The organism is Paenibacillus maysiensis (assembly GCF_000520815.1).
Lineage (GTDB): Bacteria > Bacillota > Bacilli > Paenibacillales > Paenibacillaceae > Paenibacillus > Paenibacillus maysiensis.
The window spans coordinates 1-54,272 of sequence record NZ_ASRY01000047.1 but is presented as its reverse complement, the minus strand read 5'-3'; the positions used below and the strand labels follow the sequence as shown (position 1 = coordinate 54,272).

The window sequence follows — 54,272 nt, the reverse complement described above, 5'->3', positions numbered from 1 at the left end:
CGGCTTCCCAGCCGATCTGGAGGAAAAAGCGAATCAGGTGGCCTCTGAAGGAGGTACGCCGTTGGCTGTCGCGCTGGATGATCGGATATATGGCATTATTTATTTGAAGGACACGGTGAAGCCGGGCATGAAGGAACGGTTCGATCAGCTCCGGGAAATGGGCATACGCACGATCATGTGTACCGGGGATAATCCGCTGACAGCCGCGACAATTGCACGGGAAGCGGGTGTGGATGATTTTGTGGCTGAAAGCAAGCCGGAGGACAAAATCGCAGTCATTCGCCGTGAGCAGGAGCTGGGCAAGCTGGTTGCCATGACCGGAGACGGTACGAATGATGCTCCTGCGCTGGCACAGGCTGACGTCGGGCTGGCCATGAACAGTGGTACGGTCGCGGCCAAGGAAGCCGCCAATATGGTAGACCTGGATTCCGATCCGTCCAAAATTATTGAGGTGGTCGCTATTGGCAAGCAGTTGCTTATGACACGCGGTGCTTTGACAACGTTCAGCATCGCGAACGATGTTGCCAAATATTTTGCCATTATCCCGGCGATGTTCATGCTGGCGATTCCGCAAATGAGCGCATTAAATGTGATGGGGCTTGGCTCTCCGCTGTCTGCTATTTTGTCGGCGTTGATCTTCAATGCTGTTATTATTCCGCTTCTGATCCCGCTGGCCATGAAGGGCGTGAAGTATAAGCCTATGAGCTCGGATCGCCTGCTGGGACGGAATTTGCTGATTTACGGTTTGGGTGGTATGGTGGTGCCGTTTGTCGGCATTAAAGCCATTGATTTGCTGGTGCATTTGTGGATTTAACGCAGCCTGTGAAGGTGTGCATTTCGGATACTGAATGGAAGCAGAAAGGGTGAGCAACATGAGTGGCTTTTATCGGATGATGTCCGGACGCAGATTTGCTGCACACGAAAAAGCCGGGTCTGCCGGGCAGGGGAATAACAAGCGTCCAGAGACGGATGCTGTGCCGAATGGACAGCCGGAGAGAGAAGAGATGCGGGGAGGCACCATTGTTGGCGTTGCGTTGCGTACCTCGGTGCTGATGATCCTGCTGTGTGGCCTCGCTTACCCGCTGGTTAGCACGGGCGTGGCACAGGTATTGTTTCCGCAGCAGGCGAATGGCAGTATGCTTCGTAATGCGGAGGGTCAGGTAGTTGGCTCCGAGCTGATCGGGCAGTCCTTTGCCAATCCGGCGTTTTTTCAGGGGCGGGTATCAAGCATTGATTATAATGGGGCCGGTTCAGGCTCCAGTAACTACGCACCGTCCAATCCGGCCTTGATACAGAGGGTTAAGGATTCGATAGCAGGTTGGCAGAAAAATAATCCGGATGTACCGATCAGTCAGGTTCCGGTGGACCTGATTACGAACTCCGGCTCCGGTCTGGACCCGCATATTTTGCCACAGGCGGCACGGGTTCAAATTCCGCGTATTAGCCGCTTGACGGGTATTGCGCCGGATAAACTGAAAGCACTGGTGCAGGAGCAGACCGAAGACCGCAGCGCCGGAGTATTTGGAGAGCCGCGTGTGAACGTGCTCAAGCTGAACCTTGCGCTTGAAGCGCAAACGCAGGTACAGTCAGCCAAGCCATAGAAGGATCAAAAAAAGGTATTCCCGAGCGATAAGCTTGAGGGATACCTTTTTTATGGGATTGGGATGCTCTGGGATGGATAAAGCTGCAAGAAAGTGTTTTATTCCTTATGGGGGATATGAATTTTTGTTCGCTTATTTACTTAGCTTTACATTGCTTGATGAATTTTTGGCTTTCCTTAAGGCTGAAGCGAGTACGCACATGTATATAAATACAACAATACCTATGATTAAATAAGACAACTTAATATTCATTAGATCCGTAAGAGTACTGCTCAAAATAGGGCCGATCATTAGGCCAATCGAGTATGCCGTGTTATAAAGTGCAAAAGTAATTCCATAAGAATGATTTCCACTTCGTTGAGAAATATCAGCAAGTTGAGGTAAGCAGGGAGCAAGAACCATACCCATGCTCACCCCTAAAATAGCTAAAATGACAGCTTGAAACGATAATGTTTCTGGAAGTGCGGTCAGAGGAAGAGCAATGGATACCATAAGTAGACCGAGGAGAATTCCGTTTTTATAGCCGACCTTACTGGAAAACTGTCCTATAAAAGGCGTTGCCAGGCCATAAGCAAGGGTGGGAATGGCAAATAATAATCCAATAAGTCCAGGGTTAGCGCTAAAATTGTGCTGTAGGTGTAACGGTAATGTGGGCTCAAGTACGCTTGGGATGGATGCGCCGATAATCACAACTCCAATGACCAAAAGCAAATCTTTATTTTTCATGAACGAGAAAGGGGAAATATACTTTTCATTTTTCGCTTCCGGAATATCATGCAGGAGTATTAACCGAAGTACAGCATCGATGACGGCCAAGGAGATGGCAAAGTAAAAAGGAAGCTGGTAACTTCCCCATTGATACAACCAACCGCCAATTGTCGGTCCGAGAAGGGTCCCGGCGGCTTGACCGGATAATGCCAAGCCCATGGCTTTGCCACGTTCTTCAGATGGATATAGATCAGCCAAGAGAGCGAGCCCTGCTGTCCAGGTCATTGCGGCTGCGATTCCCTGAAGAGCGCGTGCCACTACAAGCAGCCAGAGAGTGTGGGCTATGGCAAACATTAAAGTGGAGGCTATGAGTCCAATTAACCCCCATAATAGAGGTGTCTTTCTCCCAATCCGATCCGTTAATAGGCCAAAAATAGGTGTAGCTATAAATAATGCGATTGCATAACTGCTGAATAAAAATCCGATTTCGGTTTGAGTTGCTCCCAGAGAATCTGCGTACCTTGGCAGAATGGGAACGACTAATCCATAGATTAACATATCAATGAATACAGCTAATCCGACAACAATTAGTGCAGCTTTTTGCTTATTTTGTGCCCCTTTACTCCTTTTCATTATTACATCCTCCTCATAAATTTTTTCTGATTTCCTCTTTGATTTGTTTAACAAATTTTAATTGAAGCTCGCATTGATCATAAATATTTCTGAAAATTAACATGACGTTTACGGGGATATTCATAAGTTCAGCTTTTTGTTCTTGCCCCAATTTCATATCTCTATAGATTTTTTCGATGGCTTGCTGTTGAGAGCTTAAAGCCTCTTCAATTTCATGGAGCGCAGCCTCATCCATAAAAGTTAAAGCTGTGTACAGTGCTGTTGGAAATACAACAGAAGATTCTTTAAATGATTCGATTAAAAGCCGACTAAACTCACTTTTTCCAGTCTCCGTGATCGCATATATAGCTTTTGACCGATTCCCTGTCTGTTCTAACGTTTTCAAATGTACAATTCCTTCTGAATCCAGCTTTTTTAAGGCATGATATATAGAAGCTGGTTGCACATAAGCCCATTTATCCGTTTGAGCGGATTGCATCTTTTGTTGTATTTCATATCCGGACATTGCTCCATATTGTAATAAAAGACCAAGAACCATTACACGTGTCGTACTCAAAATGATATCTCCTCCATAAAGTTTAATAGTAAAATTATAATACTAAACATTTAGTATTATAATTTTACTATAGCATTACAAACTAAGGAAGTAAAGAATATTACTTGAAATAATTGACATACGATTGAAGATTGGTAATCAGGCTTTTGAAGTCACAAAATCTCTTGAAAAGCAGGGCGAACAGGTTCGTGAGTAAATTTTATTGGATTCTTGTTGAAACAGTACCCACAGTTGCAAAGTGAGGGAGAGTTTTTTCATCATCATATAGGTGAGAAAATTCAGAAGCACTATTCCTATTTGGAACACCTAATGAATTCCGGATAAGGGTCAGCACTCTACAACTGGGGAATATCGATCCGTAATGGGTATGGAGATCATGAGAGTATGCTTGATGCTAGATTTGTGAAAAAGAATGCGGAACTAATCTTAACATATTAGAAAAATGATCCGCATTTAAATTAACTGAGTTGAGTGGGGTAGTGATGAAAGATAAATCTGCTTCGCCATCTGCTGTCTGGACCCTTAATTATAATGACAAATACTGATGTTTATTATAATAATTTCAAACGAAGAGCACTCCCCCTCCCCCCCGTTTGAGAAAAGAAAAGAGATATCCCTATGCCGTTTATGGCCTGTGGAATACCTCTTTTTAATGGTTATATCCGAACGTCTTGTCATCCTGAAATCGTTTGAACGATGAGCACCACATTCAAGATAATAATGACAGCGGTCACGATCCAGGCTAATACTTTTTGCCATGTTTTGTTCGCAAACTCACCCATACGCTTTTTGTCGCTGGTGAAGATCAGCAATGGGATGATGGCAAAGGGAAGCTGGATGGACAGAATGACCTGACTTAGCACGAGCAATTCTTCGGCCCCTTTTTCACCCGCGATTGCTGTGACGATCACCGCTGGAATGATAGCGATGAGTCTGGTTACCAGACGGCGCAGCCAAGGCGCGAGACGAAGGCTGAGAAAGCCCTCCATGACGATTTGCCCGGCTAAGGTACCGGTTACGGTTGAATTCTGACCGGAAGCGAGCAGCGCCACCCCGAACAGGATACTGGCGAGTGTGGTTCCGAGTAATGGCGACAGCAGATAGAAAGCATCGCTGATTTCCGCCACATCGGTTTTTCCTGCTGTATGGAACACGGCTGCGGCGACGATCAGAATCGCGGCATTGATAAACAGGGCGAACATGAGCGCTATACTCGAATCCCATGTCGCGAATTTGATAGCCTCCCGTTTGCCTGCTGACGTCTGCTCGAATTTACGAGTTTGTACGATGGACGAATGCAGGTACAGGTTATGGGGCATCACGGTAGCGCCCATAATACCGATGGCGATATACAACATGCTTGGGTTGGTCAAAATTTGTGAGTCCGGTACAAAGCCACCCATCACGCTGCTCCATTCTGGTTGGGCCAAAACGAGATTGATGCCAAAGCAGCCGGCAATCGTCACCATCAGTACAATGACCAGCGTTTCCAAAGCACGAAAACCTTTGTTTTGCAACAATAAAATGAGCATGACATCAAATGCGGTAATCAGAACACCGTACAATAGTGGTATACCGAACAGCAGCTTTAGTGCGATGGCTGAACCGATGACCTCGGCCAAATCCATGGCTGCGATGGCGATTTCGCATAAAAGCCATAAGCCGATCGCGACCGGGCGACTATAGGCTTCGCGGCACATTTGAGCCAAGTCTTTACCTGTGGCAATGCCGAGCTTGCCAGATAAGGCTTGCAGTAGGATGGCCATCAAATTGGAGATCAGAATGACACTGAGCAGTGTATAGCCAAATTGCGATCCGCCCGCAATGTCTGTAGCCCAGTTGCCGGGGTCCATATAGCCGACAGCGACCATATAGCCGGGTCCGGCAAAGGCAAGGAATTTCCGAAACCACGTGCCGTCCTTCGGGATGTTCAAGGAGCGATTCACTTCCGATAATGAAGCTATTTCCGCCAGGTTACCATTTGTATTTCTCATACGCTTCACCTTCTTTATCCATGTTGGAATATATTATTAGTGACATAGCTATTGCCTAATCCCTATTGTACACCCACAATAGTTTTTGTCTAGTGCAACTTTTGTGCGGTTAAGCAAGTTAATCTTATTTTAGCCCACGCAAGGTTGTCGGTCATATTATAAATCCGCGCTCTCCAGTGATTCATTTTGTGTGGTTTGTTTAAAGTACATACGAGAAGGAAATCATCATTAACAAGGCGATGATCCCGGCGAATGTAAACCATATAAAGAAGGAGAGATGAAATCATGGAAGCATTATACACAGCATCAGCAACGGTACATGGCGGAAGAGACGGTTCTGTCGCTTCATCGGACGGAGTTTTGAAGCATAAGCTCAGTACACCGAAGGAATTGGGTGGTGCAGGTGGAGAGGCCACGAATCCTGAGCAATTGTTTGCGGCAGGCTATGGCGCCTGTTATGAGAGTGCATTGGCTAATGTAGCCCGCAAAGCCAAGGTAAAAGTGGATCATGTTGAGGTAACCAGCCACGTGTCCATCGGTAAGGACCCGAGCGACGGCGGCTTCCAATTGGCAGTGCGTCTGGACGTGAAAATACCGGGTGTTGAACGTTCCCAGGCTGAAGATTTGGCACGTCAAGCGCATGATTTTTGTCCATATTCCAAGGCGATTCGTGGCAACATTGACGTCGAGCTGAACGTCATTTGATCGCGAAGCACATAATCTTTACGTTCCTGCCGCCGATTCATCGGCGGCTTTTGCATCTAGACCTCGATTCGCAGAGATCCGAGACCATTTGACATCATCGCCAAAATTCATTAAGATGGCTTAGGTGATTCTGGTCATCAGGTACGAAACAAATTTGAAAAATACGGGTGATATGATGTCTTACAGACCGAATATTGTTAATTTCACGCTGGCTGGCAGCAACGAAAAAGAAGGGCTTTATGAGTTTAAAATGAGTTTGGCCGATGGAACGGAGTGCCGCGTTTTTTCTCAACGTAATCCGGAGTGGACCTTGACGAATATTAGTCGACTGCTAACGACGCCTTGCCCGGTATGCCATAAGGATTTTATCTGCAAGTGTATGGATAAGTTCCATGATGAGTTTTTAGAGCAAATTAATTCGAAACAGCTGTTTGAGAAAGCATTGAGCTAGTTCTCAAAACAGGTAAAAGCCTATACATTGTTAAACAAGCGTCGGATGATTTCGGCGTTTTTTTGTTTATATTCGTATTGTTGATTGTATCTGTTGTTTATTTCCTGGAGGTGAAATGCATTTATGAAGCAGTCTGATCATTCGATTGTGTTGGTGGATGGTGTATGCCATTTTTGTCAGGGGGCGGCCCGCTTCATTATTAAGCGTGACCCGAAGGGGACGTTTCATTTTGGTTCCCTGCAATCCGAGCAGGGACAAAAGCTATTGCGTGCAGGAGGATTGTCAACGGATAAGCTGGATACGTTCGTATTAATTGAAGACGGTATGTATTACACGAGGTCAACCGCAGCTCTGCGGATTGCCAGACGTCTTTGTTTTCCATATCCGCTGGCCTATGTCTTCATCCTCGTTCCTCGCTTTATACGCAATGCAGTCTATAACTGGGTGGCGCGTAACCGATACCGCTGGTTTGGCAAGGATGAAGAGGATCAATGTCAGATCCCCCCACCAGAAATTAGGCAACGATTTTTTTAACTGTTCAGGATTCAGGTTTCGGAGGAGCAGCTTCCTTTTCAGAGCCCTTTTTGGAGCGATGACGACGGATCCGCCATATCACAACTGCCGCAATCAGGATCAGGCCGGCAACGGCTACATATATGATATGACGCAGATTGGGGACGTTGACGGATAACTTTAGCTCATTAGACTCTAATGGGGCAATATCCCAACGTAGCGTTTTCCCGTCTGCCGATATACTGTCGGCATTGCTGGCGGCTGGCTGGATCGGTAAGGATAGGCTAAAATTAAGATCAAGCTGCCGCTCCAGTATTTTGCGTGCGAACACATTCATTTGCTCCAATTTGTCACTCAGTCCCCGAGCTTCTTCAGGAAGCATCCGTGGCAGATCGAGCTTCACCGTAAGATCAACATTCGTTGTGAAAAAATGTGGGGTCACAACGCGTTTAAATTCCAATCCCTCAGGTAAATTTAAACCCTGATTGAGACTTTTTCCGCTTGTACTCCAATCTCCTTGATAGTGCCCTTTGATTTGATAACCCTTTCTTCCCTGCTCAGATAGTGGCTGAACATTTAGATTGTTGCCTTGAATCCGCTTGGCCAAGCGGTCCAGCAGCCCGGGATTATTCAGGATCACCAGCGTCTGATTGTTTACACTGAACGAAGCGTCCATATCCACGCTCTGATCCAGATGAACATCTACATGGACATCCCCTCGTGCACAGGAAGTGAGAGGGATCAGACAGCACAGCAGCATAAAAATGAGCAGCATTTTCCGTGTTCGATGTTGTTGATGCTTGTCCCGGTAAGGGCCGTATCCTGTTTGCTCCATGATCTTCCCCTTCTTTATATATGTTCTTTCGTTTTAACGATTGGATATCTTCTATATATTACACATTCGGAGAGCTAAAATCGAACGGACTGACAGGATAAATAGATTTTTATATTTAAAATGTTTCCTTAGGGAAACATTTTAGTGTATACTCTAAAATATAGTATTAGTAAAAAATAATTGACATCATGAAATAGTTTGTTCCAAATACATATAAATAGAGGAGGATGTTGAAGCATGAATAAACGGTTTAAGACGACTGTACCGCGATGGGCTTTGATGGCAGGAACATTGTTCCTGGTTTTAGTTGTAGCAAGTGCATGCACTAATAGTAAGAAGGCGGAGCAGGGAGCTACCGGAGAGGCGGGGCAAAAAATAAAGGCCACAGCTACCATTGGCATGATTTCTGATATTGTCGGCAAGGTAGGCGGTAATCATGTGGAGGTTACAGGCATTATGAAGTCAGGCGTTGACCCACATTTGTACAAGGCTTCTCAGGGAGATATGCGCAAACTGGATCAGGCGGATATTATTTTTTATAACGGACTGCATCTGGAAGGGAAAATGCAGAATATTTTGGAGAAGATCGGCAAGCAAAAACCTGTCGTACCTGTGTCCAAAAATATTGCTCAGGATCAGTTGCGCTCAGGTAGCCCGGAAATGGGGTCGGAGCATGATCCGCATATCTGGTTTAATGTACAAAACTGGATGTCTGCGGTAGAAACCGTCAGAGATGAATTGTCGGCGCTTGATGCTGCTCATGCGGAGGATTATAAGGCCAATGCAGAAGCCTATCTCGCTGAGCTGCGGAAGCTGGATGCTTACACGAGGGAGCAGATTGCAAGCATACCAGAAGCCCAGCGCGTGCTTGTCACGGCCCATGATGCTTTTGGCTATTTCGGAGATGCCTACGGCATTCAAGTGAGAGGCCTTCAAGGAATGAGTACAGAATCCGAAGCGGGTTCTCAGGATGTGACCAAGCTGCGTGATTATTTGGTTGAACATAAAATCAAGGCTATATTCGTAGAATCCAGCGTTCCGAGAAAGGCTATAGATGCGGTCATCCAGGGAGCAGCGCAGCAGGGCCATACAATCAAGGTTGGCGGCGAGCTGTATTCGGATGCGATGGGTGAGGAAGGCACGGAAGACGGTACGTATGTTGGAATGGTCAAGCATAACGTTAATACGATTGTTAAAGCTCTTAAATAAAGGAGGAGAAAACACATGGGGCATTCACCGCTTGTGGTTCGTGATTTATCTGTAGCTTATCAAAAAAAGCCCGTTCTGCTTGACGTTTCCTTCGAGGTGCCGGAAGGCAAGCTGATTGGTATTATCGGCCCGAACGGGGCTGGAAAATCTACGTTGATCAAGGCAGCACTTGGACTGATACCAAAGCTCATGGGAGAGGTGCTGGTCTACGGCAAGCCCTATAAGCAACAGTTGCTCAAGGTTGGCTATGTACCGCAGCGGGAGTCGGTGGATTGGGATTTTCCGACGAATGCGCTGGATGTGGTTATGATGGGACGGTATGGCAGACTGGGCTGGTTTAAGCGACCTGGAGTCGCTGACCGTCAGGCTGCGCTGGAGAGTCTGGACAAGGTAGGTATGAGAGACTATGCGAACAGGCAAATCAGTCAGTTATCCGGCGGGCAGCAGCAGCGTGTTTTTTTAGCCAGAGCACTCGCGCAGGACGCTCAGCTTTATTTTATGGATGAACCGTTTGTCGGTGTGGACGCTGCAACAGAAAAAGCCATTATTTCATTGCTCAATGATCTGAAACAGCAGGGTAAAACCGTACTTGTCGTTCATCATGATTTGTCTACGGTCACGGATTATTTTGACCAGGTTATGCTGTTGAACGGGCACCTGATGGCGTTTGGAGAGACGGCAGATATTTTTACCGAGGAAAATCTGCAACGTACGTATGGCGGACGTCTGAGCATACTCAAAACAGGCCCGGATTCCGGCACGATACTCGGAGTGAGGTGAGCGGTATGACAAGCTTGGCAACGCTTTTGACCGACCCGAATATGCAGTGGATTTTGCTGGGCTGCATTTTGCTCGGTTTAAGCAGCGGGGTGATTGGCAGCTTTATGTATTTGCGCAAGCAGTCGCTCATGGGGGATGCCTTGGCACATGCGGCTTTGCCGGGGGTATGTGTAGCGTTTATGATTACGGGCACAAAATCTGTATTTGGATTTATGATCGGGGCCGCCATTGCAGGCATTGTTGCCACTTTTGCCATCAGTGCGCTGACCCGATACTCACGAATCAAAAGCGATTCGGCGATTGCAGCCGTGCTGTCTGTATTTTTCGGCTTTGGCATCATGCTCTTGACGGAAATTCAGCACAGCGGAGCGGGGAATCAGAGCGGGTTGGATAAATTTCTGTTTGGTCAGGCAGCGGCGATGGTATTGTCTGATGTTTACACGATGGCGGCAATTTCAGTGGTGCTGATCGGGATCTGTATATTGTTCTTCAAGGAATTTAAGCTGCTTAGCTTTGATCCCGGCTTTGCTCGTGGACTTGGTTTTCCGGCAGGCTTGCTGGATAAACTGTTGATGCTGTTGATTGTTATTGCGGTGGTTGCCGGGATTCAGGCGGTGGGTGTCATTATGATGGCGGCCTTGTTGATTACACCCGCAGTATCGGCAAGATACTGGACGGAGAAGCTGGGTGTCATGGTGTGTCTGTCGGGCTTATTTGGTGCTATAGCGGGCTTCGGTGGAACAATTATTAGTTCTCTGGGGCAAAATCTGCCCACAGGGCCGTTGTGTGTGCTGTGTGCGACTGTCGTGTTCGGCGTGAGCCTGATTTTTGCGCCGCAGCGCGGGATGATTTCCAAGGCTATCGTTCGGTTGAACGCCAGGAAAAATCTGGAGCAAGCAGTCGGAACACAGCCAAGGGAGGAGCGTGCCCTATGAGTTCATTTTATGTGATCTTGACGGGAATGTTAGTGGCAGGGGGATGTAGTATCGTTGGCTGCTTTCTCGTGCTTCGGAAAATGGCTATGATCGGTGATGCAATCAGCCATGCGGTGCTGCCGGGGATTGTTATTGCCTTTCTAATCAGCGGATCGAGGGACTCGGTGTGGATGATGTTCGGTGCGGCGGTGTTGGGACTCCTTACGGTGTATCTGATTCAGTTGTTCCAACAAAGCGGTCTGCAAAGTGATGCTGCCATTGGGGTAGTGTTTACAACATTGTTTGCCATAGGTGTTTTGCTGGTCAGTGTGTTTGCTTCCAATGTCCATCTGGATATGGATCACGTTTTGTATGGGGAAATTGCTTATGTGCCGTGGAATACGTTAGAGATTGCTGGCTTCGATGTCGGTCCGAGGGCTGTGTGGATTACGGGCGCGATGTTTTTGATTAATTTGCTCGTGGTAGGGGGATTTTTCAAGCAATTTAAAATCACTTCCTTCGATCCCGCGCTGGCGGCTTCGGTAGGTATTCCGGTTGTTTTTTTTCACTATCTGCTGATGAGTCTGGTCTCGCTTACGACAGTGGCATCGTTTGAGAGCGTGGGTGCGATTCTGGTGGTCGGAATGCTCGTGGTACCGCCTCTTACGGCTTATCTGCTGACGGAGAAGTTATCCCGTATGATTGTGTACAGCGTCGGGTTTGGGGCGATCAGTTCGGTAGCGGGCTTTTACACGGCAAGTGTGCTGGATGCCTCTATTGCGGCATGTATGCTGTGTGTATCGGGTGTGTTGTTACTTTTGGCTTTTCTCTTTTCCCCGTCTCATGGGGTGGTATGGCAAAAGTTACTCCAGCAACGGGGACTGGTTCGTGAAGACAGCAAGTAGTCGCAGAAAGCGATCATCTATGAGTGACTAAAAGTAGCGTGCAGACAGGTAGAAAATGCCTGAATGCGCGTTTTTTTGCGCGTATGCTGCTCTGTGTGGCTTATTTTACGCAAGCTGGAGTGGATCGTCTTGAATTGTTGGGGATACGGGAGTACATTCATTACAGCGATACAAGAACGGACGGAACGATCTGTCACGTTGCAGGGAGGCGCGAAAATGGAGAGCTTTAAACGTAAATCACCAGAGGAAATATTGGATTCCATTAACAAGCTGCATCGGGGCAGACTCAAAATATACATTGGAGCGGTTAGTGGGTCGGGCAAAACGTATCATATGCTTCTGGAAGGACAATCGCTTCAGCGTGAAGGTATTGATGTTGTAATTTGTGCAGTATCGACCATGCAGCGGCGCGAGACGGTGGAGCAGGTGGGCACGCTGGAGCGGATACCCAGTATCCATTGGATTCAGGATGGGGTGGAGCAGAAGGATTTGAATCTGAAAATACTGGAGGAACGCAATCCCGAGGTGGTGCTGGTGGATCATTTGGCACATCGCAACCGGGAAGGAGCCCCATTTTCAACCCGGTTGGAGGATATTCAATATCTGCTGGAGCTGGGGATTAGCGTCATTACGACGGTCAATGTATATGAGCTGGAAGGGATTACGGAGTGGGTTTATCAGCTAACAGGGATAGAAGCAGAATATACAGTTCCTGTCGATACACTGGAGCTGGCGGATGAAATTCGTTTGATTGATGTCACACCGGAAACGATTTTGGAACGGCTGGCGAAAGGATACATGCATGCGCCCAATCCTGAGATGTTTCACCGGGGAAATCTGGGTAAGCTGCGTGAGCTGGCTCTGCGATTGGTGGCAGAGGATGTGAACGATTCGCTGGAACGGCACCGGGAGGAGTTGGGTTTGCACGGGGCGTCAGGAGCCACAGAGCGTATTTTGGTGCCTGTCCAGTATCACTGGAACGGGTCCATTTATGTACGCAGGGGGGAGCAGGTCGCCAAGCGGCTGGGCGGAGATATGCTGGTAGCCTCCTTTGTCGATCCGAAGCGCAAGCTGTCCAAGGAATCGGCGGCCTTCAAGCGCTCGATTGAGCAACTGGTTGAAAAGGTAGGATCGGAATTTGAAGAAATCCCGCTCATTTCCCGCAGAAGATTGCCTCGGCAGCTTATCCATTATGCGGTGGCGCGTAATGTTACCCGGATCGTTATGGGACATTCCCGGCAGACCCGGTGGCAGGAGCTGATCAGGGGCTCGCTGGTGAACGGAATTTTTAAGCGGATGAAAAATATGGACCTGCTGCTTATTGCCGATCGCGCAGAGCAGGAGGGTGAACGTATTTTGCCGACGATGAGGCAGGAAGAAGGAGACAATGATCCGTATCATCGTCTGAGCGATGAGGAAGCGCAGGCTGAGGCTGCCAAAATTCGGCGCGGCAAGCTCAAGGTATATATTGGTGCTGCTCCCGGTGTCGGCAAGACGTACACGATGCTCAGAGAGGGAAATGATCTGCTGACAAGTGGGATTGATGTTGTTATCGGACTACTGGAAACACATGGAAGGGTAGAAACGTTGGCACAAGTGGGCTCTCTATATACCGTTCCTCGTCAGACTATCGAGCGGCATGGCGTACATTTGGAGGAAATGGACACCGAAGCGATTCTCAGGCGTAATCCCGAGGTGGTCCTTATTGACGAACTGGCGCATACCAATGTTCCCGGCAGTTCAAGATCCAAGCGTTATGAGGATGTACTGACGATTTTGGATCAAGGGATTTCTGTTATTTCCACAATGAATGTACAGCACCTGGAGAGCCTGAATGACGCGGTTGAGCAGATTACCGGGATTCGGGTGAGGGAGACCGTTCCCGACCGTATGATGCGGCTGGCCGATGAGGTACAGCTCATTGATGTGGCTCCCAAATCGTTGCAGCAGCGTATGCGTGATGGCAAAATATACGATCCTGCCAAGGTGGAGCAAGCGCTTAGCCATTTTTTTAAATTAGGCAATCTGATTGCCTTGCGGGAGCTTGCTTTGCGGGAATTGGCAGATGATGTAGATGAACGGCTGGAATCCTGGGATCGACACGAATCGCTGAGAGGGCCGTGGCGTAGAGAGGAAGTAATCTTCGTAGGGGTGACGCTTAGTAACAATGCTGAAAGGCTGATTCGACGCGGCTTTCGTATTGCTTTTCGTCTGAAGGCGGTATGGATCGTGACCTATGTTCATGTCGGTATAAGCATACCGGAGAAGCTAAACTCCCGGCTGGAACAGTTGAAAATGCTAACCCACCGTCTGGGAGGAACCTTCGAAATCCGGCTTGTTTCCAGTCGGAGAGAGATTGCTGACAACTTGATTACTCCGGTGGAAGGGTATACGGGTACGCAGTTAATTGTGGGGCAGTCCTCCAGAAGCAGTCGTTGGGGAAAGGATGCGGTCGTCCCGCAAATTCTCCGTCAAGCGCGTCATATGGATGTTCTGATCGTGGCGGACTATGACCCGGACATTAAGTTGGAGGAAGAGGATTGAATCGCCCAATCCTTTTATAAATAGTCAGATGCTGGGTTCCGGTTGTTCAGTGCTTCCATAGTATATTCTATCTCAAAGAATTGGAGGCGAATTTGAACATGTATAAACATTGTCATTTTTCAAAGCCAAAAAAACGTGTATTTAAGAAGATTATTAAGGTGACTGTCATTAAGTTTAAGCCTAAATTTAAACGTGATCACTGGAAACATGAAGACTTTAGTAAAAAATGTCACTGTCGGAAACATCGCCATCATCGCCATCATGACTGCCATCGTCGTCACCACAAATTCTATTAAGATTACGGCAATGGGAGGCGGGCTTGAATGCCCGCCTTTTGTTTACATAAGGACTTGAAGAAATTCTAACATAAAAAATGCTTGCTCTAAAATAAGTGCTGTGCTATTCTACCAGTAAATAGATTGCACGTGACGGAAGCACCGTTCACCAACCGTATGTACGTACGGTTTGATGAACGGTGCTTTTTTGCGTTGTTGTTTGGGGGAGGGGATGAGCGTCATGATTCCGGTAAAAGTGGTTCTGGCTGTAGGTAGCCGGGATTATATCGAGCCACTGCTGAATTATGTACACGGAAGCGAGTACGCCAGAAGGCTGAGAGTAACGGCATTTTCGCAGCCGGAGGCATTTCGCCAATACATGATGGAAACGGCTGGAATGAAAAAGCCGGATGTAGTGGTGGGTGAAGCAGCCTTTTTGAGTCTGTGGACAGATCGGGAAGCTTCTGATATTCCTTGTCTGGTGCTGCATGAGGGAGAACAGGTGAGCGAATACGGACAACCTTTATTAAAATATCAGCCTTTGTCTGAGCTGGTGGGCTTTATTTTGGAAACGGTGAGACAGCGGACAAGTGGGCAGCAGAGCGTGAACAGCCGGGAAGGCGGAATGATTATTGGCATGGTTGCGGCTTCCGGTGGGTTGGGTAAGACAACGGCTGCGCTCAATATATCAAAGCAGCTGGGATATGAGGGGTATTCGGTTTTTTATTTGAATTTGGAAACGGTGGATTCAAGTTCGTTGTTCACGGGTTCCGGCAGTTCTAGCGGAGCAGAAGGAGAGGGGCTGTCCAGACTACTTTATGATCTCAAGGCAGCGGGGCATGAGGGAAATCCCTTATCTGTCGCTTCGTATTGTGTGCGCCGTTCTGAAATTCAGGCCGACACCTTTCAGCCTGTCGATAACCGCAAGGAACTGATGGACATGACCTGTGATGAGGCGGTAGAGCTGATTCGGACGATTGCCGAAAGCGGACAGTATGATGTTGTAATCGTAGATGGCGAATCCGAAAATGGTGACCGGGCTCAAGCTGTACTCGAAGCCAGCCATAAGCTGATCTGGCTGCTGGCGGACGATTTAATGAGCATGCACAAGTGCGGGCTATGGCTGGATGTTCTGGAGGCCACACAGCCGGAAGGACTTGAAGCCATGCTGACCAAAACCCGCTTTGTGGTGAACCGTTATATGGGGAGTATGGTCAACTCGCTACCTCGGGACTTTATGGAGCTGAGCGGAGCGCTGCCCTACATTCCTTCATGGAAGCAGATGCAGCATCGTGAGCTGCTGCTTAGTTCGCCGATTTATCAGCGGGAAATTCGCCAGCTGTGCCGCGAGCTGCTGAATGTGGAGACTGTAACACAGCCACCCGCCGCTTGGTCTTAAAGGAGGACGATGAACATGAATGAAGAACGGTTTCGTGCACTACGAGCGGATATCCGGGGAGGACTGGACGTCACGTCCTCGGTAGGGGATGCAGAGTTAGTGCGGCATATTGAAAATCGAATTTTGCATGACACAGAGCTGGCAGGTTTGACCTCCAGAGAAAAGCATGCGCTGGTCCGTAAAATTTTTAATTCCTTCCGTGGGCTGGATGTGCTCCAGCCGTTGATCGATGATCCCACGGTTACGGAAGTTATGATTAACAGTCATCGGGAAATTTTTGTGGAGCGGGCAGGTGAGGTGATCCAGGCACCCGATCAATTTGAATCCCGTGAGCGACTGGAGGATTTGATCCAGACGATTGTAGCCGGGGTGAACCGGATTGTGAATGAGTCTTCGCCGATTGTCGACGCCCGATTAAAGGATGGATCACGCGTAAATATTGTGCTACCGCCAGTCGCTCTCAAAGGGCCGACGATGACGATACGGAAGTTTCCCGAGCGTCCAATGACGATGGATGACTTGATACGAATGGATGCGCTGGATGCAGAAGTAGCCAATATGCTCAAGGACTTGGTACGCAGCAAGTACAATATTTTTATAAGCGGCGGTACGGGGTCTGGTAAAACGACCTTTCTGAATGCATTATCCCAATTTATTCCGCCATCGGAACGGATTATTACGATTGAGGACTCGGCAGAGCTGCAAATTGTAACTGTCCCTAATCTGGTTTCCATGGAAACACGGAATGCCAACACCGAGGGGAAGGGGGAAATCACGATTCGTGATCTGATTCGTTCCTCCCTGCGTATGCGTCCCAATCGCATTGTGGTGGGTGAGGTCAGGGGGAGTGAGGCCTTGGATATGCTGCAAGCAATGAATACTGGCCACGATGGAAGTTTGTCAACTGGCCACGCAAATAATATCCGTGATATGGTCAGCCGGCTGGAAACGATGGTGCTCGGAGGGGCAGAGCTTCCGCTTGGAGTAGTCCGGCAGCAGATCAGCTCGGCCATTGATATATTCGTTCATCTGTCACGGTTGCGCGACAAGTCCAGACGGGTGCTGGAAATTAGCGAGGTAACTGGCTTTGAAAATGGTGAAGTGATGCTCAATCCGCTCTATCGTTTTCAGGAACGGGGCGAAAGTAAAGGACGAATCGTCGGAGGGCTGGAGCGTTGTGGTGAAGGTTTGCAACATACGTTGAAGCTGCAAATGGCCGGTATGAAGCCGGAAAGCTGGAGCAGGGGGAAAGCATCGGTATGAAGCCAGGAAAAGCGGCTGTGAAGCCGGAGCAAGCATCCCATCAGACTACTTCCCTGCCAGACTATACGGTATATACATTGTCATCTGTGCAAAAAAGCCTGTGTATCCTCTTTAGTGGCGTGCTATTCGCGATGATCGGCTATCTTTTTTATCATCAATGGATATTGTCGTTGCTGTGCGCTGCCGGAGCTTTGGTGACGCCTCGTTATTTTCGGCAGTTTTTGCTGCAACGGCGCAGGTCGGCTCTAAGCATTCAATTCAAGCAGGCTTTATATTCGCTCTCGTCTTCCCTTTCGGCGGGGAGGTCGGTGGAAAACGGCTTTCGTGAGGCCGTGGAGGATTTAAGGCTGCTTAGCCCGGATGGAGATCATGATCTGATTTTTGAATTTAACATTATTACAGCCTGTCTGGAAATTGGACAACCCGTGGAGACGGCTTTGCAGGATTTTGCTCGTCGAGCGCAGATGGAGGACATTACGAATTTTGCGGACGTGTTTGCAGCTTGCAAACGAACCGGGGGTGATCTGGTGGAGGTCGTGCGACGGGCTTCAAGTGTTATAGGGGAGAAGCTGGAAATTCAGCAAGAGATCGGTGTGATGATCGCGCAGAAACGTTTTGAATCAAGGGTTATGTTTGCGGCGCCTTTTCTGTTTGTACTGTTTATGACAATGACTGCGGGAGATTACATGATGCCGTTATACAGCGGGACAGGTATGATTTTGTCTACCTTTTGCCTATTGGTGCTTGGTGGCTGTCTCGTATGGATCAACCACATTATGAAAATTGAGGTGTAAGGAGAGATAGGCGTGATGATGTTGGTTTGTCTGGTCATGCTGGTTCTGCAAGTGGGAGGTTGGGGGGTGCTGAACCGGATGTACGCTGCTAAGTATGCGAGCTTTCGTCATATGAAGCTGGAGGGACTGCGGCTGCAAAGGCTCTCGGTTCCTTTCGTACACATGATCCATGCTTCACGTGCCGCCCAAAGACTGCCTTTGCTGATGTTCAAGCTCCAGCGCTCGGTACAAAAGCTGTACGGTATGCGCAACAGCGGGGAAAAAACGATGCTTTTTCTGGCCGAAATGGTGGGTTACGGATACATGATGGCCGCTGGTGGAGCTTTAATATCGCTCATGATGGGCGGGGATGCGACCGGGCTGGTGCTCGGATTGGGGCTGGGTATTCTGGTGCCCATCGCGCTGGTCAAGGATCTGCACGGAAAGGTACAGAAGCGGGATCAGCAAATTTTAATGGAATTGCCTGAATTACTGAGTAAAATCATGCTTTTGGTCGGCGCAGGCGAGACGGTACAACGGGCATTGCTTCATTGCGTGGAGCGCAAAGGGGCGGATACGGTACATCCGTTGTACCGGGAGCTGCGTCAGACGGTGGGGGAATGGGAAAGCGGCTATTCCTTTCAACAGGCATTTGAGCATTTGAGCAAGCGCTGCGGCATTCAAGAAATGACGGTATTTACGACAACGGTGTTGCTGAATATGAGACGCGGCGGGAGCGATTTTGTGATGGCTTTACGTGAGTTGTCCCAGACACTATGGAACAAGCGGACCTCAATTAGCCGCACAAGAGGGGAGCAGGCTTCATCTAAGCTGGTATTTCCGATGGCGTTGATTTTGCTAACGGTTATTGTGCTGGTGGGTGCTCCCGCTTTAATGATGATGAATATGTAGGAGGAATACTACGATGATGACATTAGTAGCAGGCAGTATTCGTAAATTGTACAAGGATGAGGACGGTTTGGGTACGTTAGAAATGATTCTGATTATCGCGATTCTGATTGCGGTGGCGATTATTTTCAAGGATCAGATCAAGAAGATTGTAGAAGGTCTGTTGAAAAAAGCGGATAAAAAGAGTAACGACTTCATGGATTCATAATGCTGCGCAATTTGGCACACAAAGAGGACGGGAGCTTCTCATTGGAAGCTTCCCTCGTCTTTCCCATACTGTTGCTGGTCATTTTTGTGATGTTATTTTTTTGCCTGTACATATATCAAAAATCCATCTTGGTGCAGGTCGCTTCTACGGCTTCGGAACGAGCCGCTTATAGCTGGGACAACAGCTTAAAGGAACCGCGTACAGGCGCTTTTGCCCAAGGACAACGGGATTCGCTCTATTGGCGCTTGAAGGATGATGTTATGCTGGGTGCTTTGTTTGGGTGGGCTGGAGCCAATAATCAGGTAAGTGTGCAGGTGCCCGGTGGCGGTGGGGGAGGCGATTTGCCTGCTCAGAAGCTGTCCAATGCCGAAAGAGGTATGCCCGCCGGTATGCAGGGACAGATGGCATATGAGAACAGCCTGACCAGCCGCAAGGTGACGACAGAGCTGAATAAAATGGTGAAGGTACCTTTGCTGAATCAGTTTCTGGATCAGACAGATTTGCAGGGGACGATGAGCTCGGGTGTGGTAGAGCCTGTGGAATGGATTCGCACGGTAGAGCTGGTTCGATATTACGGAGCAAAATTTATGGGCAGAGGCTCAGGTGAAAAGATAAATCCGGCAGTTGCAGGACAAGTATTAACGCAATATGGACAGAACGGTCCGTAAGAAGCGGAGAACACGAATGGACTGGAAGGGAGGAAGCAAGTGTTTGGAAAAGGACGTAATGCTAAGGATAGCGAGCTAGGAGCCGTCACGGTCTTTTTGATTCTGATTTTAGCGGTCATGTTTGGCTTTATTGCTGTTTTTATTGATTATGCACGAATTGCCGCGCTGCATGTGCAAACCGAACGGTTGACCCATGCGGCAGTTCGTTCAGTTATGTCTGCCTATGATCCGGCATTGCAACAGGATTACGGTCTGTTTGCCTATGGTGAGAGCAGTGGAGAGCAAATTATGGTCAAAGTGCTGAACGACAGCGCCAAGCGTACACCGCATGCAAACACACTGCCGCTTATGAATACGAAGCTGGATTCAAGCTCTTTGCACATGGAAAGAGAGCTTGGTAAATATGCCATATTTAACGAGCAGATTCGTGAAGAAATGAAGTATAAAGCGCCTGTCGATTTTACAGTGGAAGTGCTGGAAAAGCTGAAGCCGCTCTCTCAGAACATGAAAGAGGCCTCGCATACGGTTGATTTGCTGAAACGGCTGCAAAAGCTGTATGACAAACGTGAGTCCAAGCTGGATGACATGCTGGAAAAGCAGCGTGAGGCAGGAGCTTATATGGAAGAGGTTCGCAAACGGATCATTAAACAGAGGGGCGCGTATATTCCTAATCAGTATATTTGGGATTCCCTTGAGGTTGTAGCCGATATTGCTGCCCAATATAAGCATTACGTGCATGTGTATGAGGATAATAAAAAGAGTGTAGACGACGTTAAAATCATGCAGATCGAGAAATATGCGAGCAGGGCGAGATCGGCACTTGATCGTCTGGGTCAAGCCATGACCAAGGTAGGAAAAGAGCATGATGAGCTGCTTGTAGAGGCTAAGGAGCCGCTGAATGAAGCCAGGCAAATTAACGAAGAGATGCGTCTAGTCATTGCTCAATATAAACAGAGGGCTGCCAATGCAGGGTATGATGAGGTTTCCGCAGCCCCTACTCCGAGTGGAGGGAGCTCCAGTGCTGATCCGTCTGTAGGAAGCGCAAGGCAGAAGGCTGACGATTTATTGATTCCAGATAAGGAATTTGATCAGATGGAAGCGAATATAGAAAAGCAACGAATAGCTATTCGTACGGTTAACAACAGATTAACGAGTATGATCCGCACATTATCCTTTTATACAGATCCGAATCTCAATACAGATATGTTCAGACAAGAAGTGATCTCAACGCTCAAGGAAATGGATCAATATTTGAATGCATATGCCTGGTCAGGACCTTCTAATGTACTCGATGGTGAAGCCAGAGCAATGGACACGCGACGTGGACCTGATAAAGAACGCAAGAAAATGGAAAAAGAGGCGAAGAGCAAGCTCAAGCAAGCCTATCAGATCATTGAAATGCTTTCCAAAGGTACACAAAGTGCCGGACCATTTCAAAAGCTGGAGCAGTATTACAATGAAAGTATCTCTTTTAACCAGTCTGCATCCAGCCCGTCTGTATCCGCTGATTTGTCCTATGATACCTATGATGCGGCAGGAGCTTCCATGGACAGTATGGATGGTCTATACGGGGCGGCATCCGGCTTGCTGACGCAACTGGGGGATGAATTTTTCCAGAATGAATATGCGCTTTCTTACTTTAACCACGTGGATTTTAGCCGATTTGGCAGTTTAGCCGGATCAGGTGGGAGGGTGGGAAATACAGCGCAAATTTTGGGAGATCAACTGGAGCTGAATAATCAGGAGGTCGAGTACATTCTGTACGGTTTCCATAATCCGACTGGAAACCTGGCCTCCGCTTATGGCGAGATTTTTGCTATGAGGCTGGCCATTCGCACGATGGAGGGTTTGGTCAAAAATAGCTCCAAGGGCAATCCGTTGGTCGTTTTGGCGGCAGCTCTTTTATATGGGGTAGAGAAGGCGATTGAAGATATGATTATGCTGGCCCAGAAGGGGTATGTGCCTTTGTCTGATTTTCTGAAATTTCGAATGACGTATAAGGATCATTTGAGATTGTTCCTCATGCTCCATAGCAATAATGAACGGAAAATGTCCCGTATGCTGGCCCTGATCCGTCTGAATACAGATGTCAATCCTGCTGAACGGCAAACGTATGCAAGGGGCGAGGTTAAGAATGGGATGCGGCTGTGGTTTTTACCTGGGGTGATGAAGATGCTGGGCACTGCCTCAGAGGAAGGCGAAAGCATTAAGGGAAGTGTGTACTATGTTACGAAAACAGCGCATTTTTCTTATTAATCGGTATTTACAGCGGATTGGTGGACGGAGTCGCCGTGAACAAGGGAGTATCGTTTTAGAGGCGTCGCTAGTGTTGCCGTTGTTTCTATTTTTTATTATTTTTCTAATTTATATGGTACAGATGACGCTGGTATCTACTGCCTTGCAGACCACCGCTTCAGAAGCGGTTAAACAGGTTTCGGCTAAAATCTATCCGGTATCTCTGGCGGTGGATGCGGCGTCTGCGAAAATAGATGCAGTCCGCCAGCCGCTGGATGAGCTGCCCAAGTTATCTGTGAGTGAATATGCAAGCCAATTCGCTGCCCAGCTGCCACCTCCCATCGGTGATTGGGTGGAAAGCGCTGTGCAGGGGGGAAAAAAGCCCATGGAGGAGCTACGTGGGCGCTTGACAGAAGCCGCGCTTGATCCTGTTCTAAAGCCGCTGTTAAAGCCTTTTATAGAGGACAGCATTCTGGAGTATGACCGTATACATGTAACGAACGTGCATGTGCCGTCTCTTACGGGAAATAAGGACCCTTATTTTAGGGTGGAGTTGTCTTATGAGCTGCCGATGAAGGTTCCCTTTCTGTATCGTAGCATTGTGCTTCAGGCGGCGGCAGAGGAACGTCTTTGGATCGGTGATACGGGAGAGGGAGCAGGTACAGGAGATGCTACAGCGGTTAAGGATGCCAGGGGTTCCATACAGTTGCTTGCCAAGCCTGAGCCTGCCGTGAAGGGTGTATATAACTTGATCAAGGCCAAAGTGGAACCCGGAACGTCAGCTAATCTTTCTGTACTTTATAAGTCGGGCCAAAGCACGGCTCAACACTTGGGCTGGACCTCTGCCGATGCGGACGGGATTATTGAATGGAACTGGTTTGTAGGTACAAACACGACACCTGGTCAATGGAGCTTTGTGATCGAAACGGACGATGGACAACGTATCGAGGTTCCATTTTCGGTAGAGAAGACGACCGACGGGGAGAGGAACACGGATGGTTCGCCATAGCACGGATATATGGGAACGATGCGAATAGATAGAGAAAATAACGATGGAAAAGGTTTGAAACGCTTCGTGCTTATCATTAAGGGGGGAATTGCATTGACGTGGATGTATATCGTATGTGGTGTTTTGCTGGCGATTGCGCTGGTCACGGATTTACGTAGTATGAAAATTCCTAACAAGCTTACGATGCCCGGCATGGCGGTGGGCTTGCTGTTTAATACGGTGTTTGGGGGCTGGCATGGATTTTTATTTGCAGCGGCTGGAGTGGGTACGGGATTTGGCTTCATGTTGATTCTGTACTGGATGGGAGCTGTAGGTGCTGGCGATGTGAAGCTGTTTGGCTTGATCGGAGCATGGACGGGGGCCGCTTTTGCATGGCAATCGGCTCTCTATTCGATTTTTTTCGCGGGTATTATTGGTTTGGTGATCCTGCTGTGGAGACGGGAAACCATCATGAGATTGCGGCGTGTGGCTTTTAATCTAGGAGGATTCTTTCTGTTTCGCAGCGGCAAGGCGCTGACAAACGGGAGGGAAGCACACCTCAGATTTCCTTTTATGACCGCCGTCATTCCGGGAGCGATCAGTGCTTATCTTTATTTTTTGCCATAACTTACGCAGTTGGGTAGATATGATGGTACTCACGGGGATCGGGAAAATGCTAAGGAGGTCATGAATTGTTTGGTTTAAGCAGGGATTTTGCCCGCAACGGCGGGACATTTATGATTTTGAACAAGGAAGGCGGGCTTAAGACCGATGATTTAAATTCCGTGCAAACCGGAATGATGACTGGCAATCGGATTCCCGGTCTTCTGGAGCTGAGAATCAAGGACGTCGATTTTCAGGTGGAGCTGCACTACGATATTTCGGGTCAACGTATGCTGTCTCAGATATGGAAGGGAGGAGGAGTGTCGACCTCCGATTTCTACCGGATTCTTTTTGAAGTGGCGGATGCCCTCCATCGTAGTCCGCAGTATATGTTGGATATGCGCCAATTTATTTTGCATGAGGATTATATTTTTATGAGCGGTTCAGGCTCAAGGGAAAACGTCAGTTTAACCTATGTTCCTTTGCAGGGTGTACTGTATGAAGGACAGGCTGGGAGCCAATTTAAGCAATTGGTTATTCGCTTGATGACACATGTGGTTCATTTTCAAGGGGACCATATGCAGCGCATATTTGAACTGTGCGACAAGAATGAATTTGATCCGAGAGCGTTGAGGGAGCTACTGTTGCAAGGGATGACGGTCGGCGCAGACAGCTTTAGCCCTCAAAGTGAAGATGGAGAAGGAAGCAGCAGAGATACCCGTGTTCGAATGGGAGTTCAAGGAGAAGAATCTAAATTTTTCGCCTCAAGGAGCCAGAGATCTCAGAAAAAAATGCATGAGGATCAGGAGACGCTTCAGGAGATTCAGGACCTTAAACGGATCAATCGGCTCAAGCCGTCCGTAAAGCCCCAGGAGAATGATGAGGCAGATGTAGAAATAGAAGAAACGGAGCCTGCGTTGCAGAAGTATAAAACGTACATTGCTTTAGGCTGTCTTCTCGCTTCGGCTATCGTGTGGCGCTATATTTATCTGGACCATCCAGATACGGTGCAGCTCGTTATTTCCGTTGTGCTGACCTTGGTACTCGCAGCCGTTGCTTATATGAGCTGGACGGGGAAATGGGGACGCAAGGGCGCTTCGTCTCCTATCTATGCCGATTCAGTCCCTGTGCTAGATTCGGAATGGCTTGGCGCTTCTCCTGCACAGCGGAAAAATGACCGTTATCAAGTCGATAAGCTGACCGGATTCGTAGCAGGGAGTCAGAATAGGGATAAGCACTCTTCCAATTCAGGTGATCAAGGACAGGAAAGCTGGCGATGGTCTTTTCCTGACCCGGAGTCCGAAAATATGGGTAGCCAGAATGCGGGAGAAAGAGGTAAAGCTTCTGCACTTCACGACTTGCACAAGCCACAGGGGATAGGTGCGGATCGGAGAAATGATTTGGAAGCGAGTGATACCAGCGAGGCATATTATAAGTCGCTGTCTGGTGTGACGGAGCTGCTAAATGCTACATCAAGGCAAGAAACTGTGCTGCTTCGTGCAGATCAAGGGGTACATATTCCACACGTTCAGCAATCACCGATTGCCTGTCTGGAGCGCAAGCCACCGGGAAGTGGAGCGGCCGAGCACATTCGATTGCAGCCGGATCAATTTGTTGCAGGCAGCTTCTTCATCGGAAGAGAGCCACAATTGGTACAGTTTGTGGAGCATACGGAGGGAGCGTCCCGTTCTCATATTGAGCTTTGTATTGATGCAGAAGGGCAAGGTCACATTGTCAAGGATTTGTCCTCGACGAACGGAACCGTTCTGAACGGAGAGCCAATGGTGCCATACAAGGAGTATGCAATGAAGGACGGAGACACTTTTAAAATAGCCGGAGTATCCTATACTTATCGGCTGGAATCTTTTAAATCTTCTTCCAATGCCTCTTGAGTGAAGGGTAGTTTATTTATGTGTGTATAGAAAAAAAGAAGCCCGTTTAATGTATTGGGCTTCTTTTTGACGTTTAAGTTGGGGGGAGCTATTGAGTATTTTGATTCAATTTATCATCTGGAGTATGTTCAATGACATCTGTCAAATTACATTCTAGCTTGTTACATATATCGTCGATAATTTTCATAGCTATGTACTCGTTACGCCACATTTTAGCGGCAGTTGACGGGGAAATATTCATTAGTTTTATAAACTCCATTTTAGAGATTTTCTTTTTAATTAAAGTTATTTGTAATGGTTCAAAACTAATCATTTATCATTCTCCTTATTTAGTACCAGGTAACATAAAAAAATATGATATAATTCCAACAAGTCGGAAATAATTACGCGAAAACAGTTGAATAATAAAAAGGTTGGTGACATCATTTATAATAAGTCGTAAATATATGCGACAAAGTGAAAAAAAGTGTTTTAAAGAGAAACTGGTGAAACAAAGCTAAGCTATATCATATCATCCTAAAAAAATGATGTACAGCACCCTAGCTTTGCTATGCCCATTTTACCAGAATAGAACTGGAGATGATACTTATGATTACAAGATATAAATTCAACAAACAAGAAATTAAAAACATTATTCGCATTCGACAAGTTTGGGGACAAGAAATAAGTAGTGAAGAAACAGAGTTGTATTATTACCACATTATGGACGTGCTTAATCGAAAATGGCAAACGATTGGCTATAACGTTTCAGACGCTATTCGAGTATTTCAAAATGGATGTGACGATAAATGGACATATATTATTGAGCAAGCCCCATATAATTCTGATCTCACTACTAATGATCTAATTAATATGCTTAGTATTACTTCTGATGCTTCCCGTACTCGAAATGCTATACAAATTATACTGAATACAGTTGAAAGACGAAATGACTTTGTTAATCGAATGGTTAATGTGAACGAAGAAAGTACACTTCTTCTTTTACGCGCGATGCAAGAGCAATATCTTACGTATAATCAACTTTCAGACGAGGAATTTATGAAACTGTACACTGTAAATCCAGTGAATGCCTTAACTTTATATTTCCTTGAACCCGTGGACATTATTGCGTTTTGGGAGTGGGAAACTGCTGGTGGTACGTGTGAAAAAGCCATTCAATATAAACTTGAAAAACCTTTGATGACTTTGATTCAGGCGATAGAACGTGCTGAGGATGAAACAAGTCTGTCTTTCCTTTGAGAAGTACATAAACGAATAGAAGATATCAACAATCCCTCTATTCCGTAAAGGAGCTTATCTATGTACAAAACCGGAAGACTCATTGACGGTAAACTTTTTCTCAATACTTGCGACGGTAAATGGATTAGTCTTCGATTACTCATTCTTCTTGTGAAAAGAACGTGTGAATGACGATTTGCTGATACTCGGGACTGAGTCTTTTGATACAGGCAAAAAGATGTATTTTTCTTATAACAATTAGGAATTGAGACGGTTTTCCATGAATTTGAATAATGCTATCATGTCATAACGAACCTGAACCGAGGTAAATTATGACAACCATTAAAGTGACACCGGAACAACTGATGTCTGTCTCCAAGCAATTTGAGCTTGCACAGAAAACGGCGAATCAGATGAATAATCAATTGACACAGCGCATTTCTTTTATGGAACAATCATGGGATGGTACAACGAAGCAACGCTTTTACTATGATTTTCATAGCGTTCAAAAGAATATGAATGACTTTGTTACCCTGACGGATTCCATTGCGAGGGAGTTACGTCACCATGCGGATAAATTCAGATTAGCGGATCTGATGGAAGCAGGGAAAATAGATGCAAGTTGCTTACCGCCTCCACCTAATTCATGTGCCGTTCCTGCTCCAGATACACGAAACGCGTTCCAGAAATCGGCAGATAGCTTGACCGAGCTGGGTGAGGATTTTGTAGCCGCCAATTCGGTGCGCTATGAGAAGAAATTCGATTCGGTATGGAGCTTCCTAGATTATATGTCATATGGTATTCCAAAAGGAATGTATCAAGGATATATGGAACGAGCAGCTAAACAAAACGATTCATGGAATGACATGCTCAATTTCGGTACATTTGGAGTAACGGGTATGATCCAGGGGGCCTTTAATCCCACCAATGCATGGTCAAAGGAACACTGGACTAATATGATCGGTACAGCTGGATTATTTGGAGGAGTTAGTTCAGTAATCAAGCCCAAGATTGGATTGGGATCGTCAATAAAATACGAGGTGAAATCTGGAGCTACTATTCAAGTTGAAGGGACTTCGAATCGATTATCTGATACTATGTTAGGTAAGAATGATGCTGACCCGTTCAGGGATATATATGGCCCCGGCCGACTTTCTCATCCAGAAGAGTGGAATAACATTATTAAAAATACACAAGAAGCCGGAGTTGAAGTTAGGATTCTGGATAGAGATATTATGGCATATGCCCCCAAAGGATCCGGCAAGCCCGGACAACTGAATATATATGAGGATGCTTCAATTAGTGCATTGCGACATGAGTATCAACATTTCCTTGATGATAAGGCTAAAGGATTTCCTAGTTTGGAGGTAACATATGAATTCAAAAGTAGGATTATCATGGAGCTTAGAGCTTATATGGTGGAGATAAAAGAAGCAGAGAGGATTGGAAATAAGGAACTTGCAGAGCACCTCTGGAACAATTACAGGGATGAACGGCAGTATCTTTTGGAGAATTATGGGCCAGTTAAACTAGATTGAATGGAGATCATAAAATGAAGCTACTTACTTTATCTAAAGAAATACGAGAGGGAAAAATAAGTGACGATCAATTGGTGGAATGTTTGGATATCCAGCATAATCAGGTTCAGCTGAATGCAATGAGTCAGATCGCTAAAAAGAAGCTGTGTAGTGAGGAAATAATCGAAAAATTGAAACATATTAGCCAGTTCAGAGATCCCAAGATAAACAAGCTTTTTGGTATTGATACTCTTGGACACTATAGTATTGCTGTGCTTCGAGTATTAAACACTTCGGAATCTATAAAACAATATGAAATGCTGATGACTGAGCTTGATGATTTTGATAAAGAAATAGTTGAAAGAATAGCTGGAGGCATAGGTTAATAGGCATTGCAAGCAATCTGTCATAGCTCTCCAATATGTAACTAAAATCATCTTGTGTGAAAATATTTCATACCTAATAAAAGAGGAACCCTAAGCTGATAAAGATCTTATCGGTCCAGAGTTCCTCTTTTTAAATTCAATGCTGCTTATGAGGAGAATGTAGTTCCTCCAGAGCTTCCTTCAGTGAAGGATAGTTAAATTGAAATCCGTGCTCCAGCGCTTTGCGCGGGATTACTTTTTGACCATCCAATACGAGGGTACTCATCTCACCGACTAGCTTTTGTACGAGAACGCCGGGAACGGGAAACCAGTGTGGGCGGTGGTATACCTCAGCCACGGTTTTCCCGAACTGGTCATTCGTCAACGGGTATGGTGATGATGCGTTTACAGCCCCGGTGATATCCGGCGTATGGATGCAGTGGGTGATCAGGCGGACGATATCCTCAATATGTATCCAGCTCATCCATTGGTTACCGCTGCCTATTTTGCCGCCGAATCCGAAGTTGTAAGGCAGCTTCATGAGTGGGAAAGCCCCGCGTTTGCTGTCCAGCACGAGACTAATGCGCAGCTTGATTAACCGGGCATCGGAAGGGTAGGCGTTGGCGGCTTCTTCCCACTGCTCGACCACTTGAGACAGAAAGTCTTCCGAACGGCGCGGGCTGGTTTCATCGAACGTTTCAGTAAGCGATGTGCCATAGGCGGCGACAGCCGAAGCCTGAATGATGACTTCGGGCTTTTTTTGCAGAGCATTTAGTGTTTGGGCTAATTTGGCAACAGACAGCAGGCGTGATTGGAGAATTCTTTGCTTGGACTTGTCCGTCCAGCGCTGATTCAGTGTCTCTCCTGTCAAATTAATGGCCGCGTCTGTGCCCTCTAATGATTCCGGCTTTTGCTTCAGTTCGTTCCAGCTCATATATTGCAAGCGTGGGCTCGCTTCGTGACCTACCATAGGTTTACGGGTGATTACCTTCACCGTGTGCCCGTCGTTGAGCAAGCTTTTGGTCAGCGCACACCCTACTAATCCAGTACCTCCGCATATGACGATGTTCATGGAGTTTGACTCTCCTTCCGATTCGCAAAAAATATATATGTTATAGAATATAACCCTTTTTGAGAAAAAAACCTCATTCGAATGTACCTGTATACGCTAAAGGATGTCAATCCATGCTTTCATTTACCTCGTTTCCCTTTACGTGTAATCCTGTTTTGTGTGTGCACTACCATAAAAGCCATGTTGTTTGATTTCAATAATCACGTTAAAATGATTAAATCAAAATAAGCAAGCATAACAGGATAACAAGGATAAGGAGATGAAACCGAATCATGCTGAAAATTGGTTCTCATGTGTCCTTCTCGGACAAGGGTCTGCTCAGCGCTACGAAAGAAGCGTCTTCTTACGGGTCCAGCTCGTTCATGATATACACGGGGGCACCGCAAAATACGCGCCGTAAGCCGATGGAATCCATGTATCTGGAGGAAGGCAAGCAGTTGATGGCTGAAAAAGGGATGGAGGATATCGTGGTGCATGCCCCGTATATTATCAATCTCGGCTCTTACAAAGAAAATACCTATGAGCTCGCGGTCAGCTTTCTACAGGAGGAAATTCGTCGCACCCACGCGATCGGCGTGAAAAACATCGTGCTTCATCCGGGCGCTTTTACCGATAAGGATGCAGAGTACGGCATTCAGCGTATTGCTGATGGCTTGAACGAGGTACTGAACGGCGTGAAGGAGACGGATGTTAACATTGCGCTGGAAACGATGGCGGGCAAAGGTACCGAAATGGGCCGCAGCTTCGAAGAAATTGCCTCCATTATAGATAAAGTAGAGCACAACGAGCGTCTTACCGTTTGTATGGATACCTGTCACATTCACGATGCGGGCTATGACATTGTGAATGATCTGGACGGCGTGCTGGAGCAATTTGATCGTATTGTCGGGCTGGACCGTATCGCTGTGGTTCACGTTAATGACAGTAAAAATGCGGTTGGCGCTCATAAAGATCGTCATACTCCGATTGGATCGGGCTGGATCGGCTATCAGACCATTCATAACGTGGTGCATCACGAAGCGCTTCAAGGCCGCCCGTTTATTTTGGAAACGCCATGGATTGGGAAGGAAGCCAAAACCCAGCGTCCGATGTATGAGGTTGAAATCGCTTTGCTTCGCGGGAATGTGAAGGAGCGTTTTGGCGAAGAATTTTTGGGTCAGGTAGAGCAGTTGCATTCGTTTTTCAAAAAACAGGGTGTGGACGTGCGTAACTTTGTGCTGGATACCTGGACGCTGCTGAAAAATGATGCCAAAGCGAAAAAGGCCGATCCGCGCGAGCCGCTGGAACGTCTGTATGACATGGTAACGGAAGCAGCACTGTTTCCGGAGTTGAGCGAAGAACATATTAATCATCGTCTGATTGCCTGGTTTGCCAGCAGTCATTTGCCAGTGACGGTATAAGCCAAGGGGGATTTGTAGCCACATGGAACTTCACGTAAAACATCAGCCAAACAGCACTCAATCTGCGCATGAAAACCGTGCGCGTATGCTCGTATCCTGTCCTGATGGCCCGGGTATTGTAGCGGCCGTGTCTCGCTTTTTGTACGAGCATGGCGCCAATATTGTTCAATCTGATCAATACACAATGGACCCGTCTGGCGGTATGTTTTTTATGCGGGTTGAATTTGATCTGCCAAACTTGAGTGATACCCAGCCCCAACTGGAGCAGGATTTTGCCGCGGTTGCAGAACAATTCCGGATGGAGTGGACGATTTCTGCGGTCAGCCGCAAGAAAAAACTGGCCATTTTCGTTTCCAAAGAAGATCACTGTTTGGTAGAGCTGCTGTGGCAATGGCAGGCAGGAGATCTGGACGCGGATATTTCATTGGTGGTTAGTAATCATCCGGATATGAAGGAGTATGTGGAATCGTTTGGCATCCCATATCACCATATTCCGGTGACAGCCGATACCAAGCCGGAGGCGGAGCGCCGTCAACTGGAGGTCATTGGTGAAGATATCGACGTCATTATTTTGGCCCGGTACATGCAGATTATTTCACCCAAGTTTATTGAGCATTACCGTAACCGAATCATTAATATCCATCATTCGTTCCTGCCTGCATTCGTGGGTGGGAAGCCATATGCTCAAGCCTATAATCGCGGTGTGAAAATTATTGGCGCTACCGCGCATTATGTAACTGAGGAACTGGACGGCGGCCCGATCATCGAACAGGACGTGCAGCGGGTAAGCCACGGTGATGATGTCAATGAGTTAAAACGGATCGGTCGCACCATTGAGCGGGTCGTTTTGGCAAGAGCCGTAAAGTGGCATGCGGAGGACCGAATTTTGGTTCATGAAAATAAAACGGTCGTTTTTAACTGATTTTTATATTTTTTAAAATATAAGAGTTCATACTTCTTACAAGCAAAGCCCGTCAAAATGACGGGTTTTTTGCTTTTTTCTACAGAATGCGGGTGTCAAAATCGGACAAAATGCATTATTTTTCGCAATTTTATGATTTTTTAAATGAGGTTAATACTTTACGGGTATATTTATATGAGGTACTCGGTACGACATTTCGACAACCATCTTTATAAACGATCTGGCAAACCTGCACGGCAAATGGTACAATACTTAAGAATGTATAAGTCATATTGAAACATTCAAGCAGATTCACTCACTTCAATAGGCGTCGTTTCTATATCGGATGGTGCTGTTGGAGAGTATGACCGAATGCAATTGACATACTTTATACAATATGAGGAGGCTAACTATGACTGACCAGAATCAAGCGATTCAAAAGGATGAAAACTCCACGATCGACAATTTGTCCATTACGACAATCCGTACGTTGGCAATTGATGCCATCGAGAAAGCAAACTCGGGACATCCCGGTATGCCGATGGGTTCCGCGCCGATGGGCTACCAACTTTTTGCTAAAACGATGAATCATAACCCGAATCACCCTACATGGATTAACCGTGACCGTTTTGTACTGTCCGCAGGACACGGCTCCATGCTGTTGTACAGCCTGCTGCACCTGAGCGGCTATGATCTGCCTATGGAAGAACTGAAACAATTCCGTCAATGGGGCAGCCTTACACCAGGTCACCCTGAGTTTGGGCACACTGCTGGTGTAGACGCTACGACCGGACCTCTGGGACAAGGTGTAGCTATGGCCGTAGGTATGGCAATGGCTGAAGCTCAACTGGGCGCAACCTATAATAAAGATCAATTCAAAGTTGTGGATCACTTCACGTATGCAATCTGCGGCGACGGCGATCTGATGGAAGGCCTGTCTCACGAAGCGGCTTCATTGGCTGGACGTCTGCGTCTGGGCAAGCTGATCGTATTGTTTGATTCCAATGATATTACACTGGATGGCAAGCTGGATCTGTCTTCTTCCGAGAGTGTTGCAAAACGCTTTGAAGCTTACAACTGGCAAGTGCTGCGCGTAGAAGACGGTAACGACCTTCCAGCGATCCAAAAAGCAATTGAAGAAGCACAAGGCGACTCCACACGTCCTACGTTGATTGAAGTGAAAACAGTCATCGGCTACGGAAGCCCGAACAAACAAGGTAAAGGCGGACATGGCGGTACTCACGGTTCCCCACTGGGTGCAGACGAAGCCAAGCTGACTAAAGAATTTTACAAATGGGTATACGAAGAGGACTTCCATGTACCGCAAGAGGTTCGCGAGCATTTTGCTAAAGTAAAAGAGCGCGGCATCGCAGCGAACAAAGCATGGGATGAGCAGTTTGCGAAATACAAAGCGGCTCACCCTGACCTGGCAGCTCAGTTCGAAACAGCCGTAAACGGCGACCTTCCAGAAGGATGGGACCGTGACCTTCCGAAGTACACAACTGAAGACAAAGCAGTTTCGACTCGCGTGGCTTCTGGTAATGCACTGAACGGATTGGCTCCAAACGTACCGTTCCTGACTGGCGGATCTGCCGATCTGGAAAGCTCCACGATGACACACTTGAACAACCTGACGAACTTTACGCCAGAAGACTATGCCGGCCGTAACATCTATTTCGGTATCCGCGAGTTCGGTATGGCTGCTGCGATGAATGGTATGACATTGCACCAAGGGGTAAAAGTATTCGGCGGTACATTCTTCGTGTTTACGGATTACCTGCGTCCGGCCGTTCGTCTGGCAGCTCTGATGGGATTGCCTGTAACTTACGTTCTGACTCACGACAGTATTGCTGTTGGTGAAGACGGCCCGACTCATGAGCCGATCGAACAATTGGCTTCTCTGCGTATTATTCCGAATCTGACGGTTATTCGTCCGGCGGATGGTAATGAAACTTCCGCTGCTTGGGCTTACACGCTGGAAAACAAGAAAAACCCGGTTGCTCTGGTATTGACTCGTCAAAACCTGCCAATCCTGGCTGCTACTGCTGAACATGCACGCGAAGGTATCAAACGCGGTGCTTATGTCGTTGCAGATGCGACAGACGGTAAGCCGGTTGCTCAAATTCTGGCTACGGGTTCCGAAGTACAACTGGCTGTTAAAGCTCAGGAAGCACTTGCGGAACAAGGTATCCAAGTACGCGTTATCAGCTTCCCAAGCTGGGATCTGTTCGAAAAACAAGACAAGGCATACAAAGATTCCGTTCTGCTGCCTGAAGTAAAAGCTCGTTTGGCTGTAGAAATGGCTTATCCACTGGGCTGGGAAAAATATGTCGGCGACCAAGGCGACATTCTCGGTATCAGCACATTTGGCGCATCCGCACCTGGCGACCGCGTCATTAAGGAATATGGCTTTACGGTAGAGAACGTTGTTAATCGTGTAAAAGCTTTGTTGAAATAAAACAACCTATTAAACAGACAGTCGTAACCTGAGGCTTACGGCTGTTTGTTTCATGCATTGAGGAATTTTGTGGCCTTGTGTATTTTTATACTGAGGCTTGGATTAGAACTATGTTATGATGATGCATAAATTTCATTCAACCATTGATGAGCAGATGAGGGGATAACGAATGACACAGTTTGATGGAGTCAGCGTAGTTAAAAAAGCAAATATATATTACGACGGTCAGGTTACAAGCCGTACGGTCATTTTGGGTGATGGCAGTAAGGTAACATTGGGGATTATGCTGCCGGGAACGTATGAATTCGGCACGGATTCCCGTGAGATCATGGAGATTTTGGCAGGGGATTTGAAGGTGTTGCTTCCAGGTGCTGAGGAGTGGCTGGAAATACAGGGAACGGCAACGTTCCACGTGCCTGCGCAGTCTTCATTCAAGCTGGAGATACGAAGCGTAACGGATTACTGCTGTTCTTACCCAGAATAATAGTGGTGGAAAAAAGGGCAAGCACCACTCGATTTAAGTCAAGTGTGCTTACCCTATAAGCTATGCGATATGTACAAAAGCACAGCAACATGGTTAAAGAGAAGGATGCGGCTTATTCGAGTGGCTTACCACCAATAGTGCGGCCGATCCACGCTTCATAGGTCTTCACGACAGCGGACAAGTCCTCGTCGCCGTAGCCTTGCGTTTGCCCGGCTTGAAACAGGCTTTTGGCAATGGACAGCATAGGCGTCGGAATGGACAGGCTATCCGTCAGCGAGGCAGCGAGCTTCAAGTCTTTGAGCATCAAGGCAAGTGAGAACTGGTTGCTAAAATCATGCTCGATGATTTTGCGTCCTTTCAGATCAGCAGCCTTGCTTCCAGCCGATCCTAGCTGTACCAGCTCTAGGAAGCTTTCCGCCGGAATACCGGATTTGGCGGCGATGGCAAAGCCCTCAGCCAGAGCGAGATTGTTAATACCGACCATCGTGTTATGTGCGAGCTTGGCTACAGCCCCGCTGCCATTCGGTCCCATGTGGAGCACTTTTTTGCCCAGCGTATCAAAAACGTCCGACTGTGCGGCAATGGCCTCCGCGCCACCGCCGACCATGAACACGAGCGTACCGTCCACAGCAGCAGGCTTACTGCCCGTTACCGGAGCATCAATGAAGGAACAGCCCAGCCTGTCCGCTTCGGCGGCCAGCTGTTTGACCAGCTCAGGTGAAATGGTGCTGTTGTCCATCACGGTTACACCAGACGTGAGGCCGGCAAACACGCCGTCCTCGCCGTAGTAGATATCACGGATCGAGTGATCATCACTGACCATGGTAATGACCAGCTGCTGACCTTCAGCCGCCTCACGAGGCGTTGAAGCCGTACGAGCGCCTTGCTCTACAAGTGGCTCACAGCGTGAGGCGGTGCGATTGTAGACCGTGACTCCATATCCCTGCTTCAGCAGATTGGATGCCATCGGGGCGCCCATGGTGCCCAGTCCGATAAATCCGATGTTTTTCATAGCTAATCACCTTTCTTGTTGGAGGTTGCCGTCCGATGCAGATGCGAGTTCGGCTTGAATTGACTGCTTAAATATAGGTTGATCTCTATTTATTGTAGCATGGGTATCCCACCCTATCTACACTAGGGTCTGGCAAGGCACCGGACGTACAGGTAACGCAAGCTTGTCAGGCCCTGCAAATTAAAGTATCCTATTGCTAAGTCCTTATGTTCGTATTCATGGTCTTAGCAATACAAAACAGGAGGTTCCAAACATGTCTAAAAAAGTTATTTTCGATTACACCAAAGCGCTCTCCTTTATAGGGCAGCACGAAATTGATTATTTTGCAGAACCGATCAAGCTGGCTCATGAGCAGCTTCATAACCAAACCGGTGTAGGTTCCGATTTCCTGGGTTGGATTGACTTGCCTACCAATTATGATAAAGAAGAGTTTGCACGCATCCAAAAAGCTGCTGCTAAAATCCAAAGTGATTCCGAAGTGTTGATCGTAATCGGCATCGGCGGTTCTTACCTTGGCGCACGCGCTGCGATTGAAATGCTGTCGCATTCCTTCCATAATGCACTGCCTAAAGACAAGCGCAAAGGCCCGGCTGTTTATTTTGCAGGCAACAACATCAGCTCTACATATGTGAATCATCTGTTGGAACTGATTGAAGGAAAAGACTTCTCCGTGAATGTCATTTCCAAATCAGGTACAACAACAGAGCCAGCTATCGCTTTCCGCGTATTCCGTGCGGCTCTGGAGAAAAAATACGGTAAAGAAGAAGCGCGCAAACGCATTTATGCAACAACAGATAAAGAACGCGGCGCTCTGAAAAAACTGGCTAACGAGGAAGGCTACGAATCCTTCGTTATTCCTGATGATGTAGGTGGCCGTTACTCCGTGCTGACAGCAGTAGGCTTGCTGCCGATTGCTACAGCTGGCATTAACATTGAGGAAATGCTCCAAGGGGCGGCAGACGCTTCCAAGGAATACAGCAATCCGAATGTAGCTGAGAACGAGGCTTACCAATATGCAGCCGTTCGTAACGCGTTGTACCGCAAAGGTAAAGCTATTGAAATTCTCGTGAACTATGAGCCGTCCCTGCATTTCGTTTCCGAGTGGTGGAAACAATTGTTCGGCGAAAGCGAAGGTAAGGATTACAAAGGTATCTACCCTGCTTCCGTTGACTTCTCGACAGACCTGCACTCCATGGGACAATTCATTCAGGAAGGTAGCCGTAACATTTTCGAAACGGTTATCCAAGTGGAAAATGTACCTAGCCACATCACTATCGAAGCAGATGAGGATGATCTGGATGGACTGAACTTCCTGGCAGGCAAAACGGTAGACTTTGTAAATAAAAAAGCATTCCAGGGTACATTGCTGGCTCACACAGACGGACAAGTACCGAATCTGATCGTGAACATTCCTGACTTAAGCCCATACTCCTTCGGGTACCTGGCTTATTTCTTCGAAAAAGCTTGCGGCATCAGCGGCTACCTGTTGGGTGTGAATCCGTTCGATCAACCGGGCGTAGAAGCTTACAAGAAAAACATGTTTGCTCTGCTGGGTAAACCAGGCTTCGAAGAGCAAAAAGCGGAGCTTGAAGCGAGATTGTCCGAATAAGGAAGCTGTAAACTCCTGACTGAAACAGGATTTCAGATAGGAGCGTTATAGTGTATAGCACCAAATAAAGTACAGGAAAGCAGTTCACCGGCTGCCAGAAGCGGGGGACTGCTTTCTTGTAAAATGAAGTAAGGAAGGTTATTTGTGATATGTTGGAACAATACCGAACTGTACGCGGTTCCGGCAGCAAGGAAATTGTGATCCGGAAATCCCGTTTTATCGGTCACATCCAGCCTGTTCAGACCGAGGAAGAAGCGGCTGCTTTTATCGAGCGCATTAAAAAAGAGCATTGGAACGCAACCCATAATTGTTCTGCCTACATGATCGGGGAACGAGACGAAATCCAGAAGCAATCGGATGACGGTGAACCGAGTGGTACGGCGGGCAAGCCCATTTTGGAGGTTATCCGTAACCAGAAGCTGAAAAATGTGGCAATTGTCGTTACCCGTTACTTTGGGGGGATTTTGCTGGGAGCAGGCGGTCTGATTCGTGCATATTCAGACGGTGCTGTTGCAGCCATTGAGGCAGGGGATGCGATTACACGTGTGCTGCATCGTGAAATTTTCGTGGAATTGGATTACACCTGGTTGGGCAAAGTGGAAAATGAATTGCGAAATCGCAGCATCCGTACTGGAGAAACCATGTTTACGGATAAAGTTACCTTAACCTGTCTGCCGCTGGCTGGTGATGCGGAATCCTTCAGCAACTGGATAACAGACTTGACACAGGGGCAATCGCTTGTGTCGGAGGGAGAGCAGCTTTACTTTATTGAAGGGGAATAAATAATATGGCTAGAAGAGCAGTAGAACAGGAGTTGTCAAGAGGGCGGATTCTGGAAGCGGCCAGGCACTTGTTTATTACCAAGGGCTACCGTGCTATTTCAATGCGCAGCATTGGCCAGCATCTGGGTTACAGTCATGGTTCGTTATACTATCATTTTAAAGAGAAGGCTGAACTGTTCTACGCCATTGTAATTGAGGATTTTAATACGTTACGCGGAATTCTACTACAAGGAGCAACAGGCACCCCAGAGGATGGTCTGAATAGACTGGAGCACTTGATGCTGGAGTTTATCCGTTTTGGCTTGGAAAATCCTTATCAATACGAAATTATGTTCATGATGCACGATGAAGAACTGTTCGCATACTGTCGTACAGAGCAAAACCGTTGTGTGGAATTATTCGCGTCCATGATCCGTCAGGAATTAAGTGGTCAGGGACATTCAGAGGAAGATTGTTCACGAGCACCGCAAAGTTTATTTTTATCTATGCACGGCTTTGTGTCCTTTTATATTCAGGATGGTTTAACATTTGAAGAGATCAGGCCCGCTGCTTTGGCACATGTAAAGCTGCTGTGCAGAAACCTATGAGCGTACCTGCAATCACATGCCTTGGCTATGAATCTGTAGGGCGCTTTTCTGGGTATATTCACTTCATGACGGTGCCTTATCATTACGGTACTTTGCGAAAGCGACTAAGATTGTAACAGACGATGATGCATCCAGCAGGAGAACATCATGGTCTGTTTTTTACAAGATCAGCCTTTTATGATTTTTACATGATACTGGCGTCTGCGTGGCCCGTCGAATTCGCAAAAATAAATTCCCTGCCACCGTCCGAGCAACAACTTTCCATCATGAATAATGACAGTCTGAGAGGGTCCCGTGGTGATAGATTTAAGGTGGGATGCCGTATTTCCTTCCTTATGGCGATATTGGGGATGCTCCCACGGATAAACCTCGTCCAGCCTTAAAATCACATCATGTTTGACGTCCGGGTCGGCATTTTCATTAATGGCTATTCCGGCCGTTGTGTGTGGACAATAAATCAGTGCAGTTCCTTCCTGAATTCCGCTTTTTTCGATCAATGAAGCCACCTCGCGTGTAATATCACGCATCTCATCTCGTCCGCTAGTGGATAATTCTAAAGTATGCAACATCATACCCTCTCCCTTCTTCTTATTACTTTACCCATTTTACTTTACCCAATGAACACCTGACGTAATATATAGAGTTGACGACGAAAGCTTTCCTTTGATAAAGTATCACATAAGAAAAACATAGTATATACATTGGAATAATAAAATGATTTCAAATGAGGTACGCGCTTTGCGATAAGCAAGGCTGCTGCTGTTCCGGCACAGATTCAGAAGCGGAAAGGAAGTGTACGGTTATGCATGTGGAAGTAAGGGGTTTAAACAAGCATTTCGGTAATTTTCATGCGGTAAAGGACGTATCCTTTGATATTCAAGCGGGTCATCTGATTGGTTTACTCGGTCCGAGTGGCGGCGGTAAAACGTCCATTCTTCGGATTTTGGCGGGTCTGGAGCAACCGGATGCGGGCGAAATTCATTTTCACGGAAAAAGGGTAAACGAGCTGGCCCCGCAGGAACGCGGAATCGGATTTGTATTTCAAAACTATGCCTTGTTCAAGCACATGAGCGTGTACGACAATATTGCCTTTGGTCTAAAAGTGAAAAAAAGCTCCAAAGCCCGCATCAAGGAACGCGTCACAGAGCTGGTCGAGCTGACAGGACTCAAAGGCTTCGAGCATCGTTATCCGCATCAGTTGTCTGGTGGACAGCGGCAGCGGGTTGCTTTTGCGCGTGCCTTGGCGCCGGAGCCTCAATTGCTGCTGCTGGATGAGCCTTTTGCAGCCATTGACGCCAAGATTCGTCAGGAGCTGCGTACCTGGCTGCGGGAGTTGATAGAGCGGGTGGGAATCACTTCGATTTTTGTCACCCATGATCAAGATGAGGCGATTGAAGTAGCTGATGAAATTATGGTAATTAATCAGGGACGGCTGGAGCAGAAGGGAACACCTTGGGATATTTATAAAAAGCCGGGGACCCCGTTCGTAGCTTCCTTTATTGGGGAATCGACGGTGATCGAACAGGCGGGCAGTCTCAAAGGCTTCGAGGAAGCTGCCGGAATGGGAGCGCGTGCCTTGATCCGTCCGGAGTATATTGATATCGGTCCAAGCGAGGAGTTTGCGCTTCTGTCGGCGACCGAGGAAGGCATTGTGAAGCATTTGCATTTTCGTGGGAGTGAATGGATGGTTGAAGTGCAGGTCGGGGACCATCGTCTCATAACATACCGTTCGCTGGAGAAGTCTACGCTGGAGCCTGGTCAGCAGGTGCGCGTGCTTGTGCATCGGGCTTATCTGTATAACGACCAGTCCAGCTGGATGGTGGAAAACCGCCTCAAGAAAGATCCAATGCCTATCATGATTTAATAATAAAATGATCACGCATGAGGGGATGTCCGGCCTGATTTCAAGGTCTGGGCATGCTCCTTTTGGCGTTGGGCATTGGAAGGATTTACGCAGACTTGATGTGTTCGTTATAATAGTAGTAAAAACATCCAGATAGATAGGAGTTAAACCATGAATCGGCTTATTTTTCTTGGCACGGGGGATGCGATGGGCGTTCCGCGTGTGTATTGTGATTGTCTCGTATGTACGGAGGCCCGCACGACAGGGGCAAATGTGAGGCTAAGGTCGTCTGTGCTAATCGAAAGCGAGACGGAGGAATTTATGATTGATTGTGGCCCGGACTGGCGCAAGCAGATGGAAACGCGCGGGCTTCGCTTCATCCGTACCATTCTCGTGACGCACGCACATTTTGACCATATTGGAGGACTGCCGGAATGGGCGGATGCCTGTCGCTGGACGGGGAACAGAGGTCGTTTGTACGCTCCACAGGAGGTGATCGACATGATCCTGCGTCAATTTTCCTGGCTTCCGGGGCATATTGACTTTATCCCTGTCGATCAAGGGGCCTTGCTTGGAGGATGGAATATCCGGGGATGGCGTGTGAATCACGGGAAGAACGGATATGCTTACGCTTATCGACTGGAAAAGGACGGCTTCTCGTGGGCCTACTGCTCGGATTCGATTGGACTAAATGATGCGGAAATCCTGCCCCTGCACAATCTGGATTTGCTCGTGCTGGGAACGAGCTTTTATCATGAGGAGGCTGAATATGCAACCCGCTCGGTATATGACATGCTGGAGGCTCAGGAGCTTATAGGGAGACTCCAACCCAACCGCACGGTATTTACACATATGTCCCATGATGTGGATGTCACACGCAACTACGGGCTTCTGGAAGGGATCAGCCTGGCACGAACCGGCGTGAGCCTGCCATTGGAATAATGCTGTCCCTTACATCGTCCGGCTGATGCGGAGAAGGGTAGCTATACCTTCTTTGATTTGCAGCTCGTTGGCATACGAATAGGACAATCTCACATTCGTTTTGCCTTCCTCGCCAATTGGATCGAATACATTACCCGGTACGAAGGTGACCGATTCCTGCACGCATTTGGCGAGCAGTTCATTAGGTTTCAACGTAGAAGGCAACTGGAGCCACAGACTGAGGCCACCTGCCGGGCTGGTCCAGGTCCAGCCGGAATCGCGGAGGCTGTCTTCCATCGTTTCCTTGCGAATCTGGAGCGCGATACATAGCTTTTTTATATGCTGCTGCATGCGTGGAGATTGAAAGTATTGCAGGAACAGCTTCTGATTCAGCAGTGGCGAACCGTTATCTACCAGCGCTTTGACGTTCAGCAGGCTGTTCATGAGCTGTGGTCGGCAGGTCACGGCTGCGATTCGCAGACCTGGCGCGACATATTTGCTATAGCTGCGAATGTAGACGACGCTTCCCGAAATATCATAGGCAAAAATAGGTGACGGCGGCTTTTGCCCAAAGCTGATGTCATAGGTGCTGTCGTCTTCGACAATAAGGCAACCATAGCGCTCGGCCAGCTCGGGCAGACGTTTGCGCTGTTCCTCGGGCACTGTGAAGCCGGTCGGATTATGAAACGTTGGATTGATATAGAACACACGTGGCTTTTCTGTTTTCATGCACCATTCAAGCTGTTCCATATCATAGCCTTCCGGTCGGATATCGATCATCGTCAGACGCGCGCCTTGTCTGCGGAATATTTCCATGGCAGGGCCATAGGCGGGACGTTCGGTCAACACGCGGTCTCCTGTCCGGATCAGAGAACGGGAAATCAGGTCGATGGCCTGCTGTGCGCCGGAGGTAATCAGCACCTCGTCCGGTGACAATGCAAAATGCTTATCGACGCTAAAATGCTGCGCCATTGCATCCCGAAGCTCGGCATCGCCCTGTACAGAGGAATAGGTGGCCGCTACTTTCGGGTGCTTTTCAAATACCTGCATCATCAGCTCTCTCCAGTATCGGTTGGGCAGGAGAGACGGGTCAATCAGCGCTTTGGAAAACTGGAAATTCGCATTCACCGATTGAACGCGGGTAAGCCCATCCATTCCCCTCCAGGCTGAAACAGACGGATCATCTGCCGCATAGGCGGATTCGGAGTGAAACGAGAGATCAGTGGACGAATGCCCCGAGTAGCCAGCGTATTTCGCATGCTCAGTCGCTTGGGAAGCATGAACGTAATATCCTGATTTGTCCTTTACATAGACCAGCCCCTGTTGCTTCAACTCATGATAGGCCCGGAAAACGGTTAGCCGATGTACACCCAGCTCCTGAGCCAAGCTTCGTACGGACGGCAGCTTCATGTCTGTTTGCCAATCCCCGCGATCAATCCGCACAGTCACATAATGGATGACCTGCTCATACAGCTTTAAGGCATGATCGGCTGGAAAGAGTAATTCGCTGTTGTTCTTGCCCACGCTGTCCACGCTCCTTTTGTGTGTATTTTACTATAAAACATTTCAAAACCGCATACAACTGTTCTGTGGTTACACATCTGTTCTGTCTGTCTCCCTGTATGCTTGAAAGCAACTGAAGGGAGAGGGACGTATCATGGTTGGTATGGCGTTTACGGTAATGTGTCTTATTTTTGGTACAACGTTTTTGGCTATAAAAGTGGGGGTAGAAGCAGGGCTTCCGCCGTTTTTGTCGGCAGGCATACGTTTTTTCGCGGCAGGGGCTATATTGTTTATCGCCATGAAGCTGATGGGAAAAGTTCGCTGGTCGTTATTATGGCGGAAGGAAATGGTATTCATTGGAGCTGGAACGACCTTCGGTACGTTTTCGGCTTTGTATTGGGCAGAGCAATATGTCAGCTCGGGCATCGGAGCCATTTTATCAGCCACGGGACCGATGATGATCGTTATTTTGCAATCAATGCTTCTAAGGCAAAAAACGTCGCGGATTACGGTCATTGGCTGCATGATCAGCTTTCTCGGTGTGGTGCTGGTGGTGCTGCCCGGATTGGCGGTTCAGATCAGTGGCCTGTGGCTGGCAGGATGCCTTGTCATTTTGCTGGGGGAGCTCTGTTATTCCGGGGGTGCTCTTTATTCCAAGCGGGTGATGGATGTATTTCGTGAAACGAACCCGATTGCTCTGAATGCGGCGCAAATGCTCCATGGGGGATGGATGCTGCTGGTACTGTCAGCGATCACGGAGCCGTGGAGTTCTGAGGGGTGGCAGTACCTTCCTGCCATAGGCTCTTTATTGTATCTGATTCTGTTTGGTTCGATGATTGCACATACACTGTTTTACTGGCTCATGGAGCGTACCAATCCTCTTTTCCCGACGACGTGGTTGTATATTTCACCGCCGATTGCGGTGGGATTGGGAGCCTTGGTGTATGGAGAGCATGTAAGCTGGTGGATGCTGGCGGGGGGGCTGCTCATTGTGACCGGATTAATGCTTATGAACAATGGAATGATCCGTCTGGTGAACAGGCGAAAGGTGCGTTCTACTGCCTGATATTTTGAAGCTGTTAGGCATCATATGATATGACAGAAAAAACCTCCAAGCCGCCGTATGTTACTGAACATGCGACGTTTGGAGGTTTTGTTGTTGTGTTTCATTGATCTCAATTATTCAGCATTCAGCACGAATTTGTCGATGGCGTGCTTAACACCGTCTTCGTTATTGCTGCTAGTGATGTAATCAGCCAGCTTTTTCAAATCAGGAATGGCATTCTCCATCGCTATGCCGAGACCTGCGCATTCGAGCATTTCGTGATCATTCCAGGAGTCACCGATCGCAATCGTTTCGGACAGATCACAGCCGTAATGGTTAGCAAGGAACGCAAGAGCGTGACCCTTGGTGCCCTCATGATGCATGATTTCCAGAAAATGAGGCTTGGATTTGGTAATATGCACTTCATCACCAAGCAGCTCGCGCAGTTCAGGGATCAGCTTGTCCAGCACTTCCGGCTCGTCAATAATCAGCATTTTAGGAGTGGGCAATTCTACCACTTTGCTGAATACAGGCTCTACAAAATATTCCGTATTGTTCAGCTCGGTGTAATCCTTGATTTTCTGATTATCTTCACGTGTGTACAATTTATCATCTATATACGTTTGCAGATGCAGATTGCGTTCCACACAGAATTCATACAGGCGACGTGCGGCCACGAGTGGAACATAACGCTCATACAACACGTTTTCGTCCAGCAGGTTTTTAATCAAGGCACCTTGGTACGTAATAATCGGTACGTTCAAGCCAGTTTGGCGGGCGAGTTGTTTGGCAGATGCATAAGCACGTCCTGTTGCAAGAGTAACCACGACACCTTTGGCTACAGCGGCTTCAAGCGCCAGTTGTGTTGCAGGAGTAACTTCTTTCTGGTCGTTAATGAGTGTATCATCAATATCAATGGCAATTAATTTATACATATCGGTATTCTCTCCTTTTATCTCTATCATGGGGCAATGTTCAAATTGTATCTTATAATATTCAAAATGACAATATCACAATGAAAAGGGGACGACTCCCTTAAGAGCCTGTCCCCTTATAACCACTGAAGAATTGGATTGAATCAATGGGAAAAAGTGGATGTTAGTCTTCCAAAAATACGAGTCCTACAAAATCGTCCAGCTCAATATTGCCGAAATAATGCTTCAAATCAAGAGAGGACAAGGCTTGACGAACCTCGCCTTCATCGTAGCGTTTACCGCGCAGAATATTTTCAATATCAGCGACGTCACCCACACCGAAGAAATCTCCATAGATTTTAATATCATGGATATAACCTTCCTTAAGATCCATGCGGATATCAATAATACCGACTGGAAATTTACGTGTGTGCTTGATATTGCTTTCAGGGGATTGACCGTAGTTCCAGTCCCACGATTGGTAGCGTTCAGCGGAAATTTCATGGATTTTGGCCCAGTCAGCATCGGTTAGCTTATATTGGGGTACCTGATCCAGCTCTGCATCGAATATGTAACGCAGCAGCTCCTCGCGGAATTGCTCAATGGTCATCTCCCGGTCCATCAGCTCGCTGATGTTAGCGACGCGGCTACGGACAGATTTAGTACTTTTGGATTTAAACTTTTCGGGATTGGCATGCAGTGATGCGGCCACATTGTCCAGGTTCAGGTTAAACATCAATGTACCGTGGCTGAACATGCGTCCGCGCGTGGCAAATTGGGCGTTCCCTGAAATTTTGCGCTCACCGACCTGAAGATCGTTGCGTCCGGTCATTTCGGCTTCCACACCCATTTGGCGCAGGGCGTCAATGACAGGCTGTGTGAATTTGAGGAAATTATGAAAGGACTCCCCGTTATCCTTGGTAATGAAGCTGAAATTTAAATTACCGAGGTCATGATATACAGCCCCGCCACCAGACAGACGACGAACGACTTGAATGTTGTTGTCTCTGACAAACTCGGCGTTGATTTCTTCAATGGTATTTTGATGCTTGCCTATAATAATAGAAGGCTGATTAATGTAAAACAGCAGATAGCTGTCGTCCAGCGGAAGATGCTTGAGCGCGTACTCCTCAATGGCAAGATTAATGGCTGGATCGTGTATGCCCTGGTTGTCGATGAACAGCATGTCCATTCCTCCGTATATATAAACTGTGTAGTTTTATGTGTACCTCCTTCTATTGTAACCCAAGTGAGCGATGTACACAAAAGCTCATTGCATTGACGGGACGCGAAAAGCAGCCCCATAATGGAGCTAAATGATTCGGAACGGCCGGAAAGGATGATAGGCAATGATAGAGGTTTACGGTCACGGCGGGGACAGGGAGACGGCTGCTGCGACATTCGGCGGGACGGCTGCGGATTTTGTGGATTTTAGCGCGAACATTAATCCGCTGGGTCCGCCACCGGAGGTGCTTGAGGTGCTGCAAAGCGCGTTGGACACTGTGGTTCGCTATCCAGACCCCGGACACCGGAATTTTAAAAATATGCTGGCGCGGCGACTGCATGTTCCACCAGAGTCGCTGAGTATCGGAAACGGCGCGGCTGAGAGCATGGCGTTGCTGTTACTGGGACTGGCTCCCAAGCGTGTGGGCACGGTGGAGCCGTGCTTTTCGGAATATGCCGAGCTGGCGGGCAAATTTGGAGCTGAGGTAAGCAGGGTGTACGGCAAGGCCTCGCTTCAATGGAAGGCGGATGTGGAAGACATACTCCAGCTCATGGAGCAGGTGGATGTTCTGTTTCTCGGTCAGCCGAATAATCCGAACGGTGTACAATACGGCGATCAGGAGCTGCGCGAGCTGGCAGAGGCGGCAGGGAAAATGGGCACCGTGCTAGTGGTGGATGAAGCGTTTATTGATTTTATCCCGCAGGAACGGCAAATTTCACTATTGCCTGTGCTGGATCGGTATCCCCATGTGATTTTGATCCGGTCGATGACGAAATTTTATGCCATTCCGGGCTTGCGCTTGGGCTATGCGATTGCTCATCCGGACTATATCCGGCGAATGACGGCCAAGCAGGTGACCTGGAGCGTGAACGGACTGGCGTTGCTGGCCGGAGAGGCGTGTTTGCGGAGCGATGAAGCGTACGAGCACCGCACGCAGAAGCTGATTGCTACGGAGCGTAGCCGTCTGCTGACCGCTTTGGCGGAATGGGGTTGCGGTGTCATCCCCGGTGAAGCGAATTACGTGCTGGCACGGGCGCCGGGGACGTGGAGCGCATCAGCTATTCAGCAGGCGCTTGGACAACGCGGAATTCTTATACGTAGCTGTGCTATGTATCCGGGGCTGACAACGAGCCATTTTCGGATTGCGGTCAAGGATGCAGAAGCCAACGATAGGCTGCTGTCTGTATTGGGTGAAGTGCTGGAGGAGGAACGGCGGCGTGACAGTTAGCTTGATCATGATGGCTGCATATCTTCTGGACAGGCTGATCGGCGATCCGAGGTGGTTGCCACATCCGGTCATCGGCATGGGACATGCCATTTCTGCCTTGGAAAAGGCGGTTCGCCGCCGGGTTCACAGTGACCGTGGTTTGAAACGCGCTGGTTTGCTGCTGCCACTGATTGTGGTGGGCGGCTCCTTTGCGCTTGGCTGGACGTTACTGCGCTTGCTTGCCTGGATTCATCCGTGGCTGTCTGTCGGAGCGGAAATTGTGCTGATCGCAACCACAATTGCTTCCAAAGGACTAAAGGACGCCGGAATGGCAGTGTATCGCGAATTAAAGGCGGGTGATCTGCCTGCGGCACGCCGGGAGCTGGGGATGATCGTCGGGCGGGATACGCAGCAGCTTGATGAGCCTGAGATTGTGCGTGGTACGGTTGAAACGGTCGCTGAAAACATCGTGGACGCGATTATTTCCCCGCTTTTTTATGCCCTGATCGGGGGAGCACCATTAGCTCTGGCTTATCGTGCCGTGAATACCCTCGATTCCATGGTTGGCTACAAAAATGAAAAGTATCTGCATTTGGGCTGGGCCTCGGCACGTCTGGATGATGTCGCTAATTACATTCCAGCACGCCTGACAGCGTGGATGCTGGTAGTAGCGGCGTGGGTTTATCGGCATGATGCTGGACGTAGCTGGCGTACGGTAAGGCGAGATGCTCGGCTGCATCCCAGTCCGAACAGCGGCTTTCCAGAATCAGCAGTTGCGGGTGCATTGGGGATTCGCCTCGGAGGCTATAATGTATATCATGGCGTGCGCTCCTTTCGCGCATATATGGGAGAGCTGGTGCGACCGATGGAGCCGGATGATATCCGGCATACGATCCGGCTGATGTTTGCCGTGTCCAGTATGTTTGCGGGATTGTGTCTGTTCGTGTCCGCCGGATGCTATGCGCTGGGGTGGATACAGTGAAGCGTGAAACACTGAATAATGATCGAGCAGGAAGTGACATTATCTTGAAACAAGATATAGCAGCAAAAAGGACAGTAGAATACGCACAAAGTCCGAACTCACAGGAGGATAAGGTGCCGTATTATGCTAAAGAAGTTCTGCATCGGGACTTGGAGCTTGTGCTGGTACGGCACGGCACAACCTTATGGAACAGGGAACGTCGATACCTGGGGCACTCCGATCTGGGATTGCTACCGGGAGCAGAGCAAGAATTAGAGCCTTTGCGGGAAAAATTACAGAGGCATTCCTTTGCCCGAATCTATTGCAGTGACTTGATACGTTGTCGTCAGACCTTGCAGATCATTTTGCCGGAATCGGAACTGAAACCAGAGCTTGAAGTGGGAACCCACTTCGAATCGAAACCGGAATCACGGTTGGAGCTAACATCGAAATGGGAGTCTGAGCGTTTCCTATCTAATATGTCTGTTGGGTCTACCATCATGGAACCACGTCTGCGAGAGCTTCATTTTGGCGAGTGGGATGGAAAAACGTATGACATGCTTAAGGATGTGGAGTTGTATCGCGCTTGGATTGATGAGCCGCAACGGATCACCCCTCCTGGAGGAGAGTCTTGGGCAGATTTTGTGAATCGTCTGCGCAAATTTCTTGACTCTCTGTATAAGTGGCGTGTTGCTATGGAAGTTCAGCCAATGGGTTTGACTGCTGCGCCGCCCTCTATTTTGATCGTTACGCATGGTGGCGTAATTCGTCAGTTGGCTTGCATGCTGATACCGGGCCATGATTTTTGGAGCCTGAATCCGAAGCCGGGAGCGGCAATTAGGATTCAATTGAGGTTGGCAGGACCGCACAATTACATTGCGAAAATGCTTCTTCATTAGGTTAGACATCAACGGATAAAGAGGCTGTTTGGGTTGTAAGCCGTCTCTTTTTAACCTATAATCATCAAGTAAAAGAACGGCTTGATTACCACTACATCAAATATCCAGCAGACGAGGTCGGCGCAGTGTGATGAAACTATGGTTTGCCTTTCCTGCGCTGTTAAAAGGGAAGTCGGTGTGAGTCCGGCGCGGTCCCGCCACTGTAAATGGAAAAATGCCAGCCCGCTATGCTTTATGTGCCACAAAGCATATGAAGAGTAGCAGGCTGTCGCATGTTTCTGTAAGTCAGGATACCTGCCCGTCCGCCTGTCACCATAATCCTTCGAGGAAAGGATGACGTGTTCGCAGTGACTGTCCATGCGGAAAGAAGCTGCCGCCTGCGCACGATCTGCGCTAACGTGACCCCTGTGTCCTGAGATGAGGATGCGGGGGTTTTTTGATAGGAAAAGAAGGCTGGATTTAGAAGATATCGGATGATTCAAGTAACGCTCTTAACGATTTTTTTATGAAGGGGTGCAAATCATGGCAGGGAAAAAAATAAAGGTTTGGACAACAGGTCTATTGGCTCTGATCTTGGCGGTTGTGCTGAGTGCATGTGGTGCTAATGGAAAGAATGCTGAAAATAAAGAGGGTCAGGCTTCTTCACAGCAGCCGGGACAGACAGTTACCGCACAAGAGCCTCCGGGCAAAACGGTCTACCCACTCACGATTAAGGATGCAACAGGACAGGAATTTACATTCAAAAAAGCGCCGGATAAAATCGTTTCCGTCTCCCCGGCAGAAACCGAGGCGCTGTTCGCCATCGGGCTGGATAAGGAAATTGTAGGCGTCTCCGACTACTCTGATTACCCGGAAGCAGCTACGAAAAAGCCTAAAGTAGGCGGTATTATGAAACCGAACGAAGAGGCGATCATTGCTGCAAACCCGGAAGTCGTTTTTGCGGGAATTTCACTTAGTGAACAGGCTACGACCAAGCTGCGTGACATGGGAATTATGATTTTTAAAACGGAACCGAAGACAGTTGAAGATGTCATGGCTAACATCGAATTGTATGGTAAAATCACCGATCATCAGAAAGAAGCGAGAGCGGTGACCGACAAGATGAGAGCAGATGTAGCGGAAGTGAAAGAAGGAGTTAAAAATATCGGTAAAGGGCAGAAGCTGCGGGTATACGTCGAGTTTTCACCAGGCTGGACGGTTGGTAAAGGCGAATTTATGGACGAACTGATTACGTTGGCGGGCGGAGAAAATGTAGGTGCCACGCAGAAGGGGTGGTACCAAATCAGTGAGGAAAATATTATTGCAGCGAACCCTGACGTGATTTTGTACAGCAAAAGTGTCAAGGACGACAAAACAGGCCAGACGCTCGGCGATATCATTAAAGCTCGCAGTGGATGGGATCAAATATCGGCTGTTCGTCACAACCGGGTATTTGCCGTGGATGATAATTTGATCAGTCGTCCGGGTCCGCGCGTAACGGAAGGTCTCAAGGAAGTGGCCAAGGGCGTGTATCCTGAAATTTTCAAATGAACCGTAAACTGATCGGCTTTGGAGGGACAGGTCTTGTCCTGCTGCTGCTGACGCTGCTACTTTGTCTTGGCATCGGCTCGGCCAAGCTTCCGGTCAGCCAGATCACGGGTATTCTGGTTAACCACCTACCGTGGTTAGGTGATACGTTTACACCGGATTGGAATACATCCTCAGAGCAGATTATTTTGAAGGTCAGACTGCCACGAGTGTTACTGGGAATGCTGGTAGGCGCAGCGCTGGCGCTGGCGGGAGCCGGATTTCAGGGTGTGCTGCGCAATCCTTTGGCTGATCCGTATACACTGGGGGTATCCTCTGGTGCTTCGGTAGGAGCGGCGGTGCTGATTTATTGGGGGCTTCAATTTTCATTTGTTGGCATATGGACGCTGCCGCTAGTGGCGTTTACGACCGGAATGCTGACGCTGTGGATGGTGCTGACGTTGGCACGGGAAGGCGGAAAAATTCCAACACAAAGTCTCATTTTGTCGGGTGTGGTGATGCAATCCTTTCTGGGAGCGGTTGTTTCCTTTCTGACAGCCATGTCGAAGGAGACGGTCAATGAAATATTGTACTGGACGATGGGAAGTCTTAGTCTGCGCGGTTGGTCATATACAGGAATCCTTTTACCTTATGTGGTCATAGGACTGGTGTTTCTATGGAACCGGGCACGTGTGCTGAATATTCTGGCTTTGGGTGAACGTCAGGCGGCTCACATGGGAGTTCATGTAGATGCGACGAAGCTATCCGTTCTGATCATATCCACGCTGCTGACGGCTGCGGCTGTCTCGGTATGCGGAGTGATTGGCTTTGTGGGACTCGTTGTACCGCATATCATCCGTTTGGTGACGGGTCCCGACTATCGGATGATCGTTCCGTTATCCGGGCTGGGCGGGGCTATTTTCATGGCTTGGGCCGATACTGCGGCACGTACGCTACTGGCTCCGACCGAAATTCCGCTTGGTGTCATGACGGCCTTTGTCGGTGCACCGTTCTTCGCATATCTCCTGTACCGGAACAAGAAGCTGCGCAGGGGGGGATTGCTGTGAAGGAACCAAGTAGACCACAGGCACCGCGAGTCCGGGCGTTGGAGATTGCCAGTCTGACTCGTGATTTTGGGGAATTCCATGCGTTAAAAAATATAAGCTGGAGCGTAGACGAAGGAGATTGGTGGGGCATCATCGGCCCGAACGGGAGTGGAAAGTCGACGTTGCTGCATCTGCTTTCCGGTGTGGATCACGCGACTTCGGGAAACGTTCTTGTATATGGTAAAAAGATCAGCAGCTATGGCAGAAAAGAGCTTTCCCGTCTTGTAGCTGTGCTCCAGCAAGAGGGGCTCCCCCCGGTAGGTTACACAGTAAGGGAAGTCGTGGAAATGGGACGCTTTCCCCATCAGGACTGGTTTGGTAGAGAAAAGGTGGATAAGGAAAAAGGGATTGACCCGGGAATCATTGCGGATCGTGTGCTGGAGAGGCTGGATCTTACCAACTTGGCGGACAGGTCGTTAGACCGTTTGAGCGGGGGACAGCGGCAGCGTGTGGCTTTGGCAAAGGTGATGGTGCAGGAGCCACAGATTTTGCTGCTGGATGAGCCTACAACCTATCTGGATCTGCGCTATCAGCTTGAATTTATGGAGCTGCTGGCGGAATGGCGGCGGGAAACGGGCGTGACGATTATCTCTGTCCTGCATGATCTCAATTTGACTGCCCAGTTTTGTGATGATTTGCTTGTACTCAAGGACGGGATGGTTGAGGGGTTAGGAGCTTCATCAGAGCTGTTAACTGAGGAACGAATTCGCCATGTGTATGGTGTTGAGCCTGTAATGTTGCCTCATCCGGATAGTGGTGTGCCGCAGCTTTTACTGCGGAGAGGTGCACGGGATACAACTGGTCGGGGCGAACGACTGGAGTCATTTGAGTAAAGTATTGAAGAAACAGAATTTATGATGAGGTCGCTAAACACATACAGGGAGCAGGGAGTGGAGGGCATGAACGAAAAATTACAGCAGTTGATCGCCAGCATTGCACAGCCGGATGGGGCGGCAGCCTTGGCGGCCTCGGAGCATTTGGACCAATTAACGAAGCCACCGGGGAGTCTTGGAAAGCTGGAAAGTCTGGCTATACAGTTGGCAGGCATTACGGGGGTGGACAAGCCTGAGTTTAACCGCAAAACGGTTATGGTCATGGCAGCGGATCATGGTGTGTGTGAAGAGGGGGTCAGCGCCTTCCCGGCAGAGGTTACACAGCAAATGCTGTATAACATGCTGTCCGGCGGCGCGGCCATTAATGTGCTTGCACGTCATGCAGGCGCAGATGTCAAGGTGGTAGACGTGGGTGTGAATGCAGATGTCGCTCACGCGGATTTGGTGAACCGCAAGGTGCGTATGGGGACCGCGAACATGGCGAAGGGGCCGGCGATGCTGCGTACGGAAGCCGAGCAAGCGATTTTGGCTGGAGCTGAAGCTGTGGCGGAAGCAGTCAAAGGCGGCACACGATTATTCGTAACCGGAGAGCTGGGCATTGGAAATACGACGGCCAGCGCTGCGGTCGTATGTGCTCTTACCGGGCTGGAGCCAGAAATGGTCGTCGGCCGGGGCACGGGTGTGGATTCGGCGGGGCTGACCCGTAAAATAGCGGTCGTCTGCCGCGCATTGGACGTGAACCAGCCTGACGGAAACGACGCCCTTGTCGTACTGACCAAGGTCGGCGGTCTGGAGATTGCCGCATTGGCAGGCGTCATCCTCGGCGCAGCCGCTCATCGCTGTCCGGTCGTGCTGGACGGCTTTATCTCCGGCGCAGCTGCGCTCGCTGCGCGTACACTTGCGCCTGCAAGCGCAGCGTACATGCTCGCTTCGCACGTCTCGGACGAGCGCGGGCATGCGGCGGTGCTTCGCGAGCTCAAGCTGGAGCCGATGCTTCATCTGGACATGCGGCTCGGTGAGGGCACAGGCGGTGCGCTTAGCCTGCACCTGATTGATGCGGCGTGCCACATTATGCGCGAAATGGCGACCTTTGCCGATGCAGGCGTATCGGACGGTCAGGGAGCCGCGCAGCGATGAAGGCGCTCGTGACCGGCGGTGCACGCAGCGGTAAAAGCGGCTTTGCCGAGCGATTGTGCATGTCGCGCGCCTCGCGCGCCTGCTACATTGCAACGGCGCAAGCCTATGACGTGGAGATGAAGGAGCGTATCGCCCTTCATCGGCTCCAGCGCGAGTCTGCCGGGTATGACTGGCAGACGCTGGAGGAAGCGCAGGCGCTGCCGGAC

Annotated in this window: 53 protein-coding genes and 1 riboswitch; of the genes, 42 read left to right on the top strand and 11 right to left on the bottom strand. The window is 48.4% G+C overall.

Annotated features, from left to right (window positions below; genetic code table 11):
• Both L696_RS0103600 and kdpC read left to right on the top strand, forming a co-directional pair.
• Positions 1–814: HAD-IC family P-type ATPase (locus L696_RS0103600; protein ID WP_025682435.1), on the top strand; the 814-nt coding region annotated here is incomplete at its 5' end.
• Positions 815–872: 58 nt separating this feature from the next.
• On the top strand, positions 873–1,601 hold the full coding sequence (kdpC, locus tag L696_RS0103595) for a potassium-transporting ATPase subunit KdpC (RefSeq protein ID WP_025682434.1): 729 nt from the start codon (positions 873–875) through the stop codon (positions 1,599–1,601).
• Between the two features lie 132 nt (positions 1,602–1,733).
• On the opposite strand, the gene L696_RS0103590 is transcribed toward kdpC, so the two are convergent.
• From L696_RS0103590 to L696_RS0103580, 3 genes are all read right to left on the bottom strand, one after another.
• Positions 1,734–2,942, bottom strand: coding sequence for an MFS transporter (locus L696_RS0103590; protein ID WP_025682433.1), 1,209 nt, complete (start codon positions 2,940–2,942; stop codon positions 1,734–1,736).
• Positions 2,943–2,955: 13 nt separating this feature from the next.
• A complete protein-coding gene (locus L696_RS0103585; RefSeq protein ID WP_025682432.1) occupies positions 2,956–3,498 on the bottom strand; it encodes a PadR family transcriptional regulator in 543 nt (180 codons plus the stop codon).
• A 674-nt stretch (positions 3,499–4,172) separates the two neighbouring features.
• Positions 4,173–5,492 (bottom strand): Nramp family divalent metal transporter, encoded by a 1,320-nt coding sequence (locus L696_RS0103580; protein ID WP_025682431.1) that lies wholly within the window; start codon positions 5,490–5,492, stop codon positions 4,173–4,175.
• A 285-nt stretch (positions 5,493–5,777) separates the two neighbouring features.
• Between L696_RS0103580 and L696_RS0103575 the strand changes: the two genes are divergently transcribed.
• The 3 genes from L696_RS0103575 (at position 5,778) to L696_RS0103565 (ending at position 7,182) form a co-directional block, all read left to right on the top strand.
• Positions 5,778–6,197 (top strand): organic hydroperoxide resistance protein, encoded by a 420-nt coding sequence (locus L696_RS0103575; protein ID WP_025682430.1) that lies wholly within the window; start codon positions 5,778–5,780, stop codon positions 6,195–6,197.
• Positions 6,198–6,321: 124 nt separating this feature from the next.
• On the top strand, positions 6,322–6,648 hold the full coding sequence (locus L696_RS0103570; RefSeq protein ID WP_025682429.1) for a hypothetical protein: 327 nt from the start codon (positions 6,322–6,324) through the stop codon (positions 6,646–6,648).
• Positions 6,649–6,771: 123 nt separating this feature from the next.
• Positions 6,772–7,182: a thiol-disulfide oxidoreductase DCC family protein gene (locus L696_RS0103565; RefSeq protein ID WP_025682428.1), complete on the top strand. Its 411-nt coding sequence runs from the start codon at positions 6,772–6,774 to the stop codon at positions 7,180–7,182.
• Positions 7,183–7,186: 4 nt separating this feature from the next.
• Here the strand turns inward: L696_RS0103565 and L696_RS0103560 are convergent, their stop codons facing one another.
• Complete coding sequence (locus L696_RS0103560) at positions 7,187–7,996, bottom strand: DUF3153 domain-containing protein (RefSeq protein WP_025682427.1); 810 nt, start codon at positions 7,994–7,996, stop codon at positions 7,187–7,189.
• 237 nt (positions 7,997–8,233) lie between these two features.
• Here L696_RS0103560 and L696_RS0103555 point away from each other — a divergent pair, with 237 nt between their 5' ends.
• From L696_RS0103555 to L696_RS0103480, 16 genes are all read left to right on the top strand, one after another.
• On the top strand, positions 8,234–9,205 hold the full coding sequence (locus L696_RS0103555; RefSeq protein WP_025682426.1) for a metal ABC transporter solute-binding protein, Zn/Mn family: 972 nt from the start codon (positions 8,234–8,236) through the stop codon (positions 9,203–9,205).
• Positions 9,206–9,220: 15 nt separating this feature from the next.
• Entirely contained in the window at positions 9,221–9,985 is a 765-nt protein-coding gene (locus tag L696_RS0103550; protein WP_025682425.1) for a metal ABC transporter ATP-binding protein, read from the top strand.
• A gap of 5 nt (positions 9,986–9,990) precedes the next feature.
• Positions 9,991–10,920 (top strand): metal ABC transporter permease, encoded by a 930-nt coding sequence (locus tag L696_RS0103545; RefSeq protein WP_025682424.1) that lies wholly within the window; start codon positions 9,991–9,993, stop codon positions 10,918–10,920.
• Complete coding sequence (locus tag L696_RS0103540) at positions 10,917–11,804, top strand: metal ABC transporter permease (protein WP_025682423.1); 888 nt, start codon at positions 10,917–10,919, stop codon at positions 11,802–11,804. The genes L696_RS0103545 and L696_RS0103540 overlap by 4 nt, the downstream gene beginning before the upstream one ends.
• Before the next feature lie 23 nt (positions 11,805–11,827).
• Positions 11,828–12,034 carry a hypothetical protein gene (locus L696_RS30190; RefSeq protein ID WP_155985306.1) on the top strand — a complete coding sequence of 69 codons (207 nt, stop codon included), beginning with the start codon at positions 11,828–11,830 and terminating at the stop codon, positions 12,032–12,034.
• On the top strand, positions 12,021–14,348 hold the full coding sequence (locus L696_RS0103535; RefSeq protein ID WP_025682422.1) for a histidine kinase: 2,328 nt from the start codon (positions 12,021–12,023) through the stop codon (positions 14,346–14,348). Before L696_RS30190 ends, L696_RS0103535 begins: the two co-directional genes overlap by 14 nt.
• A 516-nt stretch (positions 14,349–14,864) precedes the next feature.
• A complete protein-coding gene (locus L696_RS0103525) occupies positions 14,865–16,022 on the top strand; it encodes a P-loop NTPase family protein (RefSeq protein WP_025682421.1) in 1,158 nt (385 codons plus the stop codon).
• Positions 16,023–16,037: 15 nt separating this feature from the next.
• Complete coding sequence (locus L696_RS0103520) at positions 16,038–17,285, top strand: TadA family conjugal transfer-associated ATPase (RefSeq protein ID WP_025682420.1); 1,248 nt, start codon at positions 16,038–16,040, stop codon at positions 17,283–17,285.
• On the top strand, positions 17,282–18,079 hold the full coding sequence (locus L696_RS0103515) for a type II secretion system F family protein (RefSeq protein ID WP_025682419.1): 798 nt from the start codon (positions 17,282–17,284) through the stop codon (positions 18,077–18,079). The genes L696_RS0103520 and L696_RS0103515 overlap by 4 nt, the downstream gene beginning before the upstream one ends.
• 18 nt (positions 18,080–18,097) lie before the next feature.
• Entirely contained in the window at positions 18,098–18,970 is an 873-nt protein-coding gene (locus L696_RS0103510; RefSeq protein WP_049827257.1) for a type II secretion system F family protein, read from the top strand.
• Positions 18,971–18,983: 13 nt separating this feature from the next.
• A complete protein-coding gene (locus L696_RS0103505) occupies positions 18,984–19,175 on the top strand; it encodes a Flp1 family type IVb pilin (RefSeq protein ID WP_025682417.1) in 192 nt (63 codons plus the stop codon).
• Positions 19,175–19,843: a TadE family protein gene (locus L696_RS0103500; RefSeq protein ID WP_025682416.1), complete on the top strand. Its 669-nt coding sequence runs from the start codon at positions 19,175–19,177 to the stop codon at positions 19,841–19,843. Before L696_RS0103505 ends, L696_RS0103500 begins: the two co-directional genes overlap by 1 nt.
• 39 nt (positions 19,844–19,882) lie before the next feature.
• The gene (locus L696_RS0103495; protein ID WP_025682415.1) at positions 19,883–22,099 is read left to right on the top strand and encodes a hypothetical protein; all 2,217 of its coding nucleotides are present in this window, start codon (positions 19,883–19,885) and stop codon (positions 22,097–22,099) included.
• A complete protein-coding gene (locus L696_RS0103490; RefSeq protein WP_025682414.1) occupies positions 22,068–23,087 on the top strand; it encodes a TadE/TadG family type IV pilus assembly protein in 1,020 nt (339 codons plus the stop codon). Before L696_RS0103495 ends, L696_RS0103490 begins: the two co-directional genes overlap by 32 nt.
• A gap of 93 nt (positions 23,088–23,180) precedes the next feature.
• Positions 23,181–23,693: an A24 family peptidase gene (locus L696_RS0103485; RefSeq protein ID WP_025682413.1), complete on the top strand. Its 513-nt coding sequence runs from the start codon at positions 23,181–23,183 to the stop codon at positions 23,691–23,693.
• Between the two features lie 65 nt (positions 23,694–23,758).
• Positions 23,759–25,561: a DUF6382 domain-containing protein gene (locus L696_RS0103480; RefSeq protein ID WP_025682412.1), complete on the top strand. Its 1,803-nt coding sequence runs from the start codon at positions 23,759–23,761 to the stop codon at positions 25,559–25,561.
• Between the two features lie 88 nt (positions 25,562–25,649).
• Here the strand turns inward: L696_RS0103480 and L696_RS0103475 are convergent, their stop codons facing one another.
• Entirely contained in the window at positions 25,650–25,874 is a 225-nt protein-coding gene (locus L696_RS0103475) for a helix-turn-helix domain-containing protein (protein WP_014280414.1), read from the bottom strand.
• Between the two features lie 275 nt (positions 25,875–26,149).
• Between L696_RS0103475 and L696_RS31365 the strand changes: the two genes are divergently transcribed.
• The 3 genes from L696_RS31365 (at position 26,150) to L696_RS0103460 (ending at position 28,682) form a co-directional block, all read left to right on the top strand.
• Complete coding sequence (locus L696_RS31365) at positions 26,150–26,800, top strand: hypothetical protein (RefSeq protein WP_025682411.1); 651 nt, start codon at positions 26,150–26,152, stop codon at positions 26,798–26,800.
• A 311-nt stretch (positions 26,801–27,111) separates the two neighbouring features.
• Positions 27,112–28,317: a WXG100 family type VII secretion target gene (locus L696_RS0103465; RefSeq protein ID WP_025682410.1), complete on the top strand. Its 1,206-nt coding sequence runs from the start codon at positions 27,112–27,114 to the stop codon at positions 28,315–28,317.
• A gap of 14 nt (positions 28,318–28,331) precedes the next feature.
• Complete coding sequence (locus L696_RS0103460; RefSeq protein ID WP_025682409.1) at positions 28,332–28,682, top strand: hypothetical protein; 351 nt, start codon at positions 28,332–28,334, stop codon at positions 28,680–28,682.
• A gap of 136 nt (positions 28,683–28,818) precedes the next feature.
• Here L696_RS0103460 and L696_RS0103455 read toward each other — a convergent pair whose 3' ends face one another.
• Positions 28,819–29,733, bottom strand: a complete 915-nt coding sequence (locus L696_RS0103455) for a TIGR01777 family oxidoreductase (protein WP_025682408.1) — start codon at positions 29,731–29,733, stop codon at positions 28,819–28,821.
• Positions 29,734–30,005: 272 nt separating this feature from the next.
• Here L696_RS0103455 and L696_RS0103450 point away from each other — a divergent pair, with 272 nt between their 5' ends.
• The 4 genes from L696_RS0103450 to ppnP all read left to right on the top strand — a co-directional run bounded on the left by L696_RS0103450 (position 30,006) and on the right by ppnP (position 34,976).
• Entirely contained in the window at positions 30,006–31,133 is a 1,128-nt protein-coding gene (locus L696_RS0103450; RefSeq protein ID WP_025682407.1) for a deoxyribonuclease IV, read from the top strand.
• A gap of 22 nt (positions 31,134–31,155) precedes the next feature.
• Positions 31,156–32,055, top strand: coding sequence for a formyltetrahydrofolate deformylase (gene purU, locus L696_RS0103445; RefSeq protein ID WP_025682406.1), 900 nt, complete (start codon positions 31,156–31,158; stop codon positions 32,053–32,055).
• A 391-nt stretch (positions 32,056–32,446) separates the two neighbouring features.
• A complete protein-coding gene (tkt, locus tag L696_RS0103440) occupies positions 32,447–34,492 on the top strand; it encodes a transketolase (RefSeq protein WP_025682405.1) in 2,046 nt (681 codons plus the stop codon).
• A 169-nt stretch (positions 34,493–34,661) separates the two neighbouring features.
• Positions 34,662–34,976, top strand: coding sequence for a pyrimidine/purine nucleoside phosphorylase (gene ppnP, locus L696_RS0103435; RefSeq protein WP_025682404.1), 315 nt, complete (start codon positions 34,662–34,664; stop codon positions 34,974–34,976).
• Positions 34,977–35,088: 112 nt separating this feature from the next.
• Here the strand turns inward: ppnP and L696_RS0103430 are convergent, their stop codons facing one another.
• A complete protein-coding gene (locus tag L696_RS0103430) occupies positions 35,089–35,988 on the bottom strand; it encodes an NAD(P)-dependent oxidoreductase (protein WP_025682403.1) in 900 nt (299 codons plus the stop codon).
• Positions 35,989–36,241: 253 nt separating this feature from the next.
• Here L696_RS0103430 and L696_RS0103425 point away from each other — a divergent pair, with 253 nt between their 5' ends.
• The 3 genes from L696_RS0103425 (at position 36,242) to L696_RS0103415 (ending at position 38,966) form a co-directional block, all read left to right on the top strand.
• Positions 36,242–37,597: a glucose-6-phosphate isomerase gene (locus tag L696_RS0103425; protein WP_025682402.1), complete on the top strand. Its 1,356-nt coding sequence runs from the start codon at positions 36,242–36,244 to the stop codon at positions 37,595–37,597.
• Between the two features lie 149 nt (positions 37,598–37,746).
• On the top strand, positions 37,747–38,379 hold the full coding sequence (locus L696_RS0103420; protein WP_014280426.1) for a YigZ family protein: 633 nt from the start codon (positions 37,747–37,749) through the stop codon (positions 38,377–38,379).
• Between the two features lie 5 nt (positions 38,380–38,384).
• Positions 38,385–38,966 (top strand): TetR/AcrR family transcriptional regulator, encoded by a 582-nt coding sequence (locus tag L696_RS0103415; RefSeq protein ID WP_025682401.1) that lies wholly within the window; start codon positions 38,385–38,387, stop codon positions 38,964–38,966.
• Between the two features lie 167 nt (positions 38,967–39,133).
• Here the strand turns inward: L696_RS0103415 and L696_RS0103410 are convergent, their stop codons facing one another.
• Positions 39,134–39,535 carry a secondary thiamine-phosphate synthase enzyme YjbQ gene (locus L696_RS0103410; protein ID WP_025682400.1) on the bottom strand — a complete coding sequence of 134 codons (402 nt, stop codon included), beginning with the start codon at positions 39,533–39,535 and terminating at the stop codon, positions 39,134–39,136.
• A 233-nt stretch (positions 39,536–39,768) separates the two neighbouring features.
• Here L696_RS0103410 and L696_RS0103405 point away from each other — a divergent pair, with 233 nt between their 5' ends.
• Positions 39,769–40,830: a sulfate/molybdate ABC transporter ATP-binding protein gene (locus tag L696_RS0103405; protein ID WP_025682399.1), complete on the top strand. Its 1,062-nt coding sequence runs from the start codon at positions 39,769–39,771 to the stop codon at positions 40,828–40,830.
• 150 nt (positions 40,831–40,980) lie between these two features.
• Complete coding sequence (locus tag L696_RS0103400) at positions 40,981–41,751, top strand: MBL fold metallo-hydrolase (RefSeq protein WP_025682398.1); 771 nt, start codon at positions 40,981–40,983, stop codon at positions 41,749–41,751.
• 9 nt (positions 41,752–41,760) lie between these two features.
• On the opposite strand, the gene L696_RS0103395 is transcribed toward L696_RS0103400, so the two are convergent.
• The gene (locus L696_RS0103395) at positions 41,761–43,254 is read right to left on the bottom strand and encodes an aminotransferase-like domain-containing protein (protein WP_025682397.1); all 1,494 of its coding nucleotides are present in this window, start codon (positions 43,252–43,254) and stop codon (positions 41,761–41,763) included.
• Positions 43,255–43,387: 133 nt separating this feature from the next.
• On the opposite strand from L696_RS0103395, the gene L696_RS0103390 reads away from it, so the two are divergent.
• Positions 43,388–44,299 carry a DMT family transporter gene (locus L696_RS0103390; RefSeq protein WP_025682396.1) on the top strand — a complete coding sequence of 304 codons (912 nt, stop codon included), beginning with the start codon at positions 43,388–43,390 and terminating at the stop codon, positions 44,297–44,299.
• A 113-nt stretch (positions 44,300–44,412) separates the two neighbouring features.
• Here the strand turns inward: L696_RS0103390 and L696_RS0103385 are convergent, their stop codons facing one another.
• Both L696_RS0103385 and lplA read right to left on the bottom strand, forming a co-directional pair.
• The gene (locus tag L696_RS0103385; RefSeq protein ID WP_025682395.1) at positions 44,413–45,213 is read right to left on the bottom strand and encodes a Cof-type HAD-IIB family hydrolase; all 801 of its coding nucleotides are present in this window, start codon (positions 45,211–45,213) and stop codon (positions 44,413–44,415) included.
• A gap of 163 nt (positions 45,214–45,376) precedes the next feature.
• Positions 45,377–46,378, bottom strand: a complete 1,002-nt coding sequence (gene lplA, locus L696_RS0103380) for a lipoate--protein ligase (RefSeq protein WP_025682394.1) — start codon at positions 46,376–46,378, stop codon at positions 45,377–45,379.
• Between the two features lie 163 nt (positions 46,379–46,541).
• On the opposite strand from lplA, the gene cobD reads away from it, so the two are divergent.
• From cobD to L696_RS0103340, 8 genes are all read left to right on the top strand, one after another.
• Complete coding sequence (gene cobD / locus L696_RS0103375) at positions 46,542–47,645, top strand: threonine-phosphate decarboxylase CobD (RefSeq protein ID WP_025682393.1); 1,104 nt, start codon at positions 46,542–46,544, stop codon at positions 47,643–47,645.
• The gene (gene cbiB / locus L696_RS0103370; RefSeq protein ID WP_025682392.1) at positions 47,635–48,606 is read left to right on the top strand and encodes an adenosylcobinamide-phosphate synthase CbiB; all 972 of its coding nucleotides are present in this window, start codon (positions 47,635–47,637) and stop codon (positions 48,604–48,606) included. The genes cobD and cbiB overlap by 11 nt, the downstream gene beginning before the upstream one ends.
• Positions 48,607–48,650: 44 nt before the next feature.
• Positions 48,651–49,484, top strand: a complete 834-nt coding sequence (locus L696_RS0103365) for a histidine phosphatase family protein (RefSeq protein ID WP_025682391.1) — start codon at positions 48,651–48,653, stop codon at positions 49,482–49,484.
• Between the two features lie 122 nt (positions 49,485–49,606).
• Positions 49,607–49,800, top strand: a riboswitch (cobalamin riboswitch).
• A gap of 206 nt (positions 49,801–50,006) precedes the next feature.
• On the top strand, positions 50,007–51,014 hold the full coding sequence (locus tag L696_RS0103360) for an ABC transporter substrate-binding protein (RefSeq protein ID WP_025682390.1): 1,008 nt from the start codon (positions 50,007–50,009) through the stop codon (positions 51,012–51,014).
• A complete protein-coding gene (locus L696_RS0103355; RefSeq protein WP_025682389.1) occupies positions 51,011–52,057 on the top strand; it encodes a FecCD family ABC transporter permease in 1,047 nt (348 codons plus the stop codon). The genes L696_RS0103360 and L696_RS0103355 overlap by 4 nt, the downstream gene beginning before the upstream one ends.
• The gene (locus L696_RS0103350; protein WP_025682388.1) at positions 52,054–52,929 is read left to right on the top strand and encodes an ABC transporter ATP-binding protein; all 876 of its coding nucleotides are present in this window, start codon (positions 52,054–52,056) and stop codon (positions 52,927–52,929) included. The genes L696_RS0103355 and L696_RS0103350 overlap by 4 nt, the downstream gene beginning before the upstream one ends.
• Positions 52,930–52,995: 66 nt before the next feature.
• A complete protein-coding gene (cobT, locus tag L696_RS0103345) occupies positions 52,996–54,066 on the top strand; it encodes a nicotinate-nucleotide--dimethylbenzimidazole phosphoribosyltransferase (RefSeq protein WP_025682387.1) in 1,071 nt (356 codons plus the stop codon).
• Positions 54,063–54,272 (top strand): bifunctional adenosylcobinamide kinase/adenosylcobinamide-phosphate guanylyltransferase (locus L696_RS0103340; RefSeq protein ID WP_025682386.1); only part of this gene is annotated, 210 nt, incomplete at its 3' end. The genes cobT and L696_RS0103340, both read left to right, overlap by 4 nt.

Bases quoted from the DNA above. Each gene is read 5' to 3' on its own strand.
- kdpC (WP_025682434.1), top strand. From the start codon at position 873: ATGAGTGGCTTTTATCGGATGATGTCCGGACGCAGATTTGCTGCACAC.
- L696_RS0103590 (WP_025682433.1), bottom strand. From the start codon at position 2,942: ATGAAAAGGAGTAAAGGGGCACAAAATAAGCAAAAAGCTGCACTAATT.
- L696_RS0103580 (WP_025682431.1), bottom strand. From the start codon at position 5,492: ATGAGAAATACAAATGGTAACCTGGCGGAAATAGCTTCATTATCGGAA.
- L696_RS0103575 (WP_025682430.1), top strand. From the start codon at position 5,778: ATGGAAGCATTATACACAGCATCAGCAACGGTACATGGCGGAAGAGAC.
- L696_RS0103565 (WP_025682428.1), top strand. From the start codon at position 6,772: ATGAAGCAGTCTGATCATTCGATTGTGTTGGTGGATGGTGTATGCCAT.
- L696_RS0103560 (WP_025682427.1), bottom strand. From the start codon at position 7,996: ATGGAGCAAACAGGATACGGCCCTTACCGGGACAAGCATCAACAACAT.
- L696_RS0103555 (WP_025682426.1), top strand. From the start codon at position 8,234: ATGAATAAACGGTTTAAGACGACTGTACCGCGATGGGCTTTGATGGCA.
- L696_RS0103550 (WP_025682425.1), top strand. From the start codon at position 9,221: ATGGGGCATTCACCGCTTGTGGTTCGTGATTTATCTGTAGCTTATCAA.
- L696_RS0103545 (WP_025682424.1), top strand. From the start codon at position 9,991: ATGACAAGCTTGGCAACGCTTTTGACCGACCCGAATATGCAGTGGATT.
- L696_RS0103540 (WP_025682423.1), top strand. From the start codon at position 10,917: ATGAGTTCATTTTATGTGATCTTGACGGGAATGTTAGTGGCAGGGGGA.
- L696_RS0103535 (WP_025682422.1), top strand. From the start codon at position 12,021: ATGGAGAGCTTTAAACGTAAATCACCAGAGGAAATATTGGATTCCATT.
- L696_RS0103525 (WP_025682421.1), top strand. From the start codon at position 14,865: ATGATTCCGGTAAAAGTGGTTCTGGCTGTAGGTAGCCGGGATTATATC.
- L696_RS0103520 (WP_025682420.1), top strand. From the start codon at position 16,038: ATGAATGAAGAACGGTTTCGTGCACTACGAGCGGATATCCGGGGAGGA.
- L696_RS0103515 (WP_025682419.1), top strand. From the start codon at position 17,282: ATGAAGCCAGGAAAAGCGGCTGTGAAGCCGGAGCAAGCATCCCATCAG.
- L696_RS0103510 (WP_049827257.1), top strand. From the start codon at position 18,098: ATGTTGGTTTGTCTGGTCATGCTGGTTCTGCAAGTGGGAGGTTGGGGG.
- L696_RS0103505 (WP_025682417.1), top strand. From the start codon at position 18,984: ATGATGACATTAGTAGCAGGCAGTATTCGTAAATTGTACAAGGATGAG.
- L696_RS0103500 (WP_025682416.1), top strand. From the start codon at position 19,175: ATGCTGCGCAATTTGGCACACAAAGAGGACGGGAGCTTCTCATTGGAA.
- L696_RS0103490 (WP_025682414.1), top strand. From the start codon at position 22,068: ATGTTACGAAAACAGCGCATTTTTCTTATTAATCGGTATTTACAGCGG.
- L696_RS0103475 (WP_014280414.1), bottom strand. From the start codon at position 25,874: ATGATTAGTTTTGAACCATTACAAATAACTTTAATTAAAAAGAAAATC.
- L696_RS31365 (WP_025682411.1), top strand. From the start codon at position 26,150: ATGATTACAAGATATAAATTCAACAAACAAGAAATTAAAAACATTATT.
- L696_RS0103465 (WP_025682410.1), top strand. From the start codon at position 27,112: ATGACAACCATTAAAGTGACACCGGAACAACTGATGTCTGTCTCCAAG.
- L696_RS0103460 (WP_025682409.1), top strand. From the start codon at position 28,332: ATGAAGCTACTTACTTTATCTAAAGAAATACGAGAGGGAAAAATAAGT.
- L696_RS0103455 (WP_025682408.1), bottom strand. From the start codon at position 29,733: ATGAACATCGTCATATGCGGAGGTACTGGATTAGTAGGGTGTGCGCTG.
- L696_RS0103450 (WP_025682407.1), top strand. From the start codon at position 30,006: ATGCTGAAAATTGGTTCTCATGTGTCCTTCTCGGACAAGGGTCTGCTC.
- purU (WP_025682406.1), top strand. From the start codon at position 31,156: ATGGAACTTCACGTAAAACATCAGCCAAACAGCACTCAATCTGCGCAT.
- tkt (WP_025682405.1), top strand. From the start codon at position 32,447: ATGACTGACCAGAATCAAGCGATTCAAAAGGATGAAAACTCCACGATC.
- ppnP (WP_025682404.1), top strand. From the start codon at position 34,662: ATGACACAGTTTGATGGAGTCAGCGTAGTTAAAAAAGCAAATATATAT.
- L696_RS0103430 (WP_025682403.1), bottom strand. From the start codon at position 35,988: ATGAAAAACATCGGATTTATCGGACTGGGCACCATGGGCGCCCCGATG.
- L696_RS0103425 (WP_025682402.1), top strand. From the start codon at position 36,242: ATGTCTAAAAAAGTTATTTTCGATTACACCAAAGCGCTCTCCTTTATA.
- L696_RS0103420 (WP_014280426.1), top strand. From the start codon at position 37,747: ATGTTGGAACAATACCGAACTGTACGCGGTTCCGGCAGCAAGGAAATT.
- L696_RS0103415 (WP_025682401.1), top strand. From the start codon at position 38,385: ATGGCTAGAAGAGCAGTAGAACAGGAGTTGTCAAGAGGGCGGATTCTG.
- L696_RS0103410 (WP_025682400.1), bottom strand. From the start codon at position 39,535: ATGTTGCATACTTTAGAATTATCCACTAGCGGACGAGATGAGATGCGT.
- L696_RS0103405 (WP_025682399.1), top strand. From the start codon at position 39,769: ATGCATGTGGAAGTAAGGGGTTTAAACAAGCATTTCGGTAATTTTCAT.
- L696_RS0103400 (WP_025682398.1), top strand. From the start codon at position 40,981: ATGAATCGGCTTATTTTTCTTGGCACGGGGGATGCGATGGGCGTTCCG.
- L696_RS0103390 (WP_025682396.1), top strand. From the start codon at position 43,388: ATGGTTGGTATGGCGTTTACGGTAATGTGTCTTATTTTTGGTACAACG.
- L696_RS0103385 (WP_025682395.1), bottom strand. From the start codon at position 45,213: ATGTATAAATTAATTGCCATTGATATTGATGATACACTCATTAACGAC.
- lplA (WP_025682394.1), bottom strand. From the start codon at position 46,378: ATGCTGTTCATCGACAACCAGGGCATACACGATCCAGCCATTAATCTT.
- cobD (WP_025682393.1), top strand. From the start codon at position 46,542: ATGATAGAGGTTTACGGTCACGGCGGGGACAGGGAGACGGCTGCTGCG.
- L696_RS0103360 (WP_025682390.1), top strand. From the start codon at position 50,007: ATGGCAGGGAAAAAAATAAAGGTTTGGACAACAGGTCTATTGGCTCTG.
- L696_RS0103355 (WP_025682389.1), top strand. From the start codon at position 51,011: ATGAACCGTAAACTGATCGGCTTTGGAGGGACAGGTCTTGTCCTGCTG.
- cobT (WP_025682387.1), top strand. From the start codon at position 52,996: ATGAACGAAAAATTACAGCAGTTGATCGCCAGCATTGCACAGCCGGAT.